This is a genomic window from Hafnia psychrotolerans (genome assembly GCF_014639435.1).
Lineage (GTDB): Bacteria > Pseudomonadota > Gammaproteobacteria > Enterobacterales > Enterobacteriaceae > Ewingella > Ewingella psychrotolerans.
In genome coordinates this window covers 1-50,606 of sequence record NZ_BMFZ01000017.1, presented here as the reverse complement: position 1 = coordinate 50,606, position 50,606 = coordinate 1, and the positions used below count along the sequence as shown (strand labels likewise).

Annotated in this window: 37 protein-coding genes and 2 pseudogenes; 7 read left to right on the top strand and 32 right to left on the bottom strand. The window is 50.3% G+C overall.

All coding sequences use genetic code 11. The annotated features are described in order from the left end of the window. On the top strand, positions 1 to 107 hold a 107-nt coding region (locus IEV89_RS21845; RefSeq protein WP_229746458.1), incomplete at its 5' end, for an integrase core domain-containing protein. A 153-nt stretch (positions 108 to 260) separates the two neighbouring features. On the opposite strand, the gene IEV89_RS20895 is transcribed toward IEV89_RS21845, so the two are convergent. The 4 genes from IEV89_RS20895 to IEV89_RS20880 all read right to left on the bottom strand — a co-directional run bounded on the left by IEV89_RS20895 (position 261) and on the right by IEV89_RS20880 (position 6,482). Next, positions 261 to 3,356, bottom strand: a complete 3,096-nt coding sequence (locus IEV89_RS20895; protein WP_188475442.1) for an efflux RND transporter permease subunit — start codon at positions 3,354 to 3,356, stop codon at positions 261 to 263. After that, the gene (locus tag IEV89_RS20890) at positions 3,353 to 4,345 is read right to left on the bottom strand and encodes an efflux RND transporter periplasmic adaptor subunit (protein WP_229746553.1); all 993 of its coding nucleotides are present in this window, start codon (positions 4,343 to 4,345) and stop codon (positions 3,353 to 3,355) included. The genes IEV89_RS20895 and IEV89_RS20890 overlap by 4 nt, the downstream gene beginning before the upstream one ends. A 260-nt stretch (positions 4,346 to 4,605) precedes the next feature. Beyond that, on the bottom strand, positions 4,606 to 5,784 hold the full coding sequence (locus tag IEV89_RS20885; RefSeq protein ID WP_188475440.1) for a sensor histidine kinase: 1,179 nt from the start codon (positions 5,782 to 5,784) through the stop codon (positions 4,606 to 4,608). Then, complete coding sequence (locus tag IEV89_RS20880) at positions 5,781 to 6,482, bottom strand: response regulator (protein ID WP_188475439.1); 702 nt, start codon at positions 6,480 to 6,482, stop codon at positions 5,781 to 5,783. The genes IEV89_RS20885 and IEV89_RS20880 overlap by 4 nt, the downstream gene beginning before the upstream one ends. 128 nt (positions 6,483 to 6,610) lie before the next feature. On the opposite strand from IEV89_RS20880, the gene IEV89_RS20875 reads away from it, so the two are divergent. Then, positions 6,611 to 7,390, top strand: coding sequence for a MipA/OmpV family protein (locus tag IEV89_RS20875; RefSeq protein WP_188475438.1), 780 nt, complete (start codon positions 6,611 to 6,613; stop codon positions 7,388 to 7,390). 144 nt (positions 7,391 to 7,534) lie between these two features. After that, the gene (locus IEV89_RS20870) at positions 7,535 to 7,804 is read left to right on the top strand and encodes a hypothetical protein (protein ID WP_188475437.1); all 270 of its coding nucleotides are present in this window, start codon (positions 7,535 to 7,537) and stop codon (positions 7,802 to 7,804) included. 176 nt (positions 7,805 to 7,980) lie between these two features. On the opposite strand, the gene IEV89_RS20865 is transcribed toward IEV89_RS20870, so the two are convergent. From IEV89_RS20865 to tssB, 28 genes and pseudogenes are all read right to left on the bottom strand, one after another. Continuing rightward, the gene (locus IEV89_RS20865) at positions 7,981 to 9,375 is read right to left on the bottom strand and encodes a VasL domain-containing protein (protein ID WP_188475436.1); all 1,395 of its coding nucleotides are present in this window, start codon (positions 9,373 to 9,375) and stop codon (positions 7,981 to 7,983) included. 56 nt (positions 9,376 to 9,431) lie between these two features. Continuing rightward, entirely contained in the window at positions 9,432 to 9,902 is a 471-nt protein-coding gene (locus tag IEV89_RS20860; protein ID WP_188475435.1) for a hypothetical protein, read from the bottom strand. A gap of 33 nt (positions 9,903 to 9,935) precedes the next feature. Next, a complete protein-coding gene (gene tssE / locus IEV89_RS20855; RefSeq protein WP_373283434.1) occupies positions 9,936 to 10,388 on the bottom strand; it encodes a type VI secretion system baseplate subunit TssE in 453 nt (150 codons plus the stop codon). Next, positions 10,388 to 10,933 (bottom strand): type VI secretion system lipoprotein TssJ, encoded by a 546-nt coding sequence (tssJ, locus tag IEV89_RS20850; protein ID WP_188475433.1) that lies wholly within the window; start codon positions 10,931 to 10,933, stop codon positions 10,388 to 10,390. Before tssJ ends, tssE begins: the two co-directional genes overlap by 1 nt. Continuing rightward, positions 10,899 to 11,987, bottom strand: a complete 1,089-nt coding sequence (tssG, locus tag IEV89_RS20845) for a type VI secretion system baseplate subunit TssG (RefSeq protein WP_188475432.1) — start codon at positions 11,985 to 11,987, stop codon at positions 10,899 to 10,901. The genes tssJ and tssG overlap by 35 nt, the downstream gene beginning before the upstream one ends. Then, the gene (gene tssF, locus IEV89_RS20840) at positions 11,951 to 13,714 is read right to left on the bottom strand and encodes a type VI secretion system baseplate subunit TssF (protein WP_188475431.1); all 1,764 of its coding nucleotides are present in this window, start codon (positions 13,712 to 13,714) and stop codon (positions 11,951 to 11,953) included. The genes tssG and tssF overlap by 37 nt, the downstream gene beginning before the upstream one ends. A 324-nt stretch (positions 13,715 to 14,038) precedes the next feature. After that, on the bottom strand, positions 14,039 to 14,455 hold the full coding sequence (locus IEV89_RS20835; RefSeq protein WP_188475444.1) for a DUF1240 domain-containing protein: 417 nt from the start codon (positions 14,453 to 14,455) through the stop codon (positions 14,039 to 14,041). A gap of 11 nt (positions 14,456 to 14,466) precedes the next feature. Then, positions 14,467 to 15,741 carry a PAAR domain-containing protein gene (locus IEV89_RS20830; protein ID WP_188475430.1) on the bottom strand — a complete coding sequence of 425 codons (1,275 nt, stop codon included), beginning with the start codon at positions 15,739 to 15,741 and terminating at the stop codon, positions 14,467 to 14,469. A 22-nt stretch (positions 15,742 to 15,763) separates the two neighbouring features. Then, positions 15,764 to 17,356, bottom strand: coding sequence for a type VI secretion system protein TssA (gene tssA, locus IEV89_RS20825; protein ID WP_188475429.1), 1,593 nt, complete (start codon positions 17,354 to 17,356; stop codon positions 15,764 to 15,766). Next, positions 17,356 to 20,781 carry an ImcF-related family protein gene (locus IEV89_RS20820; protein ID WP_188475428.1) on the bottom strand — a complete coding sequence of 1,142 codons (3,426 nt, stop codon included), beginning with the start codon at positions 20,779 to 20,781 and terminating at the stop codon, positions 17,356 to 17,358. Before IEV89_RS20820 ends, tssA begins: the two co-directional genes overlap by 1 nt. Next, a complete protein-coding gene (locus IEV89_RS20815) occupies positions 20,778 to 21,965 on the bottom strand; it encodes a KPHS_23130 family T6SS system protein (protein ID WP_506256303.1) in 1,188 nt (395 codons plus the stop codon). Before IEV89_RS20815 ends, IEV89_RS20820 begins: the two co-directional genes overlap by 4 nt. A 727-nt stretch (positions 21,966 to 22,692) precedes the next feature. After that, positions 22,693 to 23,127 carry a lysozyme family protein gene (locus IEV89_RS20810; RefSeq protein ID WP_188475426.1) on the bottom strand — a complete coding sequence of 145 codons (435 nt, stop codon included), beginning with the start codon at positions 23,125 to 23,127 and terminating at the stop codon, positions 22,693 to 22,695. A gap of 195 nt (positions 23,128 to 23,322) precedes the next feature. Further along, a pseudogene (locus tag IEV89_RS22095) lies at positions 23,323 to 25,062 on the bottom strand (M23 family metallopeptidase); the annotation flags it as partial. 577 nt (positions 25,063 to 25,639) lie between these two features. After that, positions 25,640 to 26,122, bottom strand: a complete 483-nt coding sequence (locus IEV89_RS20800; RefSeq protein WP_188475425.1) for a hypothetical protein — start codon at positions 26,120 to 26,122, stop codon at positions 25,640 to 25,642. Next, on the bottom strand, positions 26,123 to 28,345 hold the full coding sequence (locus IEV89_RS20795; protein ID WP_188475424.1) for a M23 family metallopeptidase: 2,223 nt from the start codon (positions 28,343 to 28,345) through the stop codon (positions 26,123 to 26,125). Between the two features lie 14 nt (positions 28,346 to 28,359). After that, on the bottom strand, positions 28,360 to 28,614 hold the full coding sequence (locus IEV89_RS20790; RefSeq protein WP_188475423.1) for a DUF2345 domain-containing protein: 255 nt from the start codon (positions 28,612 to 28,614) through the stop codon (positions 28,360 to 28,362). Between the two features lie 168 nt (positions 28,615 to 28,782). Continuing rightward, a pseudogene (locus IEV89_RS20785) lies at positions 28,783 to 29,309 on the bottom strand (hypothetical protein); the annotation flags it as partial. A 313-nt stretch (positions 29,310 to 29,622) separates the two neighbouring features. After that, positions 29,623 to 30,390, bottom strand: coding sequence for a hypothetical protein (locus IEV89_RS20780; RefSeq protein ID WP_188475422.1), 768 nt, complete (start codon positions 30,388 to 30,390; stop codon positions 29,623 to 29,625). Continuing rightward, on the bottom strand, positions 30,377 to 30,754 hold the full coding sequence (locus IEV89_RS21840; RefSeq protein ID WP_229746551.1) for a hypothetical protein: 378 nt from the start codon (positions 30,752 to 30,754) through the stop codon (positions 30,377 to 30,379). Before IEV89_RS21840 ends, IEV89_RS20780 begins: the two co-directional genes overlap by 14 nt. 77 nt (positions 30,755 to 30,831) lie before the next feature. Continuing rightward, complete coding sequence (locus IEV89_RS20775) at positions 30,832 to 32,673, bottom strand: M23 family metallopeptidase (RefSeq protein WP_229746550.1); 1,842 nt, start codon at positions 32,671 to 32,673, stop codon at positions 30,832 to 30,834. Between the two features lie 15 nt (positions 32,674 to 32,688). Next, positions 32,689 to 35,031, bottom strand: a complete 2,343-nt coding sequence (locus IEV89_RS20770; protein ID WP_188475421.1) for a type VI secretion system Vgr family protein — start codon at positions 35,029 to 35,031, stop codon at positions 32,689 to 32,691. Next, positions 35,028 to 37,676, bottom strand: a complete 2,649-nt coding sequence (gene tssH, locus IEV89_RS20765) for a type VI secretion system ATPase TssH (protein WP_188475420.1) — start codon at positions 37,674 to 37,676, stop codon at positions 35,028 to 35,030. Before tssH ends, IEV89_RS20770 begins: the two co-directional genes overlap by 4 nt. 296 nt (positions 37,677 to 37,972) lie before the next feature. Then, positions 37,973 to 38,464, bottom strand: a complete 492-nt coding sequence (locus IEV89_RS20760) for an Hcp family type VI secretion system effector (RefSeq protein WP_188475419.1) — start codon at positions 38,462 to 38,464, stop codon at positions 37,973 to 37,975. 32 nt (positions 38,465 to 38,496) lie between these two features. Next, a complete protein-coding gene (locus IEV89_RS20755) occupies positions 38,497 to 40,188 on the bottom strand; it encodes an OmpA family protein (RefSeq protein WP_188475418.1) in 1,692 nt (563 codons plus the stop codon). Continuing rightward, the gene (tssL, locus tag IEV89_RS20750) at positions 40,188 to 40,874 is read right to left on the bottom strand and encodes a type VI secretion system protein TssL, short form (protein WP_373283433.1); all 687 of its coding nucleotides are present in this window, start codon (positions 40,872 to 40,874) and stop codon (positions 40,188 to 40,190) included. The genes IEV89_RS20755 and tssL overlap by 1 nt, the downstream gene beginning before the upstream one ends. Beyond that, positions 40,871 to 42,223, bottom strand: a complete 1,353-nt coding sequence (gene tssK / locus IEV89_RS20745; protein WP_188475416.1) for a type VI secretion system baseplate subunit TssK — start codon at positions 42,221 to 42,223, stop codon at positions 40,871 to 40,873. Before tssK ends, tssL begins: the two co-directional genes overlap by 4 nt. 14 nt (positions 42,224 to 42,237) lie before the next feature. After that, positions 42,238 to 43,785 carry a type VI secretion system contractile sheath large subunit gene (gene tssC, locus IEV89_RS20740; RefSeq protein WP_188475415.1) on the bottom strand — a complete coding sequence of 516 codons (1,548 nt, stop codon included), beginning with the start codon at positions 43,783 to 43,785 and terminating at the stop codon, positions 42,238 to 42,240. A gap of 40 nt (positions 43,786 to 43,825) precedes the next feature. Continuing rightward, on the bottom strand, positions 43,826 to 44,317 hold the full coding sequence (gene tssB, locus IEV89_RS20735) for a type VI secretion system contractile sheath small subunit (protein WP_188475414.1): 492 nt from the start codon (positions 44,315 to 44,317) through the stop codon (positions 43,826 to 43,828). A gap of 945 nt (positions 44,318 to 45,262) precedes the next feature. On the opposite strand from tssB, the gene acs reads away from it, so the two are divergent. From acs to IEV89_RS20715, 4 genes are all read left to right on the top strand, one after another. Then, positions 45,263 to 47,224, top strand: coding sequence for an acetate--CoA ligase (acs, locus tag IEV89_RS20730; RefSeq protein WP_188475413.1), 1,962 nt, complete (start codon positions 45,263 to 45,265; stop codon positions 47,222 to 47,224). Between the two features lie 53 nt (positions 47,225 to 47,277). Then, the gene (locus IEV89_RS20725) at positions 47,278 to 47,589 is read left to right on the top strand and encodes a DUF485 domain-containing protein (protein ID WP_188475412.1); all 312 of its coding nucleotides are present in this window, start codon (positions 47,278 to 47,280) and stop codon (positions 47,587 to 47,589) included. A gap of 20 nt (positions 47,590 to 47,609) precedes the next feature. Further along, a complete protein-coding gene (gene actP, locus IEV89_RS20720; protein WP_188475443.1) occupies positions 47,610 to 49,253 on the top strand; it encodes a cation/acetate symporter ActP in 1,644 nt (547 codons plus the stop codon). Positions 49,254 to 49,410: 157 nt separating this feature from the next. Beyond that, the gene (locus tag IEV89_RS20715; RefSeq protein WP_188475411.1) at positions 49,411 to 50,394 is read left to right on the top strand and encodes a zinc-binding dehydrogenase; all 984 of its coding nucleotides are present in this window, start codon (positions 49,411 to 49,413) and stop codon (positions 50,392 to 50,394) included. Positions 50,395 to 50,606: the final 212 nt, after the last annotated feature.

Sequence of the window (50,606 nt, the reverse complement as noted above, 5' to 3'; positions counted from 1 at the left end):
GCGCAGAATATAACGAAGAACGTCCGCATAGCTCACTCGGTGATATGCCACCCGTTATCTATGCGAGGCAAAAACTGGCCGGAGATCCTCATTGGCGGTGGTACTAAAAACCGGAGGGACTACAAGTCGGCATGTACTCCAGTCGCAAATCCTGTTTGAATTCAACCACCGCAACAATCCTCTGTATCGTCATTTTCCCGGCAGAGCGGGCTCAGGTCCGTTGATATCACCCGGCGTCACGATGATGAAAAAACGGCCTGCTATTCCAATGTATTTAGCTTATTTTTTGGCCTGTCGCGCCATTTATCTTCGAGCTGCATCATGACATTCAGTGAAGCTGGCAGTACCGTCAGAGTAATTAGGGTGGCAACTAACAAGCCGCCAATGATGGCATAGGCCATAGGTCCCCAAAAAACCTGTTCCGCAATGGGCACCATACCTAATATCGCGGCACAAGCGGTAAGAAGTATTGGACGGAATCTGTGCAGAGAAGCAGAAATTATGGCGGTTTGACGAGACATCCCTTTACGGTAATTATTGTCAACTTCACTGATCAATATAACGGCATTGCGAATGATCATCCCCGTTAAGGCGATGATCCCCAACAGCGCAACAAATCCCATTGCTGTGCCGGTAGGCAACATCGCGAGTACAACGCCTATCAATCCAAAAGGCGCCATCGCCAATGCAATAAACATGCGCGAAAAATTTTGTAATTGAATCATCAGCAGTACCAGCATGACGCACAGTGTCACCGGCAGAACACGATAGACAGAAGCATTGCCCTTATCTGACTCAGCGACTGTTCCTCCCTCTTCTATACGATATCCGGGCGGCAAGTCGGCTCGCATCCGTTCAATGCCAGGAGCAAGTTCTGCTGAGACGGTGTCGGCAAGCCGTCCTGGTGCCAAATCTGTCTGGACCGTGATAAATGGCATGCGTTGACGACGCCAGACAATAGGCTCCTCCACACCCCATTCCAGCGTCGCTACCTGACTTAATGGGATCTTATCTCCACTTTTCGAGGTCACTTTCAGGCTGGAAAGCGTGCCCAGATCCTGCCTTTCCTCATTGTTGGCCCGCAGAACAACATTAATCTGCCGGTCTTTATCGCGCACTGTCGTCACGACACTTCCTGACCAAATGGTATTGAGTTCATCGGCAAGACTTTCTGATGAAACACCCGCGGCCCTTGCGGCGGTTTGGTTCACCCGTAATGTCACCACCCTCTCTGGCTCGCCTGACGTTAAATTCACCTCGCGGGTAGAATGATTATTGCCAATCTCCGCTTCGAGACGTTGAGCAAGACGGCGAACCTTGTCGTAATCGGGCCCACTAACGCGATATTTCAGCGGCCATCCAATCGGAGGTCCCAGCTCTAAGGGAGAAACCCGCGTGGTGATATCATTGAAATATTTCACCATTAGTGTGTCTAATTGATGTTGGAGTCGCTCTCGGTCATCGAGGCTTTTGGCTACCACGACTATCTGCGCTGTATTTTCATTATCAGGCAGGACGTCCATCGGCAGATAAAAACGTATAGCGCCGGACCCCACATAGCTTGAGAAATGATCAACATAAGCATTACCTTTCAGTATTTTTTCTAACCGTTCGGTTTGACGCTCAGTTTCTGACTGGGACGCATTGGCTGGCAACGTAAGACTTATCAACAACTCTGGCCTGTCTGAAGAAGGAAAAAAATCCCCCTGCATGTAAGTGGTACCATAGGCCGCAAGCCCGACAAACACGATTGCAAGTCCGATAGTCGCCCCACGATGCGCCAGGGTTGTCAGCAAAATCTGTCGATAAAAGCACATCACTTTGCCTGGTTGGTCGTTATGCGTTTTAACTCGTGAGGACAATAACCAGGTCCCCATGAGAGGAGAGAAGACAATCGCCACGACCCAAGAGCACAGAAGCGCGATCAGAACCACAGCAAACAGAGAGAAGCAATATTCGCCTGCGCTGGATGCCGCAAATCCTACCGGAATAAAACCGGCGATCATCACCAGTGTGCCGGTCAGCATGGGGAAAGCGGTAGTTTCAAAGGCGTAAGTCGCTGCTCGCCAGCGTGTATCCCCAGCTTCGAGCCGAGAAACCATCGCCTCAACGGTTATCATTGCGTCATCGACCATAAGACCCAATGCAATAATTAACGCGCCAAGAGAGATACGCTGCAAACCGATACCCGCAATCATCATTCCGATGAAAGTCATAGCAAGCACCAATGGAATTGCAGTAGCGACCACAAGACCTGCGCGGGTGCCCAACGAGACAAAAGACACAGCTAGCACGATGACAACAGCCTCGATCAACACTCTGACAAAACCGTCTACTGCCTGCTTCACGACGGCTGACTGGTCAGCCACTTTTGTCATGTTGATCCCATGAGGAAGCTGGTTGCTAACGCTCTCCATACGCTCGTTAAGTGCCTTGCCGAAGCTAAGCATATTGCCGGTTTTAGCCATTGAAATTGCGAGGCCAATGGCAGGTTGGCCGTTAACTCTGAAAACAGGAGATGGCGGCTCCACACTCTGGCGGCTGATCGACGCAATATCGTTCAGGGGAATGTAGTGGCCCGCGATATGTAGTGTTACAGCAGCAAGGTTTTGCTGCGAATTCAGCGCCCCGCTAACGCGCAGTGCAATATTCTCGCGATCACTACGCAACATACCGCTAGGCACCACCGCGTTTTGTTGCTTCAAGGCATCCATGACCTGTTGCAAAGTAATCCCCATACCCGCAAGCTGGCGCGGTGAAAAATCAATCACCATCTGCTCTTCCTGCACACCTAACAGCGTGGTTTTTCCAATATCAGGTAGCGACACCAGGCTGCGCTGAATAGCCTCCACCTTGTCGCGTAATTCACGCGGCGTAAATCCTTCGACGGTAAACCCGTAGATAATGCCGTAAGTATCATCAAACTCATCATTGACAGTTGGCCCCTGAACACCTTCAGGAAGTGAAGGGGAAATATCCTGCATTTTTTTTCGCACCTGATACCAGATCTCAGGTACCGAAGCCGGGGGAGTATCGTCGCGGAGATTGATATAAATAATCGAACGCCCTGCACGGGTATTGCTTTCAACATAATCGAGGTAAGGGAGTTCTTGCAGCTTCTTCTCCAAAACATCGGTGACCAAATTAACGGTGTCATGCAACGTGGCGCCCTGCCACTGCGCCGACACCACCGCAGTTTTGATCGTGAATGCGGGATCTTCATTACGCGGTAAATTTTCATAACTCGTCCATCCCGCAACCAAGATGACTAACATAAAAAAAACAATCAGCTGTTGGTGCCCAAGAGCCCAGGCTGAAAGATTAAATGATGAAGATGAGGATGATTTCCTGCTCATTCCGCCACCTCTCCTGGGCTCACTAACTCACCTTCTCGCAGCTTGCTAACCCCAGCCGTAACCACCGTGTCACCAGGTGCAACACCTGAGATAAGGTAGATATCTGAGACGGAAAACTTACCGATAACCACCTTACGGCGTTCCAGTCGAAGAGTTTTCATGTTAACCACGAACACGGCAGGATGACCATCGGCCTCCGTGAGTGCAGATGCCGGCAGACGGATTGTACGTTGACCTGTTTCAGGTAACTGCCCCAGCACACTGGCACCTAATATCATTGCCGGCGGTGGATTATCCAGCGCAACACGAACACGCCAAGTGCGAGTTTGCGGATCAGACTGAGGACTTAAATCGCGGACAACGCCGGGTACTTGAACGCTCGGTTCAGAAAGGAGGGAAACGTTAAAGATGGCAGAACTTTTCAGCGCACCAGCTTGCGCTTCTGAGAGGTCAAACACGGCATCTTTTCTGTTAGATTCCGCCAAAGTAACGATGGTTTGTCCTGCGCTGACGACCTGTCCGGCCGAGGCACTGACTTGTGTAATCACACCGGCGGCTGGTGATGTAAGGCGAGACCAAGACAGGTTGTTTTGCGCATTTTTCAGCGAATTTTCACTGGTTTGAAGGTGTGACGCAGCTGACTGCCATTCCGAGATGGCGTTATCGAGCTGAACGCGTGAAATCGCACCTTTTGGCATCAACGCTTTCATGCGACGAAGATTAGTGGCCGCCATCTGCTCGGCAACCCGGGCACTGACCAGATCGGCCCGTGTACTGCTGAGCTGGTTCTCACTTGTTTCACTTCCCAGGCTGGCCAGAAGCTGCCCTTGTGAGACAGAGTCTCCGACTTCCACCCTGCGCTCAAGTAGCCGACCGTCTAAACGAAAACCCAGTGTAATCTCATCATGGGCTCGTATTTCACCGGTTTGTATAAACGATGTCGAGAATGAAGGCTGAGGAGCAACAACAGTGCGCACAGGGCGAGTCAATACCCCCTTCTTCGAAGTTTTTTCTCCACAGCCATTGAGGCTTAAGAAAATAAAAAAAAATATGCACACAATAATCCAGTGTGTCAATTTGCGCGAAGAGATGACATGGCTTGGTACGTGGCGGGCAATATGCGAAAAAGTGTCTGTCATAATTGAATCCCTGAATTGATATAACGCTATTCAATCCAGTTTCTGTCCAGATTCATTCGATATTTCATCAAGGATGCGTCAAGACAGACACTTTATTCGATATGTTTAAATTAAATGTTTTCTATTGCAGGCAATTCAAGGCTAATCACTAATCCACCGTCCTCACTATGACTGGCTTTTATCGTGCCTCCGTGCGCCTCACAGATTGCCCGAGCGATGGAGAGACCAAGGCCACTGCCACCGAAGTGGCGAGCACGTGACGTTTCAGCTCGGGTGAATCGTTCAAATATCCGTGGCAGGAAGGCTTCTTCGACGCCTTTCCCCTTATCACGGAATAAAATTTGCAAACCACCTGGCAACCGATTGGCTTTAATAGCTAAAACACCGCCTTCTGAGGCGTATCGCAGCGCATTTTCCATTAGAATAGTAAAGACCTGTCCCAGGCGAAAAGGGTCACCTACGTAGCGACAGTCAACCTCTACGTCAACAGAGATAATCATATCCACGGCTTCAGACTGGGGTGTTAACCATATCACTCGTTCCCGCAGCAATTCCGCTATATCTATTTCACATTTATCCAGACTTAACTGGCCCGCGTCAGCCAGCGAGAGCAGATGCAACTCTTCGATAAGCCGACTCAAATGAATAAGCTGCTTCATCACCATCTCGAGCTGCCGCGGATCCGGCTCAAAGACACCGTCTAACACGCCCTGAAGTCGCCCTATCGCGGCCGTAAGTGGGGAGCGCAGTTCGTGCGCCATAGCCACATGAGATGCACGAAGCTCCCGATCATAACGGGCGAGCTTTCGGGCCATGGTGTTGAAGTCCTCAGTGAACTGAACCAACTCGGTGGGTGCGCCTTTTACAGGATCCGCTCTGGTAGAAAATTGCCCTCGAGATACCGCTCCTGCTGCAGAGGCAAGACGGCTGAATTGTGCGGATAAAGGGCGTGCCGAACGTAATCCCAATATGAGGATAAGCGGTATGGTGACAGCGACAAGTACCCCCATCATAATCCAATCTGCTGACGCAATCGAAGGAACTGAATATTCGATGCCCCACCATTGGTCAACAATCTGGTGAAAGCGTGCAGGGTTGGTTGCAGGGTTATCCAGTAACAATGTCAGTTCATTTCTTACTGCGATAGGCATGTGATGAAGGATCCAAAGGTTCACCAAGGCAAAACGTACCCACATACAAATTGCGATGACAATGACCGAACCAATAGCAAGCAGGAGAATACGCACGCAAATCCAGCGCCAAAGGGATTGGTGGTTATTTTTATTCATGGTTGTCTGAACCGGTAACCGACACCACGGACATTGACCAGCACATCTGCAATGCCAGCCGACTCCATTTTTTTCCGCAGGTTATAAACGTGCGTGTCGACCACCCGCTCTAAAGCCTCACTTTCCGGCAGACAGCACTCAAGAAGATATTGCCGCGAGAAAGGCCGAGTAGGCGCACTCATCAGTGTGGTCAGTACGCTAAATTCAGTGGGGGTTAAGTCCAGATAGCTCAGTTTCCCTGAACCATCAGTGACGCTGGCGGTCAGCACCTCGCTGTCTACGGTTAAATTTTTCCAGTGCAGGGATCCAGATCTTTCAGTTTCTGCCGCAGTGGATGTTCTGCGCAACACGGCCTGAACTCTGGCGACCACTTCCCCTGGATTGTAGGGTTTCACCACATAGTCATCCGCGCCATAGCGAAGCGCACCAATTTTATCCGGGAGATCGCCCATAGCCGTGACCATAATCACTGGCGTATTGTTTTTCCGACGCACAGCTGCCAGCACTTCGGTCCCGTTCATGCCTGGCAACATCACATCAAGCAAAATAAGGTCTGGTTTCCAACGCTGTACCATCTCAAGTCCGACCAGACCATCTCCTGCTACTGCAACCTCATACTGTTCCCGTTTTAAATACGCCTTGAGCACGTCGGCAGCATCAGCGTCATCTTCAATAATCAGGACTCGCTTTATTTGCATATTCACTACCTTGACCGTTTCTTAATAATTTCCCGACAGCAAATTGACACTGCCTCTTCATACTCTGTGCTTCAGACGCGGTCATAATCCGCTTTTATTTGGCGATTGATGAATGATGAGGAGTCACGATGATAACCAGAAAGCTGTTGCTGTACATTACCTGTTTTGCCGTCACCAGTACCGTAGCGCGTGCAGAGACAACCACACCGCCGCCGAGCCTGACTCTTGGCGTTGGCGGGCAAAATTCGCCGCGTTACAGCGGATCGGATAAACGACACTGGCAGGTTGCTCCCGTCGTGCAGGCACGGGATGGCGCATTCTTTTTTGATACTCAGAAAGGTCTTGGCTATGACCTGCAAAGTGACAGGGGTTTGTATCTCGAGCATACGCTGGGATATAGCTTAGGTCGCTCGGATCAGAACTCAAGCTGGCGCGACGGTTCAGATAAGCTCAAAGGCATGGGCAATATCAATGCTGCGCTGAATACAGCCATCGCTGTTGGCTGGTCAGTGACACCTTGGCTGTCTTTCGAAGGTAAAGCCACTCTACCGCTCAGCGATGGGCAAGGCGTGCAGTATCGAACATCGGCGACTCTGCTCCCATTCCAGAATGACACTGACACAGTAGCCCTTCAAAGTGCGGCGCTTTTTGGCGACAGCCGCTACATGAATACATTTTATGGCGTTGATCACAGCCAGAGTCTTCGTTCAGGTTATGCCCCCTACCAGGCCAACAGTGGGTTTTATGGAGTGGAAAGCAGTTTGACATGGAGTCACCAGCTCACCTCGCACTGGGGCACGTTAGCCAGCGTCGACTACACCTGGCTGAACAAACATGCCAAGGATAGCCCGATCGTGTTCAAACCCAACCAGACGTCGATCAGCATGGCAATCCTTTATACTTTCTGAACCCTAATGACGTGTGAGACAGGTAAAAAAATGTCACTATAATGACATTGGCGGAAGTTAATATTTGATAGAACCTTTGGATATTTAGGCAAAAATAAATTGGAAAATCACAGCGTTAAAACCTGTGATTTCACAGAGGCAATAATGCATAAATATGTTGTTTTTATAAAAAATCGCGAATCAAAAGCAATCCAAAAAGAATCTGTCACAGGCTCATTAATTAAGGATATGAAACAAAAAGGATTCAGAAAACATCATATCGAAGTAAACGCAGAAAGCGAAAAAGAAGCCATTAATCAATTAAATGAACACAGTGAAGATTATTTAAGTTCATTAAGAGAATTCTCCGGTAGTGCAGTCATCTGCGCTGTTTGTGTGGGTATTATTGCTTTGGTTTATATTTTCAGATCATAAAATGTTTACCGGCAACCAAATCATGGCCAGGCTGAAGCCGGAACTCCGGTGTCTGAACTGTGTTGCAAACATCGCACTGAGTGGCGATACCCCAAAATGACATGCGCTACGTTCTACTCTTCGCCTCGGCTAAAAATGGGGCATGACCTAACGACAAAGACCGCAGTGAATAACCGTCACGGCGTCACCAGGGTCACCGCCGTTTTACTCTGCTCTTGTCGCAGCAAAAAATAACGTTTTTGAAGCTGCTCCAGGGCCATTTCTACCTGCCGCAACTGAATATCTGAGGGGTTATCCGCGTACCGGCGCAGTTGCTCTTCTGCGGGCACAGAACGGTTAAAAGTTTGGCTCGTCGAATAGACCACAGACTTCAGTTCACTGACCGTCATGTATTTGCCGCGCTGTTCATCCAGCCCGCTCAGCCTGTCACTCAGTTGCTGCAATTTTGTCATTCCCTGATGCCAGCCGCTCATTGAGTCAACAGGTAAAGCTGCTGCATTAAGTTGATGTTGCCACTGAAGCGCCAGGGGTTTTGCCCGCTCCGGCCACAGCACCTGAGCCTGTTGTACCAACTGTCGACTGTAGTTGAGCGACCAATCTGGAGGTAACTGATTTAGGCGGGTGAGTTGCTGCTGTGTCTCTGTAATGAGGGCTTCCGGTAAGGGCGTTTGAAGACGACGTGCCTTCAGTTGCACGGACGAGAGCACCGAAGGTAAAGGAGCCAGCGATGCAGCAAGCTGTGCCTGTAACGGGTCCTGTCGGTGCAAATAGTGCCAGCCCCACACCGCTACGCTGCCTGCCACCAGCATGGTAAACATTCCCATAGCAAACGGCTTCCATAACTTTTTTGGAGCAGGGACCGTCGTCAACACGTCCACGTTCGGCTGAAGTTCCGGCTGTGCAACATACACCCACTTAACAGAGTTAACCGGTTCATTTTTGTCTGCAACCGGAACACCGGTTATGGCATCAGCAGATGTCCCCATGCCATTTATTACCGTAGCTGGCAGTACGATACCGGGCTGAATGACAGAACCGGGTTCGGATGCACCGTCGCTGTTTTCCAGTCGGGATGCACTGTTATGCATCAGAGTGCGCAACGTATCGAGCTGGCTCAGATGTTTGAGCTCCAGACGCTGTAGTACTGCTCCCAGGCTGGTTAGCTGCTGCTCTGCCCGGTAAAGCTGACCGAGGTCGCTGTAGTTCAGGGGCAGCGTGCGCATCAGCTGCTGTAGTCGCTGGCTCAGACTGCTGAGGATTTCCATCCGGGCATGTACCGGTTGCGGCCAGAGAGTCCCCCACTGATGGCGGATCAGGGCTTCCAGAATTGACAGCCCTTCGTTCAGCCCAAGCAACCCGGCCAGATGCATACGGGCAAGCGTATACCAGGCCACTGTTTGCAGTTCCACACCATTTTGCTCAAACAACGAGAGACAGCGTTTTTCGGCATAACGCCAGTTCACATCGGGCCGGGCAGGATGGGACAGTTTAGCCAGTTCAGCGCGCAGAGCAGCATAGTCTGGCAGCGTGCGCGGATCGCTGCCGGTTTTAAGTTGCTTAAAATTATTCATAGAGGATTTCCGTTACTGCCTAAAAATGAGGGTAATGAAAGGGAGTCGCATGCCCGCTAGGGTAATAAACCTTCGAGCGTCGCGAAAAATGCCTCTTCGTCAAACTCGTGCACGGGCCCTGACAACAGGCTTGCCCGGGTGCAACACCACTCAGTGCGCCTGCCCGCGCGCATAAACAGCCGACAAATAGGCGTCATACTCCCCTCTGCGCAGAGGTTCACTTCCACGCACCCCGTCACGCCCTGGCCGTACAAAAATAGAGGCGTGAATGTTATCGTCCTGTTTTCGTAGCAAAGAATAATACCCAGCACCTCAAAAGCCCGTTGCCCGACCAGCAGGTCAATGAGCGATACTGAGGTACCTTCAATACAGATGCCGGTTTCCTTCAGCCACGCATCCATGCGCGTATGAAGCTGAGTGAGTCGCTGACGAAACGCTGCAATATCGGCCTCGGTCTTGCTGTCAAATGTCGGGCAAGAGGACTGCAGTGCCTGGAGTTTTTTAAGAAAGTGTGTTTTTGCTGACATGCGTTACCTGGTAAGCCTGAGGAGATGAACAACCTACATTCTGATGTTAGGGTCGAGATACTGCTGCTGTCTCATATGCCTGATGAGCACCCGCCCCTCCGGCATGAATTCGGTGCCGTAGCGCACCAGACCGATGCCCTTCAGCTCGGCGTCGATGGCGTAACGCAGCTCGCCCGGCACCTCCTGCTCGAGAAGACTCACATTCAGGGCCTGCAGGCGAGGCTCATACTTCAACAACACACCGGCAAGCGTATCAATAAGCGCATGCGCGGTCCCGGGCATGCCCTGTAACATTTTGGTCATGTCAGGCAGGCCGTAATCCGGCAAATGGCTGAGCGTTCCGGCGCGGCAGTTGAGGATGCGTTGCATGTTGTCGAGCACCGAGAGCACCACCTGATCCTCTTCACTGACCTGATGAAGCTCGAGGCCGCCAGCAAAGTTGCCCCGCAGCATTTCGTAAAGTGAGGGAGAGCGGGAGCCGGGCATCATTTTTTCTCCGCAAGCAAGGTCAGCGCGTTATTACCCAGTTCGATAGTGCGCGGTTTATCCGGATCCAGATCTTCACGGGTTAACACCAGACGCCACTGACCTTTGGCTAAATCCGGATTACGGAACAGGGCCACGACCGCCACAAATTTGGCATCCTTCTCCATCGGCATATCCAGCGATGCCGCCGTGCCTGGCTTCACCACCACGTTGCGGCTGGCAAGAAGATCGTCTTTAAGGGCATCATCGCCGTCGCCTGCCAGTTGCTGATAGACCGTTTTCTGGAAGTTTTTATCATCGCGCAGCTGATAAACGCGAACCATGACTGGCTGCGAGAATGAGTTCGCCTCGGTGGCATCGGTATTGAGGGCTTCACGGGCGGTGAAATCCAGATGCAGCACTTTTATCTGCTTATAAAACAGAGATTTTGTGGCTGAGACGGTGCCGTCTGTCACCGTTTGAGTCAGCCCGCAGCCGCTCAGTAATAAAGCCAGCGCAGGCAACCAGAGTTTACTTTTTAAAGAGGTATTTAATAACACGACCATTTCCTTCCTGATGCATATCAGGAGCCATTCCGCTGTAGCGGCCCAGCTCCACGGTAAAGTATTCGGGGATATCCTCTGACGGTGCGTCATCGCCCAGCCCCAACACGCCGGTCAGCCCCAGTCTTATCGGCGAATCACCTAATATCGGTGCCGGTAGCAGCTGAGTGGGTACCGTCAGCTGGATGCACGCCTTATAGCGCCAGCCTAGGTACACGCGCAGCAGTACCTGAAAATCCGCATAAATCTGACCGCCCGGCAGCCATTCACTGGCCTCGTCCGAGTCTGAGGTGTGCAGGGATATCAGCAACTGGCTGTTGGCATCGATCGCCTCATCGCCCATCACGGTGTAGCCATCCAGCCAGTTAGCGCCTTCATCAGCAAATGCCATCGGCGCGGCGATGCGCACGGTGCGCAGGCAATGCGGCGTGATATCCGCCTGCGTCAGCGGCGCTAACAACCGCACCAGCGCCTGCACGCCTTCCGCCGTTCTTCCCGGCTGGCGCATCACACCGAGCAAAGCCAGGAAGCGTGAGGTTGGTGTCGCAAAATGTTGTTGCGAACCGGGGATCCCCATGCCAATCAGCCCCAGCAGGCTTTGCGACGTATTGTCTTTTCCGCCTGCTTCGAAGGTGGCCGGATAGGAGTATTTCCGCCAAATGCGGTAGAACTGCGTCATGATGCGGTGGTTGAAAATATCGAGAAAACCTTCGAGCGCCTCATGTCCTTCGCGCTGCTGGGTGATGTCGTCGATATACGACGTCGGCAGCGGCGAATCCACCCCGTACAGCCCCATAAACGTGGTGCGCACCGTTGGCGGCGCATCGGGATGTTCTTCATCCGTTTCGAAGGCTTTCAGTTCACTGACCGGGAACCCCATGCCCGGATGCGGGCGAAAACGCACCGGATCGTCGGCTGGATTGGCGGTGCTGCCCAGCGGCAGGCAGCCCGGTTGTTGTTCGAGTAACTGACAGAAGCGGAAGAAGTTGATCTTGCCGATGTCGCGCTCAAGCCTGGCGTTTAGCCGGGAATGCGCGGCTTGTGATTCTCTTCCCATTCCAGACGTTCTCCTGTCGGTTGCAGTATCAGGGTCAGGCGGTTAAACAGATGAATATCGGTGTACAGCGCGAAGAAGCGGCTGAGCATTTCACCGAACAGGCAGATATCGCCGTTACCGGCAAAGCCGTTGCTGTCGAGCGTGATTTCGATATGCACGCCGCGCAGCAGATAACCGCGTTCAAAGCGTTCAATTTCGCGGTGCTTCACCTCAGCGATGGCATCCAGACGGCGGCGGTTCATCTCGTTTTCCGTCCAGTCATACAGCGCCAGCGTGCCGCGCAGGACTTCGGCGTTGTCCATCATCCACAGGAAGCTGCTGCCCAGATGGCTCAGCACCCGCCAGTGAAAACGGTCCCGGTTCGGCGGATAACACGGCATCGACGGCACGGACAGATTGCGCACCCGTACATTAGCCCCGGTGGATTTCACCGCGGTATCCAGCACCGTGCTTTGCAGGGATTTACGAGGTAACTGGCCGTTGGTGCCGGTCAGGCTCAGGGACAGGTTTTCGTTCTCCGGTACGGTGTGGTTATCAAACGCCTCACCGCCCAGCACCAGCCACGTATCGTGCAGGCCGGAAGGGCCACGTTTGACGCGCGTATGGTAGTAATACTCGGGTGCATCATGGCGTAGCATCCCGCCTTTGTGGCGGAAGCTGGTAAACGGCACATACACCTGATGCCCGGAATGTTTGGAAGAGATCACCGAGTCCACAGAGTAGATCTCGGTATAGCCATCCTGCACGCGCATCGGATGCAGCAGATATTCCGTCTGCAACGAGGAGAGCGAGAGCGGGTCAGATTCCAGCGGGAACAGATTAATGACTGGCACGCAGTGCAGCCGCAGATGTTTTTCCGAGAACGAGAAATCATGTTCCCAGCGTTTTTCCAGCACGACATCAATTTCAAACCACGCCAGTTCGGCCGGTAAGGCCACGGTTTCCAGCCCTTTCAGCGCGGCGAACATAAATTTTTCCCGGAAGGTGAAGTATTCCAGCAGCAACTGATAACCGCTGAACGCGCTGTCGCCTTTTGGCCACAACTGGTCTTGCTCGCTAAAGCCCTGCGGCGCGAAGAATGCGTCCAGCGGCTGACGGTCGGATTGCCCCGGCAGACGGATCCACAATTTGGCAGTATTGAGCGTTAAGGCTTCATGCAGGGCGCAGGCCAGCGGCGCATCGGCATCAAAATAGAGCGGCAGATGGCTAAGGGTCATTTTGCTCCAGTCGGCCAGCTCACCGCAGTGAAAACGCAGACGGATCACCGAGCGTCCGTCGAGTTCGGTATCCAGCACCGCGCGGCTGAGCGAAAGCGGCAGCAGCGCAATATCCTGCGTGGTGGTGTAGCGGCAGCGCGTGCGACGTTCTCCTATCGGGCGGGAAAGCACTTCAAAACCTTTGCTTACCGCCATGCGCTCTTTCATTCCCTGCCATTCGGGGGTGAATTCCACAATCGAGAGGGAAGGAATGGTGCGCAGATAGTGCGGCCACAGCAGGCTGACCAGCCCTTCGGTCAGCTCAGGCAGATCGTCGTCGAGTTTTTCCCGCAGTCGCCCCATCAAAAAGGCAAAGCCCTCGAACAGGCGCTCTACATACGGGTCGCGGGCACCGGCTTTATCCAGATTCAATCCGGCAGCACGGTCAGGGTGCGCACGGGCAAATTCTTCGCCCGCCTCGCGCAGATAACGCATTTCAGCGTCGAAGTATCGGAGGGTTAAGTCGTCCATGGGTGTCTCAGTAAAATAAAGATGACCAAAATAAAGAGGGGGGCAATTCATATCCATTTAATAGCTATCTTACTTTTTTGAAGATAAGTAGGATCAACGGTACGCAGATCAAAAAACAATAAAAATATCCTCTGCAGTTTTGACTAGACTATCAATTCCCTCTGAATATTCACTCAGAGGGATAGGCCCAGAAAATAGTAAATTTTGACTTTGGTAGGTAAAAGGAAAGGAAAGTGAAACGATCATTAACCCAAGGAGATAACCAAATTATATAAAGAAAAACCCAACACAGAGAAGTATAAATTTTTATCCATGGCAGCATCATTATTTATTGCAGTTTGAAATATCTAGAGTATATTTAGTAGCCATGCCTGGTGTCCATCCTGATGGGACCCCTTGGCACTCAATATACCCCCTGTTTTTCAGGGTGTTTTTAAATATTATTGAAAATGAAATCATTCCTATTAAAGTTGCTGCTAAAAAAAACAATGAAATTCTTATAAGTATCTTTCCGGATTTACTAGAAATACTTCTCCCTTGAATGAAGGCTGGGATTAGCATTAATGCATATGGCATGAAAAAAAGAGGAAATAAAATAGCAAAGATAGACCATATTGAATAAACGACAACGGAATTATACTTTTGATATGAGGATAGCAAATAAAGCCCAGCGTAAAAAATAGAGGAAGACAATCCAGAGAAAAGTAAAAAACCCAAAAAAGAAAAGAAACGTTGTTTCATATTATACATCATCAATAAACCCTCGGTGTTATGTCGTTAATTGAATTCCTCAAATACTTCATGACTTCGGATTCGATAACTTCTACGCCTTTCTCCAGCATTTTATCTGCAAACATGGCGCCTAAATCCCATATTCCTTTTTCAACATCTCTAGACTTACTTCTAGCTGTTTCAACAAATTCTTGCTGAGCAGCTGTTAGGCATGCCACGACTTTATCAGTTACGCCAAACTCTGTATCTAAGACGTTTAAGATAATAGCTATTCCTAGTCCACCTAACACAACAACTCCCAAGGGCACTGCAACGACAGGAACAAATGCAACTAAAACCTCACCAATGCCCCACATAATAGTTGTATTAATCGCTAACTTCGCCACGTCAGTAGCTAAATTACCAATGAACATTGCCAGAGTTGTTTGATCATTTAAAATAAAATCAACTGTACGATATACCGTTACAAATATAAATGTAATGGTAGCACCTTCTGTCATTGCACCTCTTAATCCATATTTCCCTATACCAGCTTTTATTATTTGTGGATTTTCCAAGGAAAATACGGGTGCATTTAATATCTTACGAATTCCCGCGTAGCCTGATATTTTTATCAGCTCTGTGCCTTTTTCATTTACGAATTTTGTTGCAGTGATGCCGAAGCTACCTAACTTTGCTATTACGACCGATGTATTGACTATGTCCCTACCGTTTAATCCATAGTTCACAATAATCTTCCCAGGCTCTGATTGAGTAATATTAACCCAACCGATTTTAACAGCATGCCACGCGCCAAGCAGATCAAAGCATTCTGCTAAGGTAAGAAGCATCACCGTGGTACTATTGGCCTGTAACATGTCACGAATGCGATTATCTGGGAATATATATGTATTAATCAACGCAGTCGCAGGATAATCAGGCACAAAGCCTGAGTCTGTCTTTTCCCCTGTAATATAAGGCGACAAAACCGGCTGTTTGGATTGTTCTGATGAGAACTTATGCTGTGCCTGACCTGCCCCAAACTCATACGTGTCATTTATCATCGACGGAATGAACCGCGCCTGGCACGGGCAACTGCTTTTGCTGTGCAATGTGCCTGCAAATTTCCTGCCCATCACAGAATCTCCCGGGATGTGGCCCACGATGATAAACATACCGGGATGTTTACCGCAGGTGACGCGGTCCTGTTCTCGGGCAATTGCCTTCCCGAATAATGTGTGTGTGGGATCCCCTTCGGTAATAATGCCTCCGCAGGTCGTTTTATCTTTTATTACCAGGTAATAACCCTTTGCCATGTGATATTCCTTTATTTGCGTATTAACCGCACAACACCGCAGCACGTGCCGGATCCAGCGCTATCAGCCCGCTGAGCAGGTTGTCCATTTCGGTCAGTAAGCGGTTCTTGTCACCGTCGCCGCGTTGATTTTTCATGCGCAGTAATTTCAGGCGGCGGGCTTTGACTTCGAAAATTAATTCTGGCTCCCACTGCTGCAAACTGAGCGCTGCACCACCGTTATCGAGATCGCCCAGCAAATGCAAAGCCATATCATTCTTACCGTATTGTTCCGCGACGCGGGCCATCACCAGACGTATCAGCCACTGGTGTCGCGGAGTGCTGATGCCGGGACGTGACTGCAACCACCGCAGGGCCGTTTCGACACCGTCGCTGTCGGCTTGCGTCAGTGCTTCGGATTCGAGCTGAAGGATGTCGTCTTCGCCGGAAGTGACCGCAGCGGCAGTTTCGTTATCCCACCCGCTGGCAGACTCCAGAACGTGCTGGTTAATCCAGCTTTGTGTCACTTCGTCGGCGAACGGTGTACCGTCGCTCCAGGATAAACTTTCCAGCCCCGGCAGACGGGTCAGCAGCAGGTTGAGATCCTGAGTAATGCAGGTGGCCCAGCCGTCATAAGGTGCGCCAGATTTCGTGAGTGCCTGATGCAAATACCACTGCACATCCAGCCAGAAGTGGTTAACCCCTTCACCAAACATGGATTCTGCCTGCTCCAGCAATTCCAGCCAGCTTTGTTGCAGATAAAGACGTTTCAGTTGTGCACGATATTCAGGACGTGGCGGCATCAAACGGGTGCGGCCACTGGCATCCAGCGGCGGCAGTTCGTGCACCGTGTCCCAACGCACACTCTTGATAAGATGATGGCCGGAGAGCCAGCCCTGCGGCTGATCGCGCAGGTATTTTGCCAGCGTTTTGGCCTGTTCCATCAGATCGCGTCCTGACTGTACCGCGCGTAAGGACGGAGCGCTGTTGCTCTCCGGTGCGGAAGAAGACGAACTGCTGTTTTGCGGAACGACGGCGTTCATCCCGCCGGACTGTACCAGCCGGTTTTCCAGCGCGGTAAACAATGCGCCCAGCTGCGGACGGGAGGCTTCATCCCAGTTGTTCAGTGCGTGTTCGATGAGCGTCAGCGCACCGACGATGCGGGTAAAATCAGTTTTTTCGACTTCCGGATAGCGCGACAGGCTGTCCAGCACACGGGACCCGGAAATCCATTCCAGCGCCGTTTTACGGCTGGCGGCACGCAGGGGATGCAAGCTTTCGCCAAACCGGGTGATTAACCCGGCCAGCAGGGAAAGGCCGTCGGCCAGACCGGCCTCACCGTCACGATGCAGACGCGCCCAGATGTAATAGGTGGCGACGCGCACGTCTTTGCACTGGCTGGTCAGCAGTTTTTCTGCCAGCTCGCAGGTGAGGGTAGTATCTGCACCAGAGAGTTTGTTGACCTCTTCGCGCATCTGCTGGAAGTCGTCGTCGTAGCCGGGATCGGTTCCCGCGGGATTCTCTGACGAGAGCGGTTGTAGCCAGTTATCCCAGAGTTCGGCCTGCAAATGCGCCTGCTTTAACAGCGATTCACTTTCTGCGCCGCAAGCGGTTTGGAGTGTGATTAATGTGGCCATCATTGTTCCTCGGCGATCGCGTCAGGATCAAAAGGTTGTTCGGTCAGTGCCGGTGCGGCCTGTGTCAGGAAAATCTGTGTCGGCAGCGTGAAGTTACGTAACTGCAACAGACCCAGCGGGCCTTTGCCCAGTTCAGTGCGCAATATCCATTGAAGCGGCTGTTTGTCCGGGGTAGTGAAGGTCAGCTGATAGCGGCCTTCGTCCAGCTTTTGCTGTTTTGCCTGCTCAAGCCAGCGGATAAGCCCCCAGGTTCCCTGATAATCACCGTACAAACGCGCCCCGGCAGAGGTCGAGGTCCACGTCAGCATGGTGCCCGGTTTATAGGTATCCCCCGGCCAGCGGAAGCTCTGCCAGCTTTCCATCTGGTTGAAGTAATGCAGTTTTTGTCCGTCGATCGACAGATTGGTTTCCACTACATCCGGCACCGGGCGCGCCAGCAGTTCGAAGCGCATACCCTGACTGCCGTCGGTGAACAAAATGTCAGAGATCTGGCTCAGCTGATTAATTGCCGTCAGGAACTCCGGGTTAAACGTCAGCCCCTGACTGTTCACTTTGTCCGGCACCCAGCGTGTGCCTTCTTTGTGCAGAACGCCGCTCAGCTGGCGGGTCAGGAAGCTGTCGATTCGGCCGCTGTCTTTGCGGATAAACTCTGCCAGCATCGGCAGCGACGCATCACTTTTACTGACCGCAAACGGATAGCGCCCGTCAAAGGCTGATTTCCAGTTCGCCACGATGGCGTTTTTCCACTGGTCATTCAGGCTGGCGGAGGAAGGCTGTAACACGGTTTCCCAAGCCTGCGTTAGCGGCTGGACAAACATGGTCTGACCGAACCCGCTCCACTCTTCACCCAGGCTGGCGGCAATCAGGCTGCCGTATTCCTGCGTGTCGGTCAGATCGACGCTTTTCCCCTGAAAGACGGTTTGCGCCAGAACCTGCGTCATTTCCTGCGGATCTGAGGAGTTCGCCACCTGCTGGAGTTTCAGCCGCACGCGGGTAACGCGGGTCAGCAATGTTTGCAGGCTGAGGGAGCTGTCGGAGGACATCATATTTTTCGCGTTGCCTTTGCCCATAAGTGTCAGCAACGGCCCGAAGGTCTCATCCAGCGGGCCGACCGGCCCGCTGGCCTGCTGATCGATCGCTGGTTGCGCATCGCTGTTGATCAACGCTTTGGCGGATTTCACCAGAGAGTCGGTCAGCGCCTGACCTTTCTGTCCGGTCTGCCCCTGCCACGCCAGCGTGTTCATCAGGGCAATCAGCGGCGACTGGCGCACGTCACTCATCAGCGTCAGTTGGTCGATAACGTCTGAAAGATTGTGCACTTCGTTCCAGCGCAGGCTGTTGAGGAAGGTCAGCCAGCTGCCGGAAAAATCGGTAAAGTAGCGTTCAGTCAGGCGTTTTTTCAGCGCCTCGGGGGAGATGTTATCGGCGACCGAGTGGCGGTTATCACTCAGCACCCAGTCAATTTCTTCGCGGCGTGACTCCACCGCTTTATCGATCGCCTGCTGGATCTGTTCATCCCACGCCTTGCGGGTAAACATGCCCGGCACCCCTTCTTCGCTGGTAAACAGCCGCTGCGCATCGGTTCCGCCAGTCATATCGACGAGCGTCATGTCCGCGTAATTGCGGCGCACCGAGAGCAGCATGTTTTCATACAGTGTACTTTCGGCGTTGCGCTGGCCGATTTCTCCCAGCAGCACCTGACGCGCCTGTAATACCAGGGATTTATCGGCAGTAATTTTCCATGATGGCTGGGCGGGTAAATTCACCGCATAGAACTGCCATAAATCCGGTGCCAGACTTTGCCACAGACCGGGAGAGACGCCGGGACGAACCGGTTCTGCGGTCTTCATCACCTGCGCGTAAAATGCGCCTTCGGCTTTTTCAGGGCGCGCCATCATCAGATAGGCTTTCAACTGGTCATAACCTGATCTTGCCAGCGCCGCACGTTTCGGGCTATTGGCGGGCAGGCTGGCCAGTTCGTTAAGTTTTTGCTGCAAACTTGACGCGGCTGCATCACGGATCAGACGGTTGCTGGCGTTGCCATACCAGGGCATCAGAGTAGTGAGCAGTTGGGCATTGTGATCCAGACCAAAACGCTGATACCACGGCGCTCCCTTTGCCACGCGAGCCTGCATCCGGTCAATGTCATTGCGCAACGTCTGTAAGGCGATCAGTTGCTCATCGGAAACTGGCAGCGGTTTAGCGAGGTATTGCGCCTGCTCAGCGGCAGACACCATCTGATGACGGTTTACCACAAAGGACAACACGCTGCCCGCGCCCCACAGAACAATCAGCGCCAGTACGCCGTAGCAGAGCGTTTGCTCCCACGGCAGACCGACGCGGCGACCCTGCGCAGACCGGCAGTCTTCCAGCACACCCTGCCAGCTGGCTGGCGCCGTCCAGGTTTTTTCATGCACATCCGTCGCCGGCGCTGAGCTATCCGGCAGGCTGAACATCAGTCCGCGCAGGGGAATGCGCTGAGCGTATTCGCTGAACCACGGCGTCAGGATCCTGCGCCAGCGCAGTGCCGCGGATTCTTGCAGCGTGTTGGCCAGACGCAGCAGGAAATCATGCTGACGGTTGAGAAAGACCTGCTGTAACCCCTGCTCACGCAACTGAGGCATCAGCGATTTCAGCTGCGATTCTACCGATTCTGGGGAAGCATTCGCGGCAAAAACCGTGCCTACCGGCTGTTCAGCGCGCTCAGCCTGCGGCCACGTACTGTCGCAGACCTGCCACAGATACACCGGTGGCTGATAACGCAGCGCTTCACCGGTTTTTTCCAGCGTCCGCAGGCCGTCATCCAGCCACTGCGGGTCCTTGCTTTGCAATTCCGTCATTGCCCAGACAATGCCATCGAGCGGGCGACTGCGGCGAATTTTCCGCCATTGGGCCTGACGGGTTTCATCCGCTTCTTCATGCAGACTGCCGCCGTGGATCAGCACCGTACGCCGACCTTCCAGCCAGCCCTGCGCGACCAGTTTAGGAGCGAGTGCGGTGATTTGCTCCGGCTCACCGACCACCATCAGCAGGCGAACTTTGTAGCGCCAGAACAGGCCGTAGCGGCGGCGGAGGCGGGTTTTGAGCAGTCTCACTTCCGTCTGAGATTTATCCTCAGCTTTTTCAGCTATTACAGGTGCTGGCGCGTCATCTCCTTCTGCGTGCTGACGCGTCTCGTCAAAACCCTTCTTGGCAGACAGACGTAACCCGGCAAAAGAGAGCAGCGCACAAAGGGTTATCACACTGGTGCCCACCACCAACCCGGTCAGCCAGCGGTCACGCTCTGGCGTCTCCCGGATTAACCTCACCCGCTCAGGGTGTTGCCAGACCAGCCAGCACAGCACGATACCGGCCAGTAACAACAGAAGGGTAATTATCCAGAACCAGACTTCAGGCTTTTTTACGGGTAAGGCAATGCGCTTCACGCTGTATTCTCCTTGTGAGAAGCGAGGGGGGAGACGACGGTAATCCAAACACTTTCACTGTCTTGCTCGCCACTGATGATCATGTGGGGTGCGGGAGTCCGGCTGATTGCCTGTGCGGCAGCAGCAATTGCCAGCCAGGGTGCTGCACGGCCGGGGTTTCCCAGAAACTCATTAATATTGTGTATGCCTATCGCGGGATCGACAGAGGCCAGGGGAGGATTGCCCTGGGCAACGATGGCACATTGATACCCTTCACTTGTTCCGGATATACCGGCTAACCACAAATGTTGCAGCGCGGTCGTTCGCAAGGGAACCCAATCAATAGCTTGCTCAACTTTTTCCTGCAACGCGACGGGGTCTGGTCGTGAAAGTTCAGGCCGATGCAACAACGCTATCGGAGGCAGCGTTTTTTGGGTCAGGCGGTTGCCTAACAGCAGCCCTGTGACGACTTCGGCAGTGTTGTCTGGCTGCCTGGGGGCGATTTGCAGGGCAATCACCAGCAAGACGGATTTGTCCTGAATGCGGTAATCGAGCCAGTGATCAACGGCCATCAGTCCGTGCCCGGGGATAAATGCCATGGGCGGCGTAAGATCGCTCTCAAGCCAGGCTTGTTGCCAGAGATCGCGAACCTGAGCATCCGGTAATGAGGAAGAGGATTCCAGCAAAACGGCGACAGGGTTATCCTGGGGTAAATGAGATAAAGGTTCAGTCAGGGTTTGCAATAATTCGGCAAAGGCGCTGGAAACCTGTGTTTGCGGTAATACATCCACTGAATCAGGTAACCGACTGTGCCTGATGCTGCTCTGGCCATCCCATGAAGTCTGAGAAAAGAGGATGTCTTCGTTATGCAGTAATGCGTCAGTCGTATCCGTGAATTGAGTCTCTGCCACGTGTGCCGTCCGGTGTTCGGCCGCCAGGATTTGTAATGCCCGTCGTCCGCGACAAACCTCCTTTAAAATGAACTGTTCGCGTCTTTTATCCCAGGCGTTGGCATGGATCTGCTGCATCATATATACCGTCATGCGTAACCCCATGAGTACGACCCAAAACAGGACGGGTATCCCAATGGCAAACCACCAAAAAGAGGTTTCGCCCACCAGTCTCCCCAGAAACCGCATGAGTAGTATTCCTGCGGCAATAAGACCCACCAACGTGCTCAGCCAGCGTAACGGCTTGGGCGGCAACGGGCGTAATGCTCGGCCAGGTATGGTATTTAGATTTACGGGCATGGGAGGACTCGAATATTAAAGGTCAGAGATTAAATTAAACTGGGGCGTAAATTAATAGCGCATTTAATCTAACTAAGGTCGTCTTGAGTAAATAAATTTTGGCGAAATAATTTTGTAACTCTTCTATTTATTAAGCTAAGAGTTGAGATGCGGTCGGTCGATAAGTAAAGATTTTTTCGGTAAACCTTTCATAATGGCTTAAGCTTCTTACCCTATGTTACATTACAGTTCATTTAATTCAGCACATTACTTAATTACAACCTATATTTCTATTTTAAAAAATCAATACAATATAAAGAATTATTTCTTTTCTTTTTTGAATGTTTGCAGTTTGCGCGCGTCAATCATGAGGGTTTCCCCATGGCTTAGAGTCATTTTGGAAGAGCGTTCATCCCCTGAAGAAGACAATGCATCGAACTCACCATCTTTTATTTTAACCGAATTGGAGGTAAATATAGGCAACTTTGAGAAATCAATATTTCTGATTCCAGGAGTGGTTGTATAATCTAATTGTCCATTTTTTATTTATAGTTCCCTCCTGCATAAAACATTTTTTACGACCTCGTTTGGGTTGTTTTGTCTTCTAATGTGTCCTTTGCTAATCTATAAAAAATAACCGCTATACAAAATAAAAATTCATAGACTCATCCCTCCTGTTTAATGTCATTCTGACAGAATGATTCTAGTTGTCGTCAAACGAAACACTGCTTAATAATTTTAATGCATCTTGAGAAGAAATACATTCGCCATTACTTTTAACACTCTCACCAGACCCACAAAGTGCATTGTTATTATGTATTAGGCAAAAATAAAATCCTTCACCAATACTACCGTCTTTAAGTTTTTTCATGTTATCTATAGCTATGTAGCCGTTAGAATTTTCACTCTCAACTTTTATTAATTCTAATTGATTTTTTTTGCCATTTTTTTTGTAATTTCCATCTGGCACAGATTTCCATTCTTTATTTTTATAGTCATATGCGATTTTATTGTCTGTGCTGCTTTCATTAACACCATTATTGTTGGTTTTTTGAGTATCATATCCTGCCTCAAATGCATCTCCAGAATAAAGACAAATCCATTCTGAAATAGGATATTTTTTTGTAATATTCATCATCCGTTAATATAGGAAATACATAGTCTTTGAAGTGCACATTGCAAGCATCAAAGCTTGATGATGAAGAAATATCAGCATTGGAATTTGATGATAAGCTCCTAATAATTGAAGGTGGTTTATCTTGATGCGATGGCACTGTATTTAACGCAAATGTGCTAAAGCTCAAAAAAAATAGTAAGGCATGCTAATTTCATACTAATACTTCCTATGAGTATACCCTTCTGGAAATAAAATTGTTAAATTTCCAGAGGTGTCCGGGAATTTATCTTCGGTTAAAATAGCCAGAGCGACTCCGTATGCACAACATCTTGCATCAAATCCATTTAATGAAGGGCTATAAAGGCTGTTTATCCTACCGGGTAAATTAACTGCTGCGCTAGCTTTCCAGAAGGAAGAGCTCCGATAATAATACTTCGTTCCACTATTAGAGTTAACTGAAACTCTTTCAAGAGTATTTTCCATGTCTGCATATTTTGCCATCTTATTTTTCACCCAATAAAAACCAGCACTGTCTGCAGCTGATATATTAGATGAATTGTTCTCACTAACCCCCTCCCTCAACCCGATAATATCGGAAGGTAGTGTCGGAAAGTGACGGTCTTGTAACGTTGTATTAGACCTTTTAGCTGGGGGTTGGGCAGCTATTGTAGCATATGCATCTACTAGACTGTGTTTTAGAGATGCTTGCACAGATGTCCCAGTATATTCAAAATAGTTAAGGTAGTTCTCTGGATTGGTTAGTTGAAGAAATCCACGCCCATACCATGGGGCATACCACAAATTACTGCCACCACCTTCATGAAGCGTACTTAGCCACTGGGTTTCTTGTACCGCATTACCTAAAAAACATGAAATCCTATAAGGCGTATTTATGCAGTATTTTCTCATCATGTTGTTCAAGTTATTGATATGATTGACCAGTACCGAACCAGGTGTTTTCAAACGACTATTTATTACTTCCCAAGCATATCTGTCTCTGCTTGTTTTTCTCAACGCGCTACTTGGAACTGTTTGTATCATCTCAGATAAGCTCACCCACCCACACTTCCTGAAATGCTCAATAAATCCACGCGGATCAAAATGCCATACTTTCCCTGACCCCAAGGCCCCTGAATCAAAACACAGGGCCTCTGCATGCTGTTTAAACCTACCGTAGTCTTCTTCGCTCATCAGAATTCGATCCTTCGATTCCTGAGATCCCGGTATTTGCCACGTTGCGGTTTTTTCCGGTGCGCACTGCTCCCAGGGCAGACCAGTCATCAGCCATTTGTACCGGGCATCAATTGTGCTTTTTTCCCACTCAAACGGAATACAGCAGATGAGTTTGCTGCTTTGTGCTTCGTACCTGTCTTCATCCCTGAGCTTTCTTATTGCCGCAGAGTTGCACTGGCTGTGCGTGTCTTTATCATCATCAATCAGTTGCCATCCCGTCCAGTGGGGGAAATCAGCATCGCTGAATTTTTTGACAGCCGCTACGGCAAGGTTCACAACACCTTGTCCACCGGGATAGTTTACGGTCATCCATAAGGGGGCATCAGCAGGAACCAGGGTTTCATGTTCAGTGTTAATAATTCGCCCAAAGCGCAGCAGTTCATATCCGGCACTCGGACTTTGCGGATAGCGTGAGGTGGCTGTTTTATAAAGGTTGTATTCATAGTCCTCGCCGTCGGCATTGACCAGGGGTAAGCCAACAGGCTCAAAGGCACCTTCTGCATCCGCACATGCCTGTCGCGTGATCATCGTGCATGCCCCTTTGCTGAGACTCATGCTTGCGTACAACGGAACCGCACTGGTATGCACTTCATTCAAGTTCGTTGTAGTAGCTATATTAGTCGAAGGCCGCGCCTCATAAAATTTCGTTCCTGCAGGCAGATAGAAATGAACATCGCCATAGACAACATCTGTCCGGCCGCTTTCATTAATATTCAGCTCATCATTAGCCTTGGCGGTAAGCTTCCTGATGACTTCATACGTAGTTAAATATATATTATTTGTAGCTGATATCTACATCGGACAGATAACCATTATCGACATTGCAATCAATTGAACTTATAATATCACTGTTTTTTACACCTAGCCATTCTATCGATCATTGCTCTTAAGCAACGCTATTTAAACCTTCATTAACAATATATCTTTATATTCGATTTTTAAACTCAATGGAGCTATTCAGCCTATACCCATCAGTATATTTTGTTTTCTATTTGAATTATAAAACCTTCTCTTAACTCTATTTATTTCCTTTATTTCTTTTCGCTAAATTTGTATGTTAGAGCATCACCATCTTGACAGGTTGATATTATTTTAAATTGAGAATTTAAACACTAACTCTTGTGCGTAGACGTTAATGGACAGTATTTCCAAAAAACGATTAAAAATGATATTTACTTATTCACCCATCTCACTTAGGTTGATTTTACTCAGGAATTTCAAGCACGAATTCACGATTATCATTCGAAATTATTTTTCCTTTGTATTAATTGATCTTGAAATTTCCTTCTGGATACATGAATCATCTTACCTTGAATGAAAGATATATGATTTTGTAATAATCAAATAAGGACGGGTCTCCTCTGCCAGTAAAAATGAAATTTATCTTTTTTGGTAAATTTATTTCTGCCTGAAAACACTGTTCAGAATGGTATCCAGCATCATCTTCATACTTGCACGAAATTACTGCGCTCATCCCGGTAAATTTCGATGTAACGTTTATATCTGCCAAAACCGGGATACCATCAGTTACTGCCTCCCATTCCCCGCGATCATTCATGGTGAAATAATCACTTTCCTCACTGAAGGAATTTCTGCATAGTTTAAGGTAATCGGATGCATTTGCATGCTCAGCCCTAATAATTAAACAACCATTTTTTTTGTTTACTTTCCATTTTACAGGGGTATTTATAGCAGCCTCTTCCAGTGAAGTTGATTTATACTCTTCCCGGCTATAACACGAATTAGCAAACAAAAATAAAAAAAACATCATAATGATTTTCATTTAATTATCCCCAATAATAGAATATGTATCTTTCGTTGATTGAAATCTGCGCTCAAAAGATTGCTGATCCCATCTGTTTATCACCATACTAACAGATCTTGAACTATCGCGTGTAACTCCTGCATCTGCTCTTCGTAAAACTCCATTTTTTGCTACGAATTGCCCTCCAGAATCAATACAATTATACGGTATTGTCGATATATTTTGAGGATCATCGATTAAAGGAACCCTTAATCGATTTGGATTTCGCCACCAACTATTATCATAATCCGTACTACGCAACCATCCTCTATAAGTCCAATATCCCGTGTAATTCGCCAGGCCGGTTAACTGTTTAAATCCTCGCCCGCGGAATTTCATCCCATCTCCAATATGAGATAAAGTTGAATCAATAGTTCTCCTTTGAGGCGCAGTTAAAATTGGCCTATTACTTGAGTCTCTTCCAATAACCACAGTCAAAATATTATTTCTTGAATCTCTTAAATCACTTTTAGTGACATTCCCCAAATCATTACCTTCACGCTCATAATTGTGGAAGTAACCATAAATATCTTTCGGGTCAGCATAATAGCCATTAATTTCTTCGGAAAATGATGGATGCTCAGGATGACGGCTAAATGAAACAGAACCCTCAACCATAAGATTTAAGTTTTGTGATTCAATTGCACCTTGCCCCAAGAAGTGAGCTGCGCGCATTGGATTATTCATGCCATATTTAATTAATATAAAATTAATAGAAGCACGGTATTTTTCCCTAATATTTTTAGCTGTAGTGGAGTAAATCCTACTTAAATCTATCTCATCTACCCAGCCACACTTCCTGAAATGCTCAATAAATCCACGCGGATCAAAATGCCATACTTTCCCTGACCCCAGGGCCCCTGAATCAAAACACAGGGCCTCTGCATGCTGTTTAAACCTACCGTAGTCTTCTTCGCTCATCAGAATTCGATCCTTCGATTCCTGAGATCCCGGTATTTGCCACGTTGCGGTTTTTTCCGGTGTGCACTGCTCCCAGGGCAGACCAGTCATCAGCCATTTGTACCGGGCATCAATTGTGCTTTTTTCCCACTCAAACGGAATACAGCAGATGAGTTTGCTGCTTTGTGCTTCGTACCTGTCTTCATCCCTGAGCTTTCTTATTGCCGCCGAGTTGCACTGGCTGTGCGTGTCTTTATCATCATCAATCAGTTGCCATCCCGTCCAGTGGGGGAAATCAGCATCGCTGAACTTTTTGACAGCCGCTACGGCAAGGTTCACAACACCTTGTCCACCGGGATAGTTTACGGTCATCCATAAGGGGGCATCAGCAGGAACCAGGGTTTCATGTTCAGTGTTAATAATTCGCCCAAAGCGCAGCAGTTCATATCCGGCACTCGGACTTTGCGGATAGCGTGAGGTGGCTGTTTTATAAAGGTTGTACTCATAGTCCTCGCCGTCGGCATTGACCAGGGGTAAGCCAACAGGCTCAAAGGCACCTTCTGCATCCGCACATGCCTGTCGCGTGATCATCGTGCATGCCCCTTTGCTGAGACTCATGCTTGCGTACAACGGAACCGCACTGGTATGCACTTCATTCAAGTTCGTTGTAGTAGCTATATTAGTCGAAGGCCGCGCCTCATAAAATTTCGTTCCTGCAGGCAGATAGAAATGAACATCGCCATAGACAACATCTGTCCGGCCGCTTTCATTAATATTTAACTCGCCAGTAGTTCTACCTATCAATTTCCTGGTATTTGCATCATCACAGAAAATCTGGAAATGAAATTCATTCTGCCCATCAGTCATTCCCGAAGAACCCAGCGGGGCTTTACGATAGATTTTAGCGTCAATTTTAATCTCTGCTTCAAGATGTTTCAGATGCATGTACAAGGAGTAAAAAACAACCTTCCCGTCTTCACCGGAACCGATTTCAGTCTCATGTTTCAATAAAACATAGCCATCATCCGTTCCTCTGAGAGGCGAATACTTCAGCGGGAATTGATCTCTTTCCCAGGGTTTTGAAGGCATTCGAAACGACACGACCGTACCGTCAGCTATTGCCCTGACCTTCTCAGGCAATGCGCCTGAGTCCGTATGCTGTATATGGATCCCGCCATGCCATGAATCCGACGCATTAAGAGGATATCCTCTGCGGGAACTGACAGGCATCATGGCGTCAACCCAGTCAGCATCTGACTGGGTTGCATCCCTATTTCTCAGAAATGGAGGACTGATAATCATGTTGTGACTCCTTGTCAGGAAAAAGTGAAGTGACTGGTGGGTTCTGTTGTTTCCGGGGCGACACTCGGAAAATCTTCTGGTTTATTTGCCTTTTCCTGCCGACCGTAGTTCCCCGCCTTCGTCAGATAGTCACCCGCCGTACCAGACTCAATCTTGTTCTCATCCAGCGTGATATAATTGCCCCCGGCGTTAAGCGTGATCTTCTTCTTCGCGGTAATGTAGATTTCATCTTCGGTGCTGGTGATGGCCTCGCTGGCGAGTAATTCCATCCGGTGCGTGAACTTAATAAATTTATGACATTTTTGTCAATTAATTTTCTAATTTAAATAGCAGTCTTGCAGAACAAACTATTTTTTATCTTATATTTGTGAGGCGAGGTTTTTCCTTTTTTTTGTGCTGCACAATTACCTGCTATATTCTCACAAGCCTAATGTTCCTCACAGTTTTTGAATAGTAGACACCCCTTCAAAAACTTTAATACACTTTTCTAGTATTTCATCACTGTTTCTAATCCTTCCAAATTCGTCTATTTTCGTTGGAAAAATCACTCGTTTGTTAATCTTTATATTCCAGACCCCAGATCCTGCAGGTATTTTACCTTCCTGGCAGTTAAAGTCATTTACTACGACATATTTTCCATTAGTTGAAATTTGACCGTCACCATTGCTATCTCCCAGAGAAAATCCTTGCTCTATTTTTTTATTTTTGGGATTGTAAAAACCTGCGTCACGCAACAAGTTTATATCGCTACCAAAATGAGAAAGAGATGTTAACCAACTGTCTTTATCTTCTAATGAAAACTGAAGAAATAACTTATTTCGAAATTTACATCCTGTAGCATAGTAATGTGCGAGTTGGGTAGATAGTATAGTTTCGTCTTGCCGTTTCTACACTCATTTAACTCATTCATTAATAGATATCTATGGGAAGAAAATAATATAATTGCTTTCCTATCACTCGTAAGGTTAAGAAGTTTTCCGCCATCCTTAACATCACCTTTATCTAGGTTAATTATTGTGCACTGTCGTATTTCCCTGTTTTCACTTTGAATAGAAATTGAATTGGTTTTTTCATCTGATAATAAAACTTTCCCCCATTTATTTTTATTTTTTTCGAATAATAACCACTAGTGTTTTAATCTGAAAATGAAAAATTTGGCCAAAGTGGGAGTGTTGCACAAAGACATAATTGTATTAGCTTCATATTAATTCCCTTTTGGCTAACCTAGTGAGGGTCTTGCTTGGGTGTTTTTGAAGTTATACAACTTAAGGAGGTCCTTATTTTGAGACTAACTCCCCTCCAAGTTCTTCTAGACTGGCCACGCCGTTGAAAAGTTTATGACATTTCTCATCTATAGTGATGCTGCTATTTTTATGTGATGAGAATACAACTCTTTTTTTGTTTTCGAGATCCCAGATCCCAGGGAATGAGTCAGAGGAACAGTCCAGATTGACAGGGAAGATATACTTCCCATTTATGGATATTTTACCACCGTATCCGCCACTTGATCCTTCTAAATAAAATGAATTATCTTTATTAGTTGTCTGTTTATTTTCAAATCCTTTGGCATTGATTATATTTTTATTGCTATCGAATTTAGACACGATGGCAGTATAACTCAAGGTACTTATGTCTTCTAATACTACAGAGAGATAGATTTTCTTTTCAAAGTTTAAATCTATAACGGTGCCAAATGGATATGAGTTTGGAACTGGGACTTTGTGTAATGAAACTCCCCCTTCCTGGCAATTAATTACCTCATCTACGTAAAGGTATGACTGTGTATTGGCCAGAAGTATAGCCTTTTTATCCGTTGTTAATGATATAACACCTGCGCCATTGTTATACGTTATATTCCAATTGTTAATTTTACACTTAGTGTCAGAGTGATTTTTTATTATATTCAAAATGGCATTTTCATTTTTGTCTAATAAAATGCTGGAGCCATTAATTGACACTTCATTATAATACGTAGCATGTGCTAAGTGAGGTGTGAAAAATAAAATATAGAAATATTTCATTGTTATTTTTTTAACATTTATCATTTAATATTTCCTTTAAGTTATTAGTCATTATTTTTCTTTGTGACAGCCCAATGATACCACCATTAATCGCTTGAGTGACTTTCGTCACTACACCGTCATCGGCACTATCTGCGTGGTCTTTATCTATCTCTTTTACGGTACTACTTCTAAAGCAAGTAATATAAAAAGAACCAGAATCAATGCAGTTATATGGAGAGGCCGTGATCTTTTGAGGATCATCTATAACGGCGGGGTGTTTTTTCATCGCACTAAAGTTTTTTGATTTATACTTTATATCATCCCACCAGTATGCATCAAAAGAACTTTTCAATAGCCATCCTCGATAAACCCAATAATCTGCATATTTATCTCTACCAGTTAACATTTTAAAACCACGCCCACGAAATTTCTGAGCATCAACATCCCCACAGTTTCCGTTACTCCAGCTATATGACCCAGCGATTAATCCGCCATTTTATTGTACTTATTTCCTGAGTAATATATATCTACTTCACTGGGTTCAGAACCATACCAATGTCCCAACTCGGACTCATTCAAAGTTGATTTTATAACAATGCCGCCACCAGTTTGTTTGCCATTTACAATCACCTGCTCTTGGCTAACCTCTTGCATGGATGTTAGTGAATCAGATTCTACGGCCCCCTGCCCAAGGAAATGACTTTGTCTATTCGGTGTTAATATATTATATTTTCGCATTATTAAATTTAAAGATGTGTAGTTACTATCACTGGCTTTCTCGATTAAATTTACTTTTCTTACATCGCGTTTTTTATTTAATGCTGATGTCAGGATGGATTTTATTTTTCCCGGATCTAACCACCCGCACTTCCTAAAATGTGCAATAAACAAAATAGGGTTAAAGTGCCAGACTCGCCCAGTGGACAAACCGCTGACATCAAAACACAATGCTTTAGCATGTTCGATAAGGGCATTCCAGTCGGCTTCCGCCATCGCGGTGTCTTTTACTGCTTGCTCAAAAGAGAGAGTACTTTGCGCATTCAGCACGCTCATGTCAGGGGTTATATTATCGAATGCATACCCTGAAGCATTATTCCATGTGCCATCTACCTGATGGCTTGCTTTTTGATTGGCCAGACTTTCATTCATCATCGTCGTTTTCAGCCATGAGAGACGCTTTTCTAGCGTCGATGCGTCCCATTCCAGCGGGAAATGGCAGATCAGACCCTGCATATCATCGCCAATGCGGCAAAGAACCTGCTCTGAATTGCACTGGCTGTTTTCGTCTGTGTCGTCATCGACCAGTTGCCAACCGGTCCAGTCCGGGAAATCACCATCACTGAACTTCTTCACTGCCGGAAGGGCGAGGTTCACAAAGCCTTTGCCACCCGGATAACTGATGGTTCGCCACAATGGGGCGTCGGCAGGGACCAATGTTTCATAGTCGGTGTTGATGACCCGCCCAAACCTTAACAGCTCATAGCCTGCACTTTGGCTTTGCGGGTATAACTTCTTAGCCTGCGCATACAAGTTGTATTCGTAATCTGCACCATCGGCGTTTACCAGTTTCTCACCAACTTCTCTGTATTTTCCAATAGAGAACACACCTTTCTTACGCGTGAGCATGGTGCACTGACCCTTATCAAAGCTCATGCTGACAAAGAGAGGTTCGGAGCTGGTATAGGTTTCAGCTTCAGTGGTTGTGGTGGCGTTGTTGGCCGGCGCGTGGCTGTAAAATTTGGTGCCTGTTGGCAGATAAAAATGCATATCGCCATAAACCGCATCTGTTCGACCATTTTTCGTCAAATCCAGTTCTGGCGTCGTGCGGCCAACGAGTTTTACCAGATTAGCATCATCACAAAATATCTGGAAATGGACTGCATTACACCCATCAACCTGGCCGACTGTACCCAGCGGATCTTTTCGATAAACCTTCTCACCTGCCTTTACCGCGACATCAATAGAAGCCAAATGCATATAGAGTGAGAAATACACGACTTTGGCATTTTCACCTGAACCGATCTCAGTTTCATGTTTCAACAAAACGTAGCCGCAATCCGTAGCGCCATTGTAGTTATAAGGCGGAATACCTTTTTTATCACCGACGGGCTGGCGGAGAGAGTGTACCCTGCCATCTGCGATAGCTCGGATCTTTGCTGCCGTATCGCCGCTGTCAGTATGAGGAATATGTATACCTCCGTGCCACGAGCGATGGCTGTTTGTGGGAAAACCGCGCTCAGGATCTACAGGCATCATTCTGGAGACCCAGGAAGCATCAACTTCTGAGTCGGACTTATCTTTTAAAAATAAAGGGCTGATAATCATATTTTTAACGTCCGGTTAAGAGAATAGCCAACGTTTAATAGGGTCTTCAGCTTTAGCGGCTAAGGCTGGAAAGTCAGTTGGGAGCTTGGCCTTATCTAACCGCCCATAATGCCCGGCTTTCGTCAGATATTCCCCAGCAGTGCCCGACTCAATACCGTTTTCATCGATTCGGATATAACTGCCGCCGGCGTTAAGTGTGATCTTCTTCTTCGCCGTGATTTTGATTTCATCTTCGGTGCTGGTGATGGTGATGGCCTTACGGGCCAGCAGCTCCATCAGATCGTTTTGCGCCTGCACGGTTATGGGGCCCTGATTGGCGATGAGTTTCATCCCCAGCTTTCTGACGAAGATACTTAGGGTATTCCCCACACCAATAAAGAAATTCTTCGCGACACTGACATCCGCATTATTACCGGCCATGCCAATCAGGTTGTCGCTGGCACTCATTTGCAGATGCTCACCGCTGCTCAGCGCGATCCCCTTTGGCGCACTCAGTAACAGGACTGCATGTTTAAGTTCTGTGAGGTTTTGCTGCAACAGACTGATTTGAGCCTGCAGATCTGATGGATTGGCCATCGCCGTCTGGGCATTTTCGGAAATAGACCGCATCTGCTCATGGGCGTTTTTCAACACGCTGATAGCGGGTTGCATCTCCAGCACTTTCCCCTGTGCCTTCGCCTGACCGTCAGCACTGATGAAAATCCCTTTTTCGGCGCGGATGGCACCAAAACTGTCGGTGCGCAGCTCAAAACCTTCACCGCGCTGCTGTTTCGCCGCATCCACCAGATGCCCCAGGTTCAGCTGGCTTTTTCCGCCGTATTCGGTGCTGAGCTTGATGTGCTCTTTACCGCGCTCGTCTTCGAGGCGCAGTTTGTTGTTCGACGGCGTGCGCAGGACGTTGCGCTTATAGTTCTTGATGGTAACGTGGTCGCCGTGCGCCGAATCGTGCAGGACGTGGGCGATGTACGGGCGGTCCGGGTTGCCGTTCTCAAACGCAATCGCCACTTCGGTTCCGGACAGCAGCGGCATATGCATGCCGTAGGTGTCACCGGCGTACGGGCGCGCCTGTCGTACCCACAGGCTTTCGTAGCCCTGCTCCCACGCGTCGCGGTCGAACAGCATGTTGACGCGGTAACGTCCGTCTTTATCGATATGACCGTAGGTATCATTGGTGGTGGTGCTGGTGACGCGGGCGGGCAGCGTGCCGGCCATGACGGGTTTACTGGCAGGAACAGGGCGGAAGCAGTAATCCTCGGAATACGGGATGGCGTCGAACGCCACCTCAAAGCTTTTGTCGCGGCGCGCCAAGCAATGGGTGTGAACAATAATCACACCTTTCGCGAATGCCGGAGGGGCATCGCTGCCGGTCACTTTCAGCTCCATGCCCGGCACCAGGGTGGCAGCGTTGGCGATACCATTAAAGCGCGCCTGACTATTCAGATACTGCTCGTGGCGCAGGCGGGCGTAGAACGCGCCGCTCTCGGTTTGTGGCTCGCGGCCTTCGACTCCGGCGGTCAGGTAGTTATCGGCGTAGTGATAGGCTTCGCCGTAGGTGGTGGCATCGCCGCGGGTGATATCGACACTGCCGGACAGGTCTGACGTCGCGGTACGGTAGTTATAGTCACCGGTGCTGACGGATTTTTGCACCACCTGATGGATGCTGGACAGCGCCCAAGCGGACTCGACGCCGCTGTCGTGCATGCCAGAGGGCGGCACGGCCTGCAACGTCAATCCCTGCTGATAGAACTGCTGGTCGTCGTAAAACTCAACAACGTCGATGTTGAGTTTCGGGTCAGCGGTGAAGCGGAACCAGATACCGACTTCGGCCAGCAGGCGTGAAATAAAGCGCAGGTCATCTTCCCCGTATTGCACCACCTGTTCGCGGCGCGGATACTCTTTGGCGAGCGTGAAAACAAAATCCTGTCCGCGCATGTCGTGGCGGTCGCGCAGAATTTTATCCACGATGTCCGGCACGGACATGTCCTGATAAATACGATTCTGATGGCTGCGTGAAAGCAGCGCGAGGCGCGGTTGCAGACACAGTTCGTAGCGGCTCTCATCTTTTGAGGTGGAGAGATGTTTGAAGCCCGTGACGACGCCCTGAATGACGCGCAGCGGCTGCTGAACGGACACACCAAAGGCTTCGGCTACGGGTGCCTGAAGCGTCAGCGAGGCGTCCTGCATCAGCATGGTGGTCGGGTCGATGTTTTTGTCGGTGCTGGTGAACTGAATGTCGTACTTAAACGGTAAACTCAGCCACTCCTGACCCTCAAGACTCAGAACATCCAGCGGTGCGCTGTTGCCGCGTACGGCGAGCGTGTGGTGGCTGTGGTCGAAAAATACTGAGGCAATACTCATTGTTCTTCCCCTTCAAACTCCAGCGTAATCCCCTGCTCTTCATCCCAGCCTAACGTCAGTGACGTGGTGTGCTGTTTCTCCGACATACGGCTCAGGAGTTGCTGGCTCAGCACCGGCAGAATTTGCTGGTTGAGCAGGCTGTCGATGTTGCGCGCGCCGGTGTCCGGCAGCAGGCAGGCGGCGACCAGCGTGTCGTAAAGGCTCTCTTCGATATTGCAGCTCAGGCCGTAATGTTTGTTCAGACGTTTAGCCACTTGTGCCAGCTTCATTTCGACGATGGTGCGCAGGGCGGTGGCATGGAGCGGGCGATAGATCAGCGTCTGAAAGCGGGCCAGCAGCGCGGGCTGGAAGTGGTCGCGCAGTATTGGGCGCAGCAGCTCCTGTAAGTCACCGTTGGTGGCTTCTGGCTGTTCGTCCAGCAGCTGCATCAGGTGATCGCTGCCCAGATTGGCGGTCATCAGAATCACGGTGTTGCGAAAATCGATTTCGCGGCCTTCGCCGTCGCGCATCATGCCGCGGTCAAAAACCTGATAGAACAGGTTGATGACGTCACGGTGCGCTTTCTCCACTTCATCCAGCAGAACCACGCTGTACGGACGCTTGCGAACCGCTTCGGTCAGAATGCCGCCCTGCCCGTAACCAACGTAGCCCGGAGGTGAACCCTTGAGCTGGGAAACGGTATGCGCTTCCTGATACTCGGACATGTTGATGGTGATCAGCGATTTCTCGCCGCCGAACAGGGCGTCGGCCAGCGACAGTGCGGTCTCGGTTTTGCCGACGCCGCTCGGACCGACCAGCAGAAACACGCCCAGCGGGCCATTCCCGGAGGTCAGACCGGTTTTGGCGGCGCGCAAGCGCTGCGCCATATCCACTAACGCCGCGTCTTGCCCCACCACGCGGGTGGCGAGGTGGTGTTCTAACTGGAGTAAATCGGTCTGTTCGTCTTTGAGCAGGCTGGAGAGCGGCACGCCGGTCCAGTCGGCGATCACGGTGGCGACGGTGCGCGCATCGACGTCCAACGACAGCAGCGGCGCGCTGCGCTGCACGGTGCTCAGTTCTTGCTGCAACGCAGCCAGACGCGACGCGTCGGCTGCCTCCTGACGGGCGTCGACGATCTGCGCGGTCAGACGTTTTTCTGCCTCGTACTGCTGTTCGAGTTTTTGCTGATCGACGGCCAGCTCTACGCGGCGTTTTTCGATCTGCTGCAGCCGGTCGATGCCGACGTTCGGCAGCAGCAGGAGATCCTGTTCGATGGCCTGTTGCTCCATCGTCAGCGCGGCCAGTTCGGCATTAATCTCCATCAGCGGTTCTGGCAGGGTATCGATGCTCATGCGCACGCGGGCACCGGCAGTGTCAAGCAGATCGACGGCTTTGTCCGGCAGCTGGCGACCGGTGAGGAAGCGGCGTGAGAGGGTCACGGCGGCGGTGATCGCGGTATCGAGAATATGTACGCCGTGATGTTGGGCGTAGCGGCCTTTGAGGCCGCGCAGCATCAGGCTGGCTTTGGCGTCGTCCGGTTCGTCAACTTTGACCATCTGGAAACGTCGTTCGAGGGCGGCGTCCCGCTCAAAATACTGTTTGTACTCGGACCAGGTGGTCGCCGCGATGGTGCGCAGTTCACCGCGCGCGAGGGCGGGTTTGAGCAGGTTGGCGGCGTCCGCGCCCCCGACCTGATTGCCCGCGCCGATAATGGTGTGGGCTTCGTCGATAAAAAGCAGCACCGGCGTCGGCGACTGCTGCACGGCGTCGATGACGTTTTTCAGGCGCTGTTCGAACTCACCCTTCACGCCGGCACCGGCCTGTAACAGACCGAGATCCAGCGTGCGCAGGCTGACGACTTTCAGGCTGTCAGGTACATTGCCTTCGGCGATGCGTAATGCGAGCCCTTCCACCAGCGCAGTTTTCCCCACGCCCGGCTCACCGACTAAAATTGGGTTGTTTTTACGGCGGCGGGAGAGGATGTCGATCATCTGGCGGATCTCGGTGTCGCGCCCGAAGATTGGGTCGATCTGTCCGGCTTTGGCTTTGGTCGTGACGTCGAGAGTGAATTTATCCAGCGCGGCCTGCAGGGCTTCGCTCAATGACTGTCCTGAGAGGTTATCGGCTTGCGTTTTAGAAGGTTCAGCGAGCGAGGAGACCGGCATGCTCAGGCTGGCCTGCTGATGCAGCTCAGGCCGCTCCTCTGATATCGCGTCCAGCACCGGTTTGAGGTGGCGGATGTGTTCTTCACTCAGGCTGAACAGCGGCCACAGGCCTTCGCAGCGCAGCAGGCGCGGCTGTGCCAGCAGCGCTTCCAGCAGATTGACGCTGCGAATGGTCTGGTTGTCATCTTGCAACGAGGCGGCCAGCCACGCGGATTTCATCAGCGTTTGCAGGTCGTCGGCCAGCTGCGGGCGGGTATGGACGGAGCGCGGCAGGCTGTCGAGGTGCGACAACAGGTTTTGCCACAGAGCGTCCATGTCCCACTCGTAACGGCGGGCCAGCACGGTGATGTCGCCCTCGCCCAGCTCCAGCAACTTGAGCAGCCAGTGCTCAACCGTAATGTAGGCGTGGGCCCGCGTCTGACACAGGGTGGCGGCGGCTTCCAGCGCTTTCGCGCAGTAAGGATTGAGGCGACGAAGGAGGGTGGCTGATTGATGTTCCATACTGAGATTCCTTTTGTTTGGGTACGCTACCGCCCATAGCCTTCCTTTGCAGGAACCCAGGCCCATAAGGTCGATGTCTGAATTGTTTGGTGTTTGCGAAACTGCCGCTGACTCTCAACAAGCAGTTTTGGAAACAACAAAAACAGCAGACGGCGAACCGCCTGCTTGGGGGGTTACCCTAAATAATTCGTGTCGCGGGAAGGCGGCAAGTTCGCAAGTCTCCGGGTGCATAGAACTATGTGACCGGGGCGAGCGAACGCAGCCAACGCACCAGCGGCGCGAAGAATGACGGGTAACTAAGCGGTGGTGCGCTCATTCCATGAATCGGAATGAATGATGTTGCCGTCTTTGTAGGTCCAGGTGATTTTTTCGTAACGCAGTTCGATGGCTTCGAGGTGGTTGTGCTTTTCCTTAGCCGGATCTTTGATGTCGTGCATTTTTGGCGCGACCTTCACCAGTTTGACGTTCTCAAGCTTGGTATTGAAATACTCCACTTCCTGGCCCGCATCGTTGATTTTGTACCATTTGAACTCGGCCGATTTCAGGGTCTGACCGGTGGTCACCGCCTTGTACAGGTACGGGCTGGAGGAGTCGATTTCCTTGGTGAACAGGAACGGGGTATGGATACGGGTGCCCGTTAATTTGCCGGTGTTGTTATCGGTAGGGATGTACAGGTTGTGGTCCTGTGAAACGACTTCGATGCTGCCTTCGCGATCTTTTACGTCAACGGAACCTTTAATGTCCGCACCACCATCGTCTTTCAGCCACAGGTAAACAGGAATTGCCATGGGTAAATCTCCATTTTTAGATTAACGACTCATCAATCATTTGATGAGTCTTGAGATGCTGGTGCTTTACAGGCATCAACCTGCGGCACCAGACTGATTTCAACACGACGATTCGCCTCACGACCTTCCACCGTGTCGTTGGTCGCGATCGGGCGTGTCGCACCATAACCCTGAACCGCAAAGCAGGTCGGTGATACGTCGCTGGTGGACAGCATCCAGTCGCGCAGCGCTTCGGCCCGTTTCTGGGATAAAATCTGGTTTGCCCGCGCATCGCCGGTAATATCGGTATGGCCCGCGACCACGATCAGCCAGCCCGGTTTGGCCTTGATGTCGATCAGCGCATTGACCAGCAGCTTGGTGCTGTTGGGTTTGAGCTGGTACTTGCCGGTGTCAAACAGCGACAGGGCATCGAGGCGCACGGTTTTCGGCGTTTTTTTCTCCACAGGCGGGGGAGGCGGCGGGGATGGAACATAGGTTTTGATCGCCGCCATCAGCGGTAATCTCAGCAGTTCGCCCTGATACAGTCCCAGTCCAAGACGTAGCGGTTCGCCATTGCGGAACCCGTCATCAAGCTGTGCGGCATCCTGACGCAATATCTCCACGGCCTTGGCTTTCCGGGCGTAATCCTTCATCCCGATACTGTCGTAATGGCGGATGTCGAAAGCGACGCGATGAAGCAGTTGCCGGTTGTGCCAGGCGCTGCAATACAGTGCGATGACAGCCGCCAGAGTCAGCAACGTGACCGCATGGCGCAGCATCCGGCGGCGGGATGTCACACCGCTGCCAGAAGGTAATTCTGGGAAAATGAATTTCGGGAAGAGCAGATGACCGGTGTCGGCATCGGCTTGCGGATGCCGACCTGCCACCTGAGTCAGCGCAGTCCGGTCAGCCAGCCAGTGCTGCCAGAGTGAACCTGGCTCAACGTGGTTTATCCCGGTCACCTGATGCAGGATCACCTGCTGTACGGAGACGGATGCCACATCTTCATTGCTTTCCTGCAATACCGGCATCACCTGCGCTTTCAGCCAGTCACTGTGCTCATTGAACAACGCCGTCTGTTTAAGGCATTGAGCTTGCTCAGAATGCCCCTCCTGACGCTGCCAGTTCGCCAGCGTTTCGGGCATGTTAACGGTTGCCCACAGCGTGACCAACTGAGATTTTTGCTGTGAAAGCCAGACGGGGCTTTGCGTTAGACTGGTGGCTACGGTGCTGCTCAGCAGCAAAGGAATGGCGCGGCGGGTATCACGGCGAACCTGAACCATCTGCCAGCGCAGTTCATGCAGGCTGGACGTTAATGCGCGTTGATCGTCGTGCTGCTGTGGATTAACCACCTGCATGACCGCCAGCTGATTGATCCATTCAGGACGTTGCAACAGGATCTGCCGCGCCAGCTGGCGAAGCGAACCGCTGTCATCGACGCGCACCCAGCAGCCCTGTGCGGTCTGATGCACAGCGCTGTCACCGAAGAGAGACGCCAAGTCATCACCACAGACCAGAACCACCGGCAGACGATAATTTTCTGCGGGCAGATCGGCTGATAAAGTGTCTGTCAGCTCAGCGTCTGGCTGACGACCTGCGTGCCACAGGCCGATAACGCAAATAATGACGACCAGCAGAAACGCCAGCCAGCACCCTGCGGGAGATAAAGGCAGAAATACCAGACACAACATGCCTGCCAGTGATCCGGCCCACAGCCATAAAACCCGTCGCCTGAGTGGACTCATTACACTGACCCCGGTAACAAGGTCGGCAATAGCCCTGAAAGCCAGTAATCAAGTCCCCACCAGAGGAGACCGACGATGCAGGCAGCAAGACCGAGGCGCACCGGCCAGTAACGAAGCCAAACACTCATGCGACTATGAGAAGCCGCCACGGCAAGTGCCGGACAGGTTGGCGAAAAGGCCAATGCGGGTACCCGCGCAGAAAGTTGATCCACCAACTGCTCGCGCTCGGCAACATCCGGGGAACTGTAGCCACCCTGGAAACCCAGCATAAGAACCCGATGGAAACAGGTCAGCACGGTAATGTCGGGCGCAGGTTCACGCAAGACGGTACGCATATGTTCATAGAGCTGGTTACCGGCGTCCAGCGTATTGAAGAAATGCGCCTGCAACGGAGAATTACACCAGACAAAATACGCATCATCCTGCACGCCGCGCCCTTTGACGGATTCATCCAGCAACGCGCACTGGGCATAGAGGATATGCTGAATGCTCTGCTCGCTGACGCCGGCGTCTTTCAGGTACTGGCGGACGCGTTCGACATCGGCCATGCATTTTTTCCAGAATGTACGGCCTTCGCCCTCCTGACAACTCACGCCCTGACGCAGGCTGATCACCTGTAACCAGGTGCCCTGAAGCAGGGTATCAATATCCACGGGCTGCGTTTTTTCTTCCATGAATTGACTCATGCGCGCAGCACCGCAAACAGTTCAAGCTGAATATCACCCAGCGTGCCTGGAACATAGAACACGCAGGCACCCGCTTCCATCATCGGCTTCGCGGCAGGATGGTTGAGGTCGAGAGAGAAATACTGGTTTTCCAGTCGTAACGGGATAGCCGCAGGCACATGGCTCAGAGGCGTCAGCGGGATCCCGCTCAGCGCCACGTTCACCACGTTACCCACGTCATCCGGCGCACCAACTTTACACAGCTGCGGGAACTGCGTTTGCAACTGCGCAGACGAGAGGGGCGAGCGGACGGACAGATAGAAATCCACCCCTTCGCGCAGACGCGGATCGTGCAGGTTACCGCGCCATTGGTTGATACGAGCGTCATGCACCAGCTCAATCGCGACAACGCGGGAAGGCAGACTGGCTTCCAGCAGGATATTCAGCAGCGCAAACAGCGGCGGAAAAACGGCCGTCAGGTGATCATGCTGATAGGCAGGAATGGCCGTGACGTCGTGCTCGAGGGAAAACGTCAGCAGGTTGCCGGCCAGACGTGCCAGTTCCTGATAAAGACGTTCCGGATGCACCTGAGGATAGCGCTGGAAATTCCCCAGTACGGGCTCAGCACCGTTAAGGGCGTTCAGTAGCCAGAACAGTGACACGTCGGCGACGGCAAAGTCGGCCATGCGGGCATTGCTTTCGCGGCGCATTCCCATCAGGCGCTGTAATCGCGCCCGCAGTTGCACCATCAGGATTTCCAGTTGCTCACCGCACCAGTGGCTGGCTTGCAGGCTCATCAGCGGAGGAATGAAGTGAGCATCCAGCACCCAGCGCCCCTGCGCATCTCTCTGCAAACGGGCGACCGGGCAGACCAGATAATCGCCGTTTTCCTGTGAATCCAGACGCAGCGTCAGCTCATGCGTCATGACAGCGACCGGTTTCTTGTCATCACCGTAATGGTTTTGTACATCCCGCCACGCCTGACGATAGCGCACCGGACGTTCGGCGCGCTCATCAGGTTGCAGACAGTTACCGCCGTTGGCATAGAGCTGCGGCATTGCCAGCATCACCGTGGTTTCAGTTGCGTCAGCGGGAAGGCTGGCGGCAAGCGTCAGCGTAGGTGGGAGTAAATCTGCACAATCGGTATCGATCAAAACACCATCCTGAAAACGGACATTCAGACGCTCTGCTTTCAGACGCCCTTGCGCCAGCGCATCCCGCTCGAACGTAGCATGAAGCACCCCCCACGGATGGAGGACGCCCATTTGCGCGATGCATTCGTTTGTCCAGGCCTCCAGAGAGGCCTGTTGTTGAAACTGCTGCGGTGAAACCAGAATTCCGCGTGTCCATAGGGGACGTTCAATCTTCATTGCGCCTCCCGGCTTTAAGCTTTCGCTTTCGGCATCTGGGAAACCAGTGACAGGTTGACGTCCATCCCTTCAACCTGGAAGTGCGGTACCGCAAACAGCCGCACGCGGAAGAAGCCCGGGTTGTCCTCGATATCTTCCACCACCACTTTGGCATCACGCAGCGGATGAGATGCCTGAAGTGAATCACCCGGGTCGGTCATTTCGGTAACCAGCCCACGTACCCACGTATTGAGCTCCAGCTCCAGCAAACGGCGATCTTTAGTCGTGCCGATGTTTTCACGCTGAATCAGCTTCAGGTAATGTGCGATGCGTGGCAGCAGGAAGATGTACGGCAGACGGGAGTTGATGCGGCTGTTAGCCGTAGCATCAGCGGTGTCGTAAAGCGCGGGTTTCTGCGTGGAGTTCGCCGAGAAGAAACAGGCGTAGTCGCGGTTTTTGTAGTACGACAGCGGAATAAAACCAAGGTTAGCAAATTCAAACTCACGGGTTTCCGGGATCATCACCTCAGACGGGATTTTCACCTGATTGCCGGTGCCGAGGTCGTAGAGATGGATCGGCAGATCGGTCACTGCGCCGCCAGCTTGCGGGCCACGGATTTGCACACACCAGCCGTTATTGATAAAGCTTTTCACCATATTGGCCGCGAAGGCAAAGGAGGCGTTGGTCCACAGGTATTTATCGTGGTCAGGGCCTTTCACTTCTTCGACATAGTTGAAGCTGCGCACCGGCACGGTATCTGGGCCATACGGCAGGCGGCCCAGCACGCGCGGCATCACCAGACCGATATAGCGGGAATCATCTGTTTCGCGGAAGCTCTTCCATTTGATGTATTCGGCGCGGTCGAAGTAGTTACCAATGTCCTTGATAGCCGCGACCTCTTCCATTTTATCCTTGAGGAAAAATTTCGGACCCGCAGAACCGATGAACGGCATATGGGCGGCGGCGGACACTTTGGAGATATTGCGCAGCAGCGCCACGTCCTGAGCAGACGCATCAAACTCGTAGGCAGAAATCAGTGCGGCAATCGGCTCTCCGCCAGGGCTGTCATACTCAGCCGTGTACGTATGCTGGTATAATCCGCTTTGAATAATCTCCGGCGCGTCTTCGAAATCCTGACGCAAATCGCCTTTCGACAGGTCGAGCAACTCGATTTTGATGTTTTGACGGAAATCAGTTTTATCGACCAGCGACTTCACCCCGCGCCACAGAGATTCTACGGCCTGGAAGACCTCATGGTGCATCACCGCATCCAACTGACGGCTAATCTGGTAATCCAGCTCCGCAATATGGTGGTCAATCAGCGACTTGTCCAATTTTTCAACTTTTGAACCCGCTTTACTCAGGCACTCCAAAAACACCTGCATGCCGGCGGTCAGACGCTCATCAGCAGTGGCATCCGACATCGCCTGATTATCCTGCCAGATATCCAGTGCACTCAGCGTTGATACCGGGTTCAGGTTGATTTTTTCAAACAGGGAGGCGTACACGCTGCCCGCTTCCGGACGCTCCAGCACGATGCTTTCACCACCAGCGGCATTTTCATTTTTCACAGACATCAGCATTTTCTCTTCGTTAATCCGTTAAACATCAAGACCATCAGGTTTATTTAGGAGCCAGGGCAGACAGCTCACTGCGCAGTTCAGCGCTGAGCGTTGGGTCAAGCAGGATTTTTTCCAGCTCTTTACGGAAGGTCGCGTTGTCCAATAGGTTGGCTTTGAGGTCGCGCAACAGATTGCGCATAGCCAGCATGGCTTTCAATTGAGGTATCTGGCGGGCCACCTGCTCTGGCTCAAAGTCTTTCATCTGAGCAAAGGAGAGGTTGACGTTTTCTTCGCTGCCATCACCGGCCAGGGTGTTTTCAACGGAAAGATTGACGGAAGGAGAGAATTCGGACAGCACACTGTCGAAGTTGTTTTTGTTGACGTTGACCTTCTCACGCTCAGAGACCGGACGTTGCTCGGCACCGTTGCTGTAATCCCCCACTACCATAAGCTTGAGGGGTAACTCGACGTTCTTCTGGGCGCCGCCGGTGTGCAGATCGAGTTTTATATTGACGCGAGCCTTGGGGATCTCGGACTGGTAGGAGTTAGACATGGCTATCCCTGTTCTATGAAGTAATAGAAATGGTCAATGCCAGTGAGAAATTAATAAGAAAGGCTTACCCTGCCAAAATAGCATCCCTGCTCGCGCCATCCGGCGCAAATCAAAACTGGGGTCAAAAGCGAGCGCATTCCATTCACTAGCAAACATGACACAGTATTTTTAGGTATAGATCCGAAATATAGAATTTCGGATAAGCACCTATTGATGGGAGTTTAAAAACATTAGCCAGATGATGGGAAATAAAATGATGTAACAAAATACTACATATGATGAATTCAACAAATTCAGATCATCATTTTGATTTATAAGAATTTTCCACAAAAACCCTCCAGGCCGCATGGGATAAGGTTGTGTGGCAATCACTCTATTTTACTTAAGAATAACTTTAGACAAAAACTGATATTGAGAAGGACCTTTTTTAATTTTTCCAAAATTGTGACTCTGGGCATTCTGTGGTGACGGGAAAGAGGCCAGAAGTGTGGTACTGATGCCAACCTTAGGAAACACATCGACTATAGGTAATCGAGAAAAACGCACGACACGCCAGTTCTAACAACGAGGGGAAATTGCTGCCCCCTTAATGACGCACGATAGTATGGATTAATTACTCAGCATTTTTCAGGAATATGAATTATCGCTGAATGACATACCTTCTCTGTCGTATCACAGTCCTCAATGCTACATTTTTGTTACTTGTAAGTTACGCGGCGCTCTTGATATTGCTGAAATCGATGTCGTTGTGAGATGTTGATACGGTTGGTTAATAGTAACGGACGCCCGGCAATGTAAACACGCCCACACTCACGGTAAATAATGACATCTTGTTGAGTTTACGCTGGTTGCGTGATCTGGCCTCCAAAAACCAAACAAAGCCCTCCGGTAAACCACACTTAACCTTTGATTGACATATGATCAACAAATTAAAGGAGAAAAACCATGAGCCATGTGTATAAGCATTCTATTCCTGCTTCTATTGCAGAACATACCCTGATCACACCTGAGAAATATCAGCAGTATTATCAAGAGTCGGTAGAGCATCCGAACCAATTTTGGGCTGAGCAAGGAAAAATACTCGACTGGATTAAACCTTATACAAAAGTGAAGAACACCTCGTTCGCGCCGGGAAACATTGATATTCGCTGGTTTGAAGATGGGACGTTGAATCTGGCGGCAAACTGCCTGGATCGCCACCTTGAAAAAAACGGTGACCGCACCGCGCTGATATGGGAAGGCGATGACCCGAAAGCAGAGAGTAAAAAGGTTAGCTATAAACAACTGCATCACGATGTCTGCAAATTCTCCAACGTTCTGAAAGGGCTTGGCATTAAAAAAGGCGATGTCGTGGCTATTTATATGCCGATGGTCCCTGAAGCCGCTGTCGCCATGCTTGCATGCGCACGCATCGGTGCCGTTCATTCAGTGATCTTTGCAGGGTTCTCACCTGAAGCGGTAGCAGGACGCGTTGTTGACTCCAACTCGAAACTGGTGATCACCGCGGATGAAGGCTTACGGGCCGGACGCACTATCCCGCTCAAACAGAACGTCGATGATGCGCTGAAAAATCCTGCGGTCACCAGCGTGACCAACGTCGTCGTATTTAAACGTACAGGCAAACAAGGGGAATGGCATGAAGGCCGGGATATTTGGTGGCATGACGCAATAAAAGACGCTTCAGCCGATTGTCCGGCCGAAGAGATGAATGCTGAAGATCCGTTATTCATTCTTTATACGTCCGGTTCAACCGGTAAACCTAAAGGGGTGTTGCACACGACTGGCGGTTACTTGGTTTATGCCGCATTGACCTTCAAGTACACCTTTGATTACCACGAAGGCGATATCTACTGGTGTACCGCCGATGTGGGCTGGGTAACAGGTCACAGCTATCTACTTTATGGGCCGCTCGCTTGCGGTGCAATTTCACTGATGTTTGAAGGTGTGCCGAATTATCCTGCACCGAACCGCATGGCGCAGGTTATCGATAAGCATAAAGTGAATATTTTATATACCGCGCCTACGGCGATCCGCGCACTGATGGCAGAAGGTGATAAAGCTATTGAAGGAACAAGCCGCGAAACGCTACGTATTATGGGTTCCGTGGGTGAACCCATTAACCCGGAAGCCTGGGAGTGGTATTACAAAAAAATAGGCAACAGTAAATGCCCGATTGTCGATACCTGGTGGCAGACCGAGACGGGCGGATTCATGATAACGCCGCTACCGGGAGCTACCGAACTGAAAGCCGGTTCAGCAACTCGTCCATTCTTCGGTGTGCAACCGGCCTTAGTGGATAACGAGGGCATTCCGCAGGAAGGCGCATGCGAAGGTAACCTTGTCATCACTGACTCATGGCCGGGTCAGGCCCGTACCCTGTTTGGTGATCATGACCGCTTCGAACAAACTTACTTTTCCACCTTCAAAAATATGTACTTCAGCGGAGACGGCGCTCGCCGGGACGAAGATGGCTATTACTGGATAACGGGTCGTGTGGATGACGTATTAAATATTTCAGGCCACCGTCTGGGCACAGCCGAGATCGAATCTGCATTAGTCTCACACCCAAAAATTGCTGAAGCGGCCGTGGTTGGGATCCCGCATAGCATTAAAGGTCAGGCAATCTATGCCTATATCACCCTGAATCATGGTGAAGAACCCTCAGCAGAGCTCTATTCCGAAGTGCGTAATTGGGTACGCAAAGAAATCGGGGCGATTGCCACACCAGACATTCTTCACTGGACAGATTCACTACCGAAAACCCGCTCGGGGAAAATTATGCGCCGCATACTGCGCAAAATTGCCACCGGCGATACCAGTAATATGGGAGACACCTCGACACTCGCCGATCCTAGCGTCGTCGAAAAGCTGTTGGAAGAAAAACAATCAATGAAAGTGCCGTCCTAATTTTCACCGCCCTGGTGCGGTGAACTCTATCAATGCCTCCAGGAGCCACTGAGATGAATGATCTAATTTATCAAAGAGTTGTAAATAACCCGCGTTTCAGAGAACTCGTCGAAAAACGCAGCCGCTTCGCGTGGCTACTTTCCGGCATCACTCTGGTTATGTATGTTGCTTTTATTCTCCTGATTGCTTTTGAACCTCAATGGCTTGGTACACCCTTATACGAAGGCGCAACCATTACTCGTGGCATTCCGATCGGCGTTGGGCTGATTGTTATTTCTTTTGTACTGACGGGTATTTACGTCTTTCGTGCCAATGGTGAGTTTGACCGACTAACTGCCGATATCATCCGTGAGGTGAACCTATGACTCCCCGTCGCTTAGGGATAATGGCGCTCACGAGTTTATTGGCTCTTCCACTAAACACAATGGCGGCAGAAAGTATAGCAGGTGAAGTGACAAAGCAGCCGCTGAATATTGAAGCGATTGTGATGTTCGTTTTATTCGTTGGTGCGACCTTATACATCACATACTGGGCTTCAAAACGCACCCGTACTCGTCAGGATTATTATACGGCGGGTGGCCGCATCACTGGTTTGCAAAACGGCATGGCAATTGCTGGGGACTTTATGTCTGCGGCATCCTTTCTGGGCATATCGGCGCTGGTTTATACCTCAGGTTACGATGGTTTGATTTACTCAATTGGTTTTTTGATTGGATGGCCTATTATTCTGTTTTTGATCGCTGAAAGGCTGCGCAATTTGGGGAAATATACCTTTGCTGATGTCGCCTCATACCGCTTGAAACAAAAGCCGATCAGAACGTTGTCTGCCTGTGGTTCGCTGGTCGTGGTAGCGTTGTATCTGATTGCACAGATGGTTGGAGCGGGGAAATTGATTCAGCTGCTTTTCGGTCTGAATTATCACGTCGCGGTGATCCTGGTCGGTATTCTGATGGTGCTCTACGTCCTATTTGGAGGCATGTTAGCAACGACCTGGGTGCAAATTATTAAGGCAGTTTTGCTGCTCGCAGGTGCAACCTTTATGGCCGTGATGGTAATGAAGTCAGTCAACTTCAACTTCAATACCCTTTTCCAACAGGCGGTCGCGGTTCATCCGAAAGGTATCGCCATCATGAGCCCTGGCGGACTGGTCTCTGATCCAATATCCGCCCTCTCTCTTGGATTAGCCCTGATGTTTGGGACAGCGGGTCTACCTCATATCCTGATGCGATTCTTTACCGTAAGTGATGCCAAAGAAGCACGTAAAAGTGTCTTCTATGCTACTGGCTTCATCGGCTACTTCTATATTCTGACCTTTATCATCGGCTTCGGCGCCATCGTATTGGTCAGCGCCAACCCAGCGTTTAAGGATGCAACAGGCGCACTGCTTGGTGGGACTAATATGTCTGCAGTCCATCTTGCTGATGCCGTGGGTGGCAGCTTCTTCCTTGGCTTTATCTCCGCCGTCGCCTTCGCAACAATTCTGGCAGTGGTGGCTGGGCTTACTCTAGCGGGTGCATCTGCGGTATCACATGACCTGTATGCATGTGTTATTAAAGATGGTAAAGCAACGGAAAGAGATGAGCTGCGGGTGTCAAAAATCACGGTCATGCTTCTGGGCATTGTTGCGATTCTACTCGGGATATTGTTCGAGAAACAAAATATCGCTTTCATGGTCGGTCTGGCTTTCTCTATTGCCGCAAGCTGTAATTTCCCCATCATCCTGTTATCAATGTACTGGAAGAAACTGACTACCCGAGGCGCTATGATTGGCGGCTGGTTAGGTTTATTGACGGCGATTATCTTGATGGTTCTTGGCCCGACGATTTGGGTAAAAATATTGGGACATGCTGAACCTATCTATCCTTATGAATATCCAGCGTTGTTTTCAATGATTGTGGCATTTGTGGGCATCTGGCTGTTCTCAATTACCGATCACTCGCGCGAGGGTGAGCGGGAAAGAGAACGCTTCTATCCACAATTTGTTCGCTCTCAGACTGGGATCGGCATATCCCAAAGTTCAGATCATTGAGCATCCAATACAGCCAGAGCTTGCACGGGCTCTGGCTTTTCCAATGATTTCTTCGTTTTTTGTACGCCAGACAATTCTGTAATATCCGCCAATACATTGCTCATCAACCCAGAGTAGTGAATGCTGTTAAGTCGTAACTTAAGACAAGGAGGCAAAAATGTTCACGACCGAAGCCTGGATATGGCAAGAACGTTCAGAACCGGGGGCGCTGGAATTTAAAAAAACCACACTATCCGCTCTCAAGGCCGACCATGTATTAATTAAAAATAAAGCCGTGGGTTTGAATCCCGTTGACTGGAAGATGTTGGAGAGTCCTCCTGCGACATGGCAAAACGGCCATATTCCCGGCGTGGATGGCATGGGAGAAATTATTGCTCTCGGCTCAGCAGTGCAACATCTGCGAATCGGAACACGAGTGGCTTACCATGCGGATTTACGTTTTGCGGGGAGCTTTGCGCGTCATACCGTAGTGGCGGCTCACGCGCTAATGCCTATTCCAGAAGCCTTAACGGATAGTGTAGCGGCCGCTTTTCCCTGTCCAGCAATGACTGCATGGCAGGCGATGAAGCGTGTCCCGGAATTGGCCGGTAGTTCTGTTCTCATTAATGGTGCGGGAGGCATTGTCGGTGGAATACTGACCCAGTTGCTCTCGCAGACGAATGCTCGCGTCTACACTACAGCCAGCGAGCATCATCACTCACTTTTAAATCAGAAGGGAGCACTGGGAACGTTTGACTACCACCAGTCAGATTGGCAAGAACAATTGCAATCCGCGCTTAAAGGCCATTCGTTGCATGCGGCTTTTGACATGGTAAATCAACAAAGCGCCGAGTCCCTTGGCCACTTACTTGGGTATTATGGACACCTTGTCTCGGTACAGGATCGGGTTGAAAAGTCGCCTGTGGATCCATTCAGTACCAGTATTTCATTGCATGAGATCGCGCTTGCAGCCATACATATGCATGGTTCACCCACCCAATGGCAACAATTGATCGCAGCGGCTGGGCAAATGCTCGAACAGATCTCACGAGGCAAATTACTCATGCCAACAATTAAAACAGTTGCCTTTGCTGCATTACCTGATGCTTTAAATAACATTAAACATCACAACGACGGGGTCAAATACGTTGCTGAACTTTAGAGCGCCCGAGCTCTAAAATTCACAAAGTCCCTTATTGAGATGGCCTTTTAACTTAATTTTGTCTGTTATTTTAAGCAAAATAGCGTTTTGATTAGGTGATGTAGTCTCCTGGTTAAGAAAGTGCCATTGACCAGTTGAGGAGAATATTCACCCCTTTATTCTATAAATTCCATATAGCAAAAAGCCCTGTACGTCAGTACAGGGCTTTCTAC

What these genes read in the sequence shown, in the direction of transcription:
- acs (WP_188475413.1), top strand. Translation starts at nt 45,263, where the DNA reads ATGAGCCATGTGTATAAGCATTCTATTCCTGCTTCTATTGCAGAACAT.
- IEV89_RS20885 (WP_188475440.1), bottom strand. Translation starts at nt 5,784, where the DNA reads ATGAATAAAAATAACCACCAATCCCTTTGGCGCTGGATTTGCGTGCGT.
- IEV89_RS20810 (WP_188475426.1), bottom strand. Translation starts at nt 23,127, where the DNA reads ATGATGAATATTACAAAAAAATATCCTATTTCAGAATGGATTTGTCTT.
- IEV89_RS20895 (WP_188475442.1), bottom strand. Translation starts at nt 3,356, where the DNA reads ATGAGCAGGAAATCATCCTCATCTTCATCATTTAATCTTTCAGCCTGG.
- IEV89_RS20860 (WP_188475435.1), bottom strand. Translation starts at nt 9,902, where the DNA reads ATGTCAGCAAAAACACACTTTCTTAAAAAACTCCAGGCACTGCAGTCC.
- IEV89_RS20790 (WP_188475423.1), bottom strand. Translation starts at nt 28,614, where the DNA reads ATGGAATTACTCGCCAGCGAGGCCATCACCAGCACCGAAGATGAAATC.
- IEV89_RS20830 (WP_188475430.1), bottom strand. Translation starts at nt 15,741, where the DNA reads ATGGCAAAGGGTTATTACCTGGTAATAAAAGATAAAACGACCTGCGGA.
- tssE (WP_373283434.1), bottom strand. Translation starts at nt 10,388, where the DNA reads ATGCCCGGCTCCCGCTCTCCCTCACTTTACGAAATGCTGCGGGGCAAC.
- IEV89_RS20800 (WP_188475425.1), bottom strand. Translation starts at nt 26,122, where the DNA reads ATGAAAATCATTATGATGTTTTTTTTATTTTTGTTTGCTAATTCGTGT.
- tssB (WP_188475414.1), bottom strand. Translation starts at nt 44,317, where the DNA reads ATGTCTAACTCCTACCAGTCCGAGATCCCCAAGGCTCGCGTCAATATA.
- IEV89_RS20775 (WP_229746550.1), bottom strand. Translation starts at nt 32,673, where the DNA reads ATGATTATCAGCCCTTTATTTTTAAAAGATAAGTCCGACTCAGAAGTT.
- IEV89_RS20755 (WP_188475418.1), bottom strand. Translation starts at nt 40,188, where the DNA reads ATGAGTCCACTCAGGCGACGGGTTTTATGGCTGTGGGCCGGATCACTG.
- IEV89_RS20865 (WP_188475436.1), bottom strand. Translation starts at nt 9,375, where the DNA reads ATGAATAATTTTAAGCAACTTAAAACCGGCAGCGATCCGCGCACGCTG.
- IEV89_RS20880 (WP_188475439.1), bottom strand. Translation starts at nt 6,482, where the DNA reads ATGCAAATAAAGCGAGTCCTGATTATTGAAGATGACGCTGATGCTGCC.
- IEV89_RS20795 (WP_188475424.1), bottom strand. Translation starts at nt 28,345, where the DNA reads ATGATTATCAGTCCTCCATTTCTGAGAAATAGGGATGCAACCCAGTCA.
- IEV89_RS20725 (WP_188475412.1), top strand. Translation starts at nt 47,278, where the DNA reads ATGAATGATCTAATTTATCAAAGAGTTGTAAATAACCCGCGTTTCAGA.
- tssL (WP_373283433.1), bottom strand. Translation starts at nt 40,874, where the DNA reads ATGAGTCAATTCATGGAAGAAAAAACGCAGCCCGTGGATATTGATACC.
- IEV89_RS20780 (WP_188475422.1), bottom strand. Translation starts at nt 30,390, where the DNA reads ATGATAAATGTTAAAAAAATAACAATGAAATATTTCTATATTTTATTT.
- IEV89_RS20870 (WP_188475437.1), top strand. Translation starts at nt 7,535, where the DNA reads ATGCATAAATATGTTGTTTTTATAAAAAATCGCGAATCAAAAGCAATC.
- tssC (WP_188475415.1), bottom strand. Translation starts at nt 43,785, where the DNA reads ATGCTGATGTCTGTGAAAAATGAAAATGCCGCTGGTGGTGAAAGCATC.
- IEV89_RS21840 (WP_229746551.1), bottom strand. Translation starts at nt 30,754, where the DNA reads ATGTTAACTGGTAGAGATAAATATGCAGATTATTGGGTTTATCGAGGA.
- IEV89_RS20770 (WP_188475421.1), bottom strand. Translation starts at nt 35,031, where the DNA reads ATGAGTATTGCCTCAGTATTTTTCGACCACAGCCACCACACGCTCGCC.
- tssH (WP_188475420.1), bottom strand. Translation starts at nt 37,676, where the DNA reads ATGGAACATCAATCAGCCACCCTCCTTCGTCGCCTCAATCCTTACTGC.
- tssA (WP_188475429.1), bottom strand. Translation starts at nt 17,356, where the DNA reads ATGGCCACATTAATCACACTCCAAACCGCTTGCGGCGCAGAAAGTGAA.
- IEV89_RS20715 (WP_188475411.1), top strand. Translation starts at nt 49,411, where the DNA reads ATGTTCACGACCGAAGCCTGGATATGGCAAGAACGTTCAGAACCGGGG.
- IEV89_RS20760 (WP_188475419.1), bottom strand. Translation starts at nt 38,464, where the DNA reads ATGGCAATTCCTGTTTACCTGTGGCTGAAAGACGATGGTGGTGCGGAC.
- tssJ (WP_188475433.1), bottom strand. Translation starts at nt 10,933, where the DNA reads ATGGTCGTGTTATTAAATACCTCTTTAAAAAGTAAACTCTGGTTGCCT.
- tssG (WP_188475432.1), bottom strand. Translation starts at nt 11,987, where the DNA reads ATGGGAAGAGAATCACAAGCCGCGCATTCCCGGCTAAACGCCAGGCTT.
- IEV89_RS20835 (WP_188475444.1), bottom strand. Translation starts at nt 14,455, where the DNA reads ATGAAACAACGTTTCTTTTCTTTTTTGGGTTTTTTACTTTTCTCTGGA.
- actP (WP_188475443.1), top strand. Translation starts at nt 47,610, where the DNA reads ATGGCGCTCACGAGTTTATTGGCTCTTCCACTAAACACAATGGCGGCA.
- IEV89_RS20875 (WP_188475438.1), top strand. Translation starts at nt 6,611, where the DNA reads ATGATAACCAGAAAGCTGTTGCTGTACATTACCTGTTTTGCCGTCACC.
- tssK (WP_188475416.1), bottom strand. Translation starts at nt 42,223, where the DNA reads ATGAAGATTGAACGTCCCCTATGGACACGCGGAATTCTGGTTTCACCG.
- tssF (WP_188475431.1), bottom strand. Translation starts at nt 13,714, where the DNA reads ATGGACGACTTAACCCTCCGATACTTCGACGCTGAAATGCGTTATCTG.